General features: G+C 42.1%; 58 protein-coding genes (2 of these 58 only partly in view). 35 read left to right on the top strand and 23 right to left on the bottom strand.

Translation table 11 applies throughout. The features are described 5' to 3' along the window. On the top strand, positions 1-1181 hold the 3' portion of the coding sequence (locus tag GPM24_RS02940; protein WP_158825243.1) for a M20 metallopeptidase family protein. Its footprint begins 10 nt before the window's first position; only the last 1181 of its 1191 coding nucleotides appear in the window; the start codon falls outside the window, past its left edge; it ends in the stop codon at positions 1179-1181. A gap of 107 nt (positions 1182-1288) precedes the next feature. Here the strand turns inward: GPM24_RS02940 and asnS are convergent, their stop codons facing one another. Then, positions 1289-2725, bottom strand: coding sequence for an asparagine--tRNA ligase (gene asnS, locus GPM24_RS02935; protein WP_158825242.1), 1437 nt, complete (start codon positions 2723-2725; stop codon positions 1289-1291). 220 nt (positions 2726-2945) lie between these two features. Here asnS and dnaG point away from each other — a divergent pair, with 220 nt between their 5' ends. From dnaG to GPM24_RS02920, 3 genes are read left to right on the top strand one after another with little or no spacing between them, the layout of a single operon-like run. Next, entirely contained in the window at positions 2946-4925 is a 1980-nt protein-coding gene (gene dnaG / locus GPM24_RS02930) for a DNA primase (RefSeq protein ID WP_158825241.1), read from the top strand. Continuing rightward, the gene (locus GPM24_RS02925) at positions 4925-5293 is read left to right on the top strand and encodes a YraN family protein (RefSeq protein ID WP_158825240.1); all 369 of its coding nucleotides are present in this window, start codon (positions 4925-4927) and stop codon (positions 5291-5293) included. Before dnaG ends, GPM24_RS02925 begins: the two co-directional genes overlap by 1 nt. 9 nt (positions 5294-5302) lie before the next feature. Further along, a complete protein-coding gene (locus GPM24_RS02920) occupies positions 5303-6361 on the top strand; it encodes a glutaminyl-peptide cyclotransferase (RefSeq protein WP_158825239.1) in 1059 nt (352 codons plus the stop codon). 36 nt (positions 6362-6397) lie between these two features. Here GPM24_RS02920 and GPM24_RS02915 read toward each other — a convergent pair whose 3' ends face one another. Continuing rightward, positions 6398-6724, bottom strand: coding sequence for a hypothetical protein (locus GPM24_RS02915; RefSeq protein ID WP_158825238.1), 327 nt, complete (start codon positions 6722-6724; stop codon positions 6398-6400). A gap of 102 nt (positions 6725-6826) precedes the next feature. Continuing rightward, positions 6827-8473: a glucose-6-phosphate isomerase gene (gene pgi, locus GPM24_RS02910; RefSeq protein WP_158825237.1), complete on the bottom strand. Its 1647-nt coding sequence runs from the start codon at positions 8471-8473 to the stop codon at positions 6827-6829. Between the two features lie 304 nt (positions 8474-8777). Between pgi and GPM24_RS02905 the strand changes: the two genes are divergently transcribed. From GPM24_RS02905 to GPM24_RS02895, 3 genes are all read left to right on the top strand, one after another. Next, positions 8778-9161: a hypothetical protein gene (locus GPM24_RS02905; protein WP_158825236.1), complete on the top strand. Its 384-nt coding sequence runs from the start codon at positions 8778-8780 to the stop codon at positions 9159-9161. Positions 9162-9253: 92 nt separating this feature from the next. Further along, positions 9254-10346, top strand: a protein-coding gene (gene prfB, locus GPM24_RS02900) for a peptide chain release factor 2 (protein WP_158825235.1) whose coding sequence is annotated in 2 segments (ribosomal slippage) — positions 9254-9313 and positions 9315-10346 — 1092 coding nt in all. Because the reading frame shifts where the segments join, the coding sequence is not laid out codon by codon here. A gap of 313 nt (positions 10347-10659) precedes the next feature. Beyond that, a complete protein-coding gene (locus tag GPM24_RS02895) occupies positions 10660-11574 on the top strand; it encodes an alpha/beta hydrolase (protein ID WP_158825234.1) in 915 nt (304 codons plus the stop codon). A gap of 8 nt (positions 11575-11582) precedes the next feature. On the opposite strand, the gene GPM24_RS02890 is transcribed toward GPM24_RS02895, so the two are convergent. From GPM24_RS02890 to GPM24_RS02880, 3 genes are read right to left on the bottom strand one after another with little or no spacing between them, the layout of a single operon-like run. Further along, entirely contained in the window at positions 11583-12350 is a 768-nt protein-coding gene (locus GPM24_RS02890) for a DUF4846 domain-containing protein (protein ID WP_158825233.1), read from the bottom strand. Continuing rightward, on the bottom strand, positions 12347-13066 hold the full coding sequence (locus GPM24_RS02885) for a M23 family metallopeptidase (protein ID WP_158825232.1): 720 nt from the start codon (positions 13064-13066) through the stop codon (positions 12347-12349). The genes GPM24_RS02890 and GPM24_RS02885 overlap by 4 nt, the downstream gene beginning before the upstream one ends. Positions 13067-13121: 55 nt before the next feature. Then, entirely contained in the window at positions 13122-13979 is an 858-nt protein-coding gene (locus tag GPM24_RS02880) for a transglutaminase-like domain-containing protein (protein ID WP_158825231.1), read from the bottom strand. A 48-nt stretch (positions 13980-14027) separates the two neighbouring features. Between GPM24_RS02880 and GPM24_RS02875 the strand changes: the two genes are divergently transcribed. Next, positions 14028-14612 carry a hypothetical protein gene (locus GPM24_RS02875; protein ID WP_158825230.1) on the top strand — a complete coding sequence of 195 codons (585 nt, stop codon included), beginning with the start codon at positions 14028-14030 and terminating at the stop codon, positions 14610-14612. A gap of 5 nt (positions 14613-14617) precedes the next feature. Here GPM24_RS02875 and GPM24_RS02870 read toward each other — a convergent pair whose 3' ends face one another. Then, the gene (locus GPM24_RS02870; protein WP_158825229.1) at positions 14618-15757 is read right to left on the bottom strand and encodes a BamA/TamA family outer membrane protein; all 1140 of its coding nucleotides are present in this window, start codon (positions 15755-15757) and stop codon (positions 14618-14620) included. A gap of 209 nt (positions 15758-15966) precedes the next feature. Here GPM24_RS02870 and GPM24_RS02865 point away from each other — a divergent pair, with 209 nt between their 5' ends. From GPM24_RS02865 to GPM24_RS02760, 22 genes are all read left to right on the top strand, one after another. Then, positions 15967-16170, top strand: coding sequence for a hypothetical protein (locus tag GPM24_RS02865; RefSeq protein WP_158825228.1), 204 nt, complete (start codon positions 15967-15969; stop codon positions 16168-16170). 278 nt (positions 16171-16448) lie between these two features. Then, positions 16449-17429 (top strand): deoxyhypusine synthase family protein, encoded by a 981-nt coding sequence (locus tag GPM24_RS02860; protein ID WP_158825227.1) that lies wholly within the window; start codon positions 16449-16451, stop codon positions 17427-17429. A 255-nt stretch (positions 17430-17684) separates the two neighbouring features. After that, positions 17685-18953, top strand: coding sequence for a c-type cytochrome (locus GPM24_RS02855; RefSeq protein WP_158825226.1), 1269 nt, complete (start codon positions 17685-17687; stop codon positions 18951-18953). A gap of 38 nt (positions 18954-18991) precedes the next feature. Continuing rightward, positions 18992-22033, top strand: coding sequence for a TAT-variant-translocated molybdopterin oxidoreductase (locus GPM24_RS02850; protein WP_158825225.1), 3042 nt, complete (start codon positions 18992-18994; stop codon positions 22031-22033). A 23-nt stretch (positions 22034-22056) separates the two neighbouring features. Beyond that, on the top strand, positions 22057-23526 hold the full coding sequence (nrfD, locus tag GPM24_RS02845; protein WP_158825224.1) for an NrfD/PsrC family molybdoenzyme membrane anchor subunit: 1470 nt from the start codon (positions 22057-22059) through the stop codon (positions 23524-23526). Positions 23527-23528: 2 nt separating this feature from the next. Continuing rightward, positions 23529-24065 (top strand): DUF3341 domain-containing protein, encoded by a 537-nt coding sequence (locus tag GPM24_RS02840; protein ID WP_158825223.1) that lies wholly within the window; start codon positions 23529-23531, stop codon positions 24063-24065. Then, positions 24058-24633 (top strand): c-type cytochrome, encoded by a 576-nt coding sequence (locus GPM24_RS02835; protein WP_369409672.1) that lies wholly within the window; start codon positions 24058-24060, stop codon positions 24631-24633. The genes GPM24_RS02840 and GPM24_RS02835 overlap by 8 nt, the downstream gene beginning before the upstream one ends. Positions 24634-24644: 11 nt before the next feature. Then, positions 24645-25922, top strand: coding sequence for a quinol:cytochrome C oxidoreductase (locus GPM24_RS02830; protein ID WP_158825221.1), 1278 nt, complete (start codon positions 24645-24647; stop codon positions 25920-25922). A 47-nt stretch (positions 25923-25969) separates the two neighbouring features. Continuing rightward, positions 25970-27175, top strand: coding sequence for a cytochrome c oxidase subunit II (locus GPM24_RS02825; RefSeq protein ID WP_158825220.1), 1206 nt, complete (start codon positions 25970-25972; stop codon positions 27173-27175). A 15-nt stretch (positions 27176-27190) separates the two neighbouring features. Further along, positions 27191-29077, top strand: a complete 1887-nt coding sequence (locus GPM24_RS02820; RefSeq protein ID WP_158825219.1) for a cytochrome c oxidase subunit I — start codon at positions 27191-27193, stop codon at positions 29075-29077. An 84-nt stretch (positions 29078-29161) separates the two neighbouring features. Continuing rightward, the gene (locus GPM24_RS02815) at positions 29162-30223 is read left to right on the top strand and encodes a COX15/CtaA family protein (RefSeq protein ID WP_158825218.1); all 1062 of its coding nucleotides are present in this window, start codon (positions 29162-29164) and stop codon (positions 30221-30223) included. Further along, positions 30220-31095: a heme o synthase gene (gene cyoE, locus GPM24_RS02810; protein WP_158825217.1), complete on the top strand. Its 876-nt coding sequence runs from the start codon at positions 30220-30222 to the stop codon at positions 31093-31095. The genes GPM24_RS02815 and cyoE overlap by 4 nt, the downstream gene beginning before the upstream one ends. A 3-nt stretch (positions 31096-31098) precedes the next feature. Then, positions 31099-31680, top strand: coding sequence for a cytochrome c oxidase subunit 3 (locus GPM24_RS02805; protein ID WP_158825216.1), 582 nt, complete (start codon positions 31099-31101; stop codon positions 31678-31680). Between the two features lie 19 nt (positions 31681-31699). Beyond that, positions 31700-32422 carry a cytochrome c oxidase subunit 3 gene (locus GPM24_RS02800; RefSeq protein ID WP_158825215.1) on the top strand — a complete coding sequence of 241 codons (723 nt, stop codon included), beginning with the start codon at positions 31700-31702 and terminating at the stop codon, positions 32420-32422. A gap of 21 nt (positions 32423-32443) precedes the next feature. Further along, complete coding sequence (locus GPM24_RS02795; protein ID WP_158825214.1) at positions 32444-32791, top strand: cytochrome C oxidase subunit IV family protein; 348 nt, start codon at positions 32444-32446, stop codon at positions 32789-32791. After that, complete coding sequence (locus GPM24_RS02790) at positions 32791-33495, top strand: SCO family protein (RefSeq protein ID WP_158825213.1); 705 nt, start codon at positions 32791-32793, stop codon at positions 33493-33495. The genes GPM24_RS02795 and GPM24_RS02790 overlap by 1 nt, the downstream gene beginning before the upstream one ends. A 2-nt stretch (positions 33496-33497) precedes the next feature. Continuing rightward, the gene (locus GPM24_RS02785; protein ID WP_158825212.1) at positions 33498-34076 is read left to right on the top strand and encodes a DUF420 domain-containing protein; all 579 of its coding nucleotides are present in this window, start codon (positions 33498-33500) and stop codon (positions 34074-34076) included. A 33-nt stretch (positions 34077-34109) separates the two neighbouring features. Beyond that, on the top strand, positions 34110-34385 hold the full coding sequence (locus GPM24_RS02780) for a hypothetical protein (protein WP_158825211.1): 276 nt from the start codon (positions 34110-34112) through the stop codon (positions 34383-34385). Positions 34386-34429: 44 nt separating this feature from the next. Further along, positions 34430-34828 carry a DUF983 domain-containing protein gene (locus tag GPM24_RS02775; RefSeq protein WP_158825210.1) on the top strand — a complete coding sequence of 133 codons (399 nt, stop codon included), beginning with the start codon at positions 34430-34432 and terminating at the stop codon, positions 34826-34828. After that, the gene (locus GPM24_RS02770) at positions 34815-35477 is read left to right on the top strand and encodes a DUF2461 domain-containing protein (RefSeq protein WP_158825209.1); all 663 of its coding nucleotides are present in this window, start codon (positions 34815-34817) and stop codon (positions 35475-35477) included. The genes GPM24_RS02775 and GPM24_RS02770 overlap by 14 nt, the downstream gene beginning before the upstream one ends. Positions 35478-35502: 25 nt before the next feature. Then, complete coding sequence (locus GPM24_RS02765; RefSeq protein WP_158825208.1) at positions 35503-36333, top strand: OmpA family protein; 831 nt, start codon at positions 35503-35505, stop codon at positions 36331-36333. Between the two features lie 130 nt (positions 36334-36463). Next, entirely contained in the window at positions 36464-37228 is a 765-nt protein-coding gene (locus GPM24_RS02760; RefSeq protein ID WP_158825207.1) for a metallophosphoesterase family protein, read from the top strand. 196 nt (positions 37229-37424) lie between these two features. On the opposite strand, the gene rfbC is transcribed toward GPM24_RS02760, so the two are convergent. Genes rfbC through GPM24_RS02745 form a run of 3 tightly spaced genes read right to left on the bottom strand, consistent with a single transcriptional unit; the run spans position 37425 to position 40118 of the window. Beyond that, positions 37425-37973: a dTDP-4-dehydrorhamnose 3,5-epimerase gene (rfbC, locus tag GPM24_RS02755; RefSeq protein ID WP_158825206.1), complete on the bottom strand. Its 549-nt coding sequence runs from the start codon at positions 37971-37973 to the stop codon at positions 37425-37427. A 7-nt stretch (positions 37974-37980) separates the two neighbouring features. Then, a complete protein-coding gene (locus GPM24_RS02750) occupies positions 37981-38280 on the bottom strand; it encodes a DUF4286 family protein (protein WP_158825205.1) in 300 nt (99 codons plus the stop codon). 17 nt (positions 38281-38297) lie between these two features. After that, positions 38298-40118 (bottom strand): tetratricopeptide repeat protein, encoded by a 1821-nt coding sequence (locus GPM24_RS02745; RefSeq protein ID WP_158825204.1) that lies wholly within the window; start codon positions 40116-40118, stop codon positions 38298-38300. A gap of 230 nt (positions 40119-40348) precedes the next feature. On the opposite strand from GPM24_RS02745, the gene GPM24_RS02740 reads away from it, so the two are divergent. From GPM24_RS02740 to GPM24_RS02730, 3 genes are read left to right on the top strand one after another with little or no spacing between them, the layout of a single operon-like run. Further along, a complete protein-coding gene (locus GPM24_RS02740; RefSeq protein ID WP_158825203.1) occupies positions 40349-42166 on the top strand; it encodes a S9 family peptidase in 1818 nt (605 codons plus the stop codon). A gap of 10 nt (positions 42167-42176) precedes the next feature. Then, positions 42177-43817 carry a sensor histidine kinase gene (locus tag GPM24_RS02735; RefSeq protein ID WP_158825202.1) on the top strand — a complete coding sequence of 547 codons (1641 nt, stop codon included), beginning with the start codon at positions 42177-42179 and terminating at the stop codon, positions 43815-43817. 2 nt (positions 43818-43819) lie between these two features. After that, entirely contained in the window at positions 43820-44509 is a 690-nt protein-coding gene (locus GPM24_RS02730) for a response regulator transcription factor (RefSeq protein ID WP_158825201.1), read from the top strand. A gap of 47 nt (positions 44510-44556) precedes the next feature. On the opposite strand, the gene GPM24_RS02725 is transcribed toward GPM24_RS02730, so the two are convergent. The 7 genes from GPM24_RS02725 to GPM24_RS02695 all read right to left on the bottom strand — a co-directional run bounded on the left by GPM24_RS02725 (position 44557) and on the right by GPM24_RS02695 (position 52040). Continuing rightward, positions 44557-45180, bottom strand: coding sequence for a class I SAM-dependent methyltransferase (locus GPM24_RS02725; RefSeq protein ID WP_158825200.1), 624 nt, complete (start codon positions 45178-45180; stop codon positions 44557-44559). Positions 45181-45182: 2 nt separating this feature from the next. After that, positions 45183-46058 carry a UbiA prenyltransferase family protein gene (locus tag GPM24_RS02720; RefSeq protein WP_158825199.1) on the bottom strand — a complete coding sequence of 292 codons (876 nt, stop codon included), beginning with the start codon at positions 46056-46058 and terminating at the stop codon, positions 45183-45185. Between the two features lie 489 nt (positions 46059-46547). Further along, positions 46548-47822 carry a metallophosphoesterase gene (locus GPM24_RS02715; protein ID WP_158825198.1) on the bottom strand — a complete coding sequence of 425 codons (1275 nt, stop codon included), beginning with the start codon at positions 47820-47822 and terminating at the stop codon, positions 46548-46550. 126 nt (positions 47823-47948) lie between these two features. Continuing rightward, on the bottom strand, positions 47949-49454 hold the full coding sequence (locus tag GPM24_RS02710; RefSeq protein WP_158825197.1) for a sigma 54-interacting transcriptional regulator: 1506 nt from the start codon (positions 49452-49454) through the stop codon (positions 47949-47951). A gap of 36 nt (positions 49455-49490) precedes the next feature. Next, a complete protein-coding gene (locus GPM24_RS02705) occupies positions 49491-50588 on the bottom strand; it encodes a vWA domain-containing protein (RefSeq protein WP_158825196.1) in 1098 nt (365 codons plus the stop codon). 165 nt (positions 50589-50753) lie between these two features. Next, positions 50754-51176 (bottom strand): GCN5 family acetyltransferase, encoded by a 423-nt coding sequence (locus GPM24_RS02700; protein ID WP_158825195.1) that lies wholly within the window; start codon positions 51174-51176, stop codon positions 50754-50756. A gap of 3 nt (positions 51177-51179) precedes the next feature. Further along, positions 51180-52040, bottom strand: coding sequence for a carbohydrate kinase family protein (locus GPM24_RS02695; RefSeq protein WP_158825194.1), 861 nt, complete (start codon positions 52038-52040; stop codon positions 51180-51182). A gap of 65 nt (positions 52041-52105) precedes the next feature. Between GPM24_RS02695 and GPM24_RS02690 the strand changes: the two genes are divergently transcribed. Together GPM24_RS02690 and GPM24_RS02685 are read left to right on the top strand one after the other, a co-directional pair. Then, positions 52106-52525 (top strand): YybH family protein, encoded by a 420-nt coding sequence (locus GPM24_RS02690; RefSeq protein WP_158825193.1) that lies wholly within the window; start codon positions 52106-52108, stop codon positions 52523-52525. Positions 52526-52751: 226 nt separating this feature from the next. Then, positions 52752-53387, top strand: coding sequence for an endonuclease III domain-containing protein (locus GPM24_RS02685; RefSeq protein WP_199269680.1), 636 nt, complete (start codon positions 52752-52754; stop codon positions 53385-53387). A 133-nt stretch (positions 53388-53520) separates the two neighbouring features. On the opposite strand, the gene GPM24_RS02680 is transcribed toward GPM24_RS02685, so the two are convergent. From GPM24_RS02680 to GPM24_RS02655, 6 genes are all read right to left on the bottom strand, one after another. After that, positions 53521-54402: a cupin-like domain-containing protein gene (locus tag GPM24_RS02680; RefSeq protein WP_158825191.1), complete on the bottom strand. Its 882-nt coding sequence runs from the start codon at positions 54400-54402 to the stop codon at positions 53521-53523. Between the two features lie 154 nt (positions 54403-54556). Beyond that, entirely contained in the window at positions 54557-55105 is a 549-nt protein-coding gene (locus GPM24_RS02675) for a fasciclin domain-containing protein (RefSeq protein ID WP_158825190.1), read from the bottom strand. 144 nt (positions 55106-55249) lie between these two features. Beyond that, a complete protein-coding gene (hemW, locus tag GPM24_RS02670; protein ID WP_158825189.1) occupies positions 55250-56371 on the bottom strand; it encodes a radical SAM family heme chaperone HemW in 1122 nt (373 codons plus the stop codon). Between the two features lie 112 nt (positions 56372-56483). Then, on the bottom strand, positions 56484-56741 hold the full coding sequence (locus GPM24_RS02665; protein WP_158825188.1) for a Trm112 family protein: 258 nt from the start codon (positions 56739-56741) through the stop codon (positions 56484-56486). Then, positions 56722-57393, bottom strand: coding sequence for a thiamine phosphate synthase (locus GPM24_RS02660; RefSeq protein ID WP_233268718.1), 672 nt, complete (start codon positions 57391-57393; stop codon positions 56722-56724). Before GPM24_RS02660 ends, GPM24_RS02665 begins: the two co-directional genes overlap by 20 nt. Continuing rightward, positions 57390-57671, bottom strand: partial view of an AIR synthase family protein gene (locus GPM24_RS02655; RefSeq protein WP_158825186.1) — the 3' portion only. 765 nt of this gene lie beyond the right edge of the window; 282 of the gene's 1047 nt are visible here — the last part of the coding sequence; its start codon lies off the right edge, out of view; it ends in the stop codon at positions 57390-57392. The genes GPM24_RS02660 and GPM24_RS02655 overlap by 4 nt, the downstream gene beginning before the upstream one ends.

The raw sequence follows: 57671 nt of genomic DNA, 5'->3' as shown, positions 1-57671 counted from the left end.
AGAAAATACAGGAACTTTCGCAGAATATATTTAATGATGTGGTAGGCAACCGCCGCCATTTACATGCACATCCCGAGCTGTCATTCCATGAAGTAGCTACCTCGGCTTATGTGGCTTCTAAATTGGATGAGTTGGAAATTCCGTACATCCGTATGGCCGATAACGGTTTAGTTGGGCTAATTAAAGGCACTAAGCCATCGGCTAATGATAATGTAGTGGCTTTACGTGCCGATATGGATGCCCTGCCTATCACTGAGGCCAATGATGTTGCATACAAATCTCAAAACCCCGGTGTGATGCACGCTTGCGGACATGATGTACATACTTCATCATTGCTGGGTACAGCTACTATATTAAGCCAGTTAAAAAATGAATTTGCAGGCACTGTAAAACTAATTTTTCAACCGGCGGAAGAAAAGCTGCCGGGTGGTGCAAACCTGATGATTCAGCAGGGTGTGTTAGAAAACCCCAAGCCACAAGCTGTAATTGGTCAGCACGTAATGCCGTTGATTGATGCCGGTAAAGTAGGTTTCCGTGCCGGTAAATACATGGCCTCTACCGACGAGATTTACGTAACTGTAAAAGGTAAGGGCGGTCACGGTGCACAACCCCAGCAAAATGTGGATCCAGTGATCATCACCGCTCACATCCTGACCGCATTGCAGCAGGTAGTAAGCCGCTTTGCCGATCCTAAAAACCCTTGCGTACTATCATTCGGTAAAGTAATTGCCAACGGCGCTACCAACGTTATTCCAAATGAGGTTTACCTGGAAGGTACTTTCCGTACCATGGATGAAAAATGGCGCAAAGAAGCGCACATCCGCATGAAAAAGATGGCAGAAGGTATTGCCGAAAGCATGGGCGGTAGCTGCGAGTTTAACATCATGCACGGTTATCCATTCCTTATTAACGAAGAAAAACTGACAGCATCTGTTCGTGGACATGCCGAAGATTATCTGGGTAAAGAAAACGTGGTTGACCTGGATATCTGGATGGCTGCCGAAGATTTTGCTTATTATTCGCAAGTAGCCGACAGCTGCTTTTACCGCTTAGGTACCCGTAACGAAAGCCGTGGTATTACCTCTGCTGTGCATACGCCAACCTTTGATGTAGAGGAAAGCGCTTTAGGTTTAAGCACAGGCTTAATGGCTTATATGGCACTTAAGCAGTTGGGTAATTAGTGATTGGTTGAATAGTTGACTTTTAATAGGGTGACGTTTTAGTTCCTGCTATAAATGAGAAAGGCTTTTGATAAATCAAAAGCCTTTCTCATTTATGTCTTTTCCCATTAAAACTCTGCGTTTTTCGGGAATCTTGGGAAAGGAATCACATCACGGATGTTACCCATGCCGGTAACAAATAATACCAAACGCTCAAAGCCTAAACCGAAACCCGAATGCGGACAGGCACCGAAGCGGCGGGTATCCAGGTACCACCAAAGTTCTTCTTTAGGGATGCCCATTTCGTCCATACGCTGCTCCAGTCTATCCAAGCGCTCTTCACGCTGTGAGCCACCCACAATCTCGCCAATTCCTGGGAACAGGATGTCCATCGCGCGAACGGTTTTGTTGTCGTCGTTCTGGCGCATATAAAAGGCTTTGATTTCTTTCGGGTAATCAGTTAAAATTACCGGTTTTTTGAAATGTTTCTCTACTAAGTAGCGTTCGTGTTCCGATTGTAAGTCGGCGCCCCAGCCTTCAATAGGGTACTGGAATTTTTTCTTTTTATTAGGCGTCGAGTTTTTCAAAACTTCAATGGCTTCGGTATAAGTTAAACGCTCAAAATCGTTGTTCAGGCAAAACTCTAATTTTTCAATTAAGGTCATTTCCGAACGTTCGTTTTGCGGTTTGCTTTTCTCTTCTTCCTGTAGGCGTTGAGCTAAAAACTCCAAATCCTCACGGTTATGTTCCAGCGCGTAGTTTATTACATATTTCAGTAACCCTTCGGCCAGGTCCATGTTGTCTACCAGATCATAAAACGCCATCTCGGGCTCGATCATCCAAAACTCGGCCAAGTGGCGGGTAGTGTTTGAGTTTTCCGCACGGAAGGTAGGACCAAAAGTGTAGATATCACTTAAAGCCATCGCGCCCAGCTCCCCCTCTAATTGGCCGGATACGGTCAGGTTGGTAGCTTTGCCAAAAAAGTCTTGCTTGTAATCAATTTCACCGTTTTCGGTACGTGGTAAGTTGTTTAAGTCGAGGTTCGTTACTTTGAAAGCCTCGCCGGCACCTTCTGCATCCGATGCAGTAATTACAGGCGTGTGCAGGTAAACAAAACCTTGGTTTTGAAAAAACTGGTGCACAGCAAATGCCAGGCTGTTACGCACACGGAATATCGCCCCAAAAGTTTGGGTGCGGAAACGCAGGTGAGCAATTTCGCGCAAAAACTCTAAACTGTGTTTTTTAGGTTGCAGCGGATATTTTTCAGGATCACTATCGCCTAAAATTTCAACAGTGGTGGCTTTTACTTCTACAGTTTGACCTTTACCCAATGAAGCGACCAGCATACCGGTAACGCTGATAGCAGCGCCCGTAGTAATACGTTTTAATAAAGCCTCGTCGGTATTCTGAAAATCAACTACAATTTGTAAGTTATTATTGGTTGAGCCATCATTTAAAGCGATAAACTGATTGTTACGAAAAGTGCGAACCCATCCTTTAACGGTTACTTCAACATCGGTTTGTGTACTTTGTAATAGTGCTTTAATCTTAATACGCTGACTCATATAACTATAGTTTGTTGGGCAAAAATACAATTTAGAGTCAAGAAACAAGAGCCGAGAAGCAAGACTTGTTAATGCTTTTGTTGATAAGTAAGTTATGTTGATAACATGTTGAAAGTTATTGCGGTTGATTTACAAGCAATATTGCTTATCTTGAGGTTATAACTAGGTGTAACCGTACACTATTTATGTATTTTTGTTGCCCACGATTTGCGCAAAGGATATGATCACCAAACAAACCATCGACAAAATAATGGAAGCTACCGACATTGCCGAGGTAATTGGTGATTTTGTGCAGCTTAAAAAACGTGGTGCCAACTTTATTGGACTGTCGCCTTTCGCTAACGAAAAAACGCCGTCATTCACAGTCTCTCCCACAAAAGGGATTTTTAAAGACTTTTCGACTGGAAAAGGTGGCTCTGCGGTAACCTTTTTGATGGAGCACGAAAAGTTTTCTTACCCGGAAGCTTTAAAATGGCTGGCCAAAAAATACAATATTGAGGTTGAAGAACTGAACGACAAACCTCAGAACATTGAGGCCGAAAATCGACGCGAAAACCTGATGGTGGTAACCAACTACGCCGCCAAGTTTTTTCAGGAAGCGTTATGGGATACGGCTGAGGGCAAAAGTATCGGGCAAAGTTATTTTAAGGAGCGCGGCTTTAGCACCGACATCATCAAAAAGTTTGAGTTGGGCTACTCGCCCGATCATTGGGAGGCTTTTACCGGCGCGGCCATCAACAAGGGCTATAAGCCTGAATTCTTGGAAGAAAGTGGCTTGTCGGTAAAGCGCGACAATGGTACGCTGTATGATCGTTACCGTGGCCGAGTAATGTTTCCGATACATGGTTTTACCGGCAGGGTTATAGCCTTTGGCGGGCGTACGCTAAAAACCGATAAAAAGGTTCCTAAATATGTCAACTCGCCCGAGTCGGAAATCTATCATAAATCAAACGTACTATACGGGCTTTTTTTTGCCAAAAAGGCCATCCGCGATGATGATAACTGCTACCTGGTAGAAGGTTATGCCGATGTGCTGTCGGTACATCAGGCGGGTATCGAAAACGTGGTGGCATCATCGGGCACGTCATTAACGGTTGAGCAGATTCGTTTAATTGGGCGTTTTACCAAAAACATCACTATTCTATATGATGGTGATGCTGCCGGTATCAAAGCGGCGATCCGTGGGTTAGATTTGATATTGGAAGAAGGCATGAATGTTAGGGTGGTTACCTTCCCTGATGGGCATGATCCCGACTCGTACGTTCGGCAGGTTGGCAGCAGTGCTTTTAAAACCTATATAGATCAGAATAAAAAGGATTTTATCCTTTTTAAAACCAGCATCCTGCTAAAAGAGGCCGGCAATGATCCAATATTACGGGCCAATGTTATCCGCGAAATTGTGGAAAGCATTGCCAAAATACCGGATTCCATTATGGCATCAGTATTTATTCGCGAGTGTAGTCATCAATTGCAGATTGACGAACGGGTACTGCTTACCGAGTTGAACAAAATGCGGCTGGGCAAATCTAAAAAAGAGAGTCAGCAACAACAAAGCCAATCAGCCCCGCCACCGGGATATGAAGAATTGCCGCCACCTGATGATCCGGCTTTTTTGGCTGCCATGTACGGTGATGAGGCGGGTGTAGTTGAAGCAGGTAAACCTGTAGGCGAAGCTAACGCCCCGCAAGAACGCGAGATAATACGCTTACTGTTGCTATACGGCAATCGCATCATCAACTGGGATGATATCGCCAATACGTATATAGGCCCATTTATGATTGCCGAATTAAGCGATGTGGAGTTTGATAATCCGGCCTGCAAAGCCTTTGTTGATTTGTATAAGCAACAGGTAGAAAATGGCGTATTGCCCGATGAACAGTTTTTTATTCATCATTCCGAAAAGCAGATTGTTGACCTAACCGTTGATTTACTAACCACCCGCTATACACTCAGTGAAAACTGGTATGAGATGCACCGGATATATATAAGCGATGAACAAGCCAACATGAAGGCGACTATACTTGGCGCTATTTTTCACCTTAAAAAACATAAGGTAGCCAAGTTGCTGGATAAATTACGCACTGATATTCAAAACGCTCAGAACGATACCGATCAGGATATATTGATGGCGCAATACCTACAAATGAAAAAAATTGAAAAATACATATCCGACTATTTAGGTTCCGTTATTCTCAAATAATGGCACAGCATCTGGAATTAGGTCGTAAAGGCGAAGCTATGGCAAAGGCACATCTGGAAGCTGCCGGTTATGAAATACTCGACGAAAACTGGACCTTTGGCAAAGCCGAGGTTGACCTGATTGCCTATAAAAACCGAATGATTATATTTACCGAAGTTAAAACGCGTACTGGCAACGGCTTTGGCGAACCTGAGGATTTTGTAGACAACCGCAAGCAAAGGTTATTGAGCGATGCGGCGGATGAATACATTTATTTAATGAATCATCAGGGTGAGGTGCGGTTTGATATTATTGCTATACGCTTTTACCCACAAGGTACGTTTACCTTAAAACATATTGAAGACGCATTCTGGCCGTCGGCCACTTAATAAGCATTCATGAAAAATAAAGTTTTAGTATTGTTATCTGTTGCATTTTTAGGCTTATACAGCTGTAAAGACAAGCCCAAAGGCGACGATTTTACCATTAACCCCGATGCTGGTACCACTTATAAACAAGGCGAGAAAGTAAATATGCATATTGGATACGCCGCTGATAAAAAGATCGACTCTGTGGTATATCTGATGGATTCGGTTAGATTGGGTGCTAAAAATGATTCGTCAGCATTAAGTTTAGCTACCGATACTTTGCCATTAGGCCCGCGCGTGATAACCGCGCGCGTTTATGCTGGCGGAACCCCTCAGGAAGTAAGCACTAACATTACCCTGCTTGCCGCTAAAGCACCAGAGGAGCTGACCTACGAAGTGATTAAAACTTTTCCGCATGATACAGCAAGCTATACAGAAGGCTTGATTTACCAGGACGGTATTTTGTACGAAAGTGACGGCGGTCGTGCTGCCGATGCGGAAGGTGCATCAAGCCTGCGTAAAACCGATGTAAATGGTAAGGTGCTGCAAAAGGTGGACGTTGACCCTAAGATATTTGCTGAAGGTATAGCTGTAGTAGGGGATAAGATTATTCAACTTACCTGGACCGAAAAGATTGGTTATGTGTACGATAAGAAAACGCTTAAACTGCTTAAAACTTTTACCAATAACGTAGGTGCCGAAGGCTGGGGAATGACATTTGATGGCAACAAAATATATATGGATGATAGTACCAACCGTATATGGTTTTTAAATAAAGATACATACAGTTCTATAGGATATATAGACGTGTACGATGATAAAGGTCCGGTAAACCAAATTAACGAGCTGGAATACATTGACGGCAAAATATACGCTAACGTTTACCAAAGTGACGACGTTATTGTGATTGACCCGAAAACAGGAGCTGTACTGCAAAAAATAAACTTAAGCAATTTGTACCCACAAGATCAAAGAGCACCGAATGCCGACGTGCTGAATGGTATTGCATGGGATGCTGCCGGCAAGCGCCTGTTCGTTACCGGTAAAAAATGGCCTTTAATGTATCAGGTAAAATTGGTTAAACAATAACAAAAATGCCCGGCTTATATAAGCCGGGCATTTTTGTTATAAAGAAGGCTCGTAATATTTACTGGCAGGCTCCCATCGGTCTAGCTTGTCGTTTACAAAGTAAAGCCAATAGCGGTCAATTCTTTTTTCGCCGTCAGACTGAGCATATTCAACTACTTCAAGAGTTGCACTGGTATTCGGATCTCTCCTGGCCGACACCGTTCCCCAGGGCTTCTTTTTTAGCGCTTCCTGCACTTGGGCCTTGCTCATGCCTATTTGCAGCGCAGAGGTATTTACCCCTTTAATCATGTCAAACGTTGTGGCGCAAGAGCTAAGTACCGTAATTAGAATAACACACAAGATAAGTTTGGTTAAGATTTTCATTGGTTGTTGGTTTCCTATTGGATAATGTTCAATTATAATAGTTTAACTCAACAATACAACAAAACAGGGTGTAATAAGAAAATTACACCTGCTGTTCTTAACTTATCTCCAGGCTTTATACTGGTTAATTAAACCGTTGGTTGAAGCATCATGAGTGCTAACTTCATCTTCGGTACGCAGCTCCGGTAAAATTTTACCAGCCAGTTGTTTGCCTAGTTCAACACCCCATTGGTCAAAGCTGTAAATGTTCCAGATAATGCCTTGCACAAATATCTTGTGTTCATACATGGCTACCAGTGAGCCTAATACCCGCGGTGTGATTTTTTTAGCTAGGATAGAGTTGGTTGGGCGGTTGCCTTCAAATACTTTAAAAGGTGCCAGTGCCTCGATCTCTGCTTCGCTTTTGCCTGATGCTTTCAGTTCAGCAACTACTTCATCATAGCTTTTACCGTTCATTAAAGCTTCGGTTTGTGCAAAGAAGTTTGATAGGAGCAGGGTATGGTGTTCGCCAACCGGATTGTGGCTTTGCGCCGGTGCAATAAAATCACAAGGAATTAATTTAGTGCCCTGGTGAATCAATTGGTAAAACGCATGCTGGCCGTTAGTGCCCGGCTCGCCCCAAATGATGGGGCCGGTTTGATAGTCCACTACCTCGCCGTTGCGGTCTACATATTTGCCGTTGCTTTCCATGTCGCCCTGCTGAAAATAAGCGGCAAAGCGGTGTAAATACTGGTCGTACGGTAAAATAGCCTGGCTTTCGGCGCCAAAAAAGTTATTGTACCAAACGCCTAATAAAGCAGCAATAACAGGGATATTCTGTTCAAAGTCGGTAGTGCGGAAGTGGTTATCCATTGCATGTGCACCGGCCAGTAACTGCTCAAAGTTGTCATAACCAACGCCTAGGGCGATAGATAAACCGATAGCGCTCCATAAAGAATAGCGACCGCCTACCCAATCCCAAAAGCCGAACATGTTTTGCGTATCAATACCAAACTTTTCAACAGCAGCTGCATTGGTTGATAGGGCTGCAAAATGCTTGGCTATATCCGCTTCACTGGCGCCGCTGTTTATAAACCATTCGCGTGCGCTATGCGCATTAGCCATAGTTTCTTGCGTAGTGAATGTTTTGGAGGCGATTAGGAACAGCGTAGTTTCCGGATCAATATCTTTTAATGTTTCGGCAATATGAGTGCCATCTACGTTAGATACAAAGTGTAGGTTTAGGCGTGTTTTATAAGCTTTTAAAGCTTCGGTAACCATCACAGGGCCTAAATCCGAACCGCCAATACCAATGTTTACCACGTTGGTTATAGGTTTGCCGGTATAGCCTTTCCATTCGCCGTCTATTACTGCATTGCTAAATTCTTTCATATGCTTCAACACAGCGTTCACATCGGGCATTACATCTTTGCCATCAACATACACCGGCGTGTTGCTTTGGTTACGCAGGGCGGTATGTAATACCGGGCGGTTTTCGGTTACGTTGATTACCTGTCCGGTAAACATAGCTTCTATTGCATCTTTTAGGCTACACTCTTTAGCCAATTGTACCAGCAGGGCTATAGCTTTGTCGTCAATCCGATTTTTAGAGTAATCAAATAAAAAGTCTTCAAATGTAACTGAGAATTTTTCAAAACGTTGATTATCAGATGAAAATAAATCTTTTAACTGTTTTTCTTCTATTTCAGGAAAATAGTCGGTCAGATATTGATATGCCTGAGTGGTAGTAAAATTGATATTTGGCAACATAGTTGAATAGATTTACTCAAAAGTAAACGAAATGTTTGCTTTTACCAGCCCAATTTTCACAAAATATAGTGCTTAGTGTATCGAAAACACCTTTTGTCTTAGTGTTTTTCCTACACCATCGAATTAAAAATATTTAAAAAATTTTACATTTCACTTGTAAATTTTGAAACTTTAATTACTATATTTGGTTAAATGGTAACCAAGGCGGGTAAATCCGTTAGATTTATTAATATCTATCTAAAAGACTTAGTGTATGTTTGAGAAACTTTTTATGCTTGTAAAAAATAACGCCGGAGCGGCTGTTATGAACAACCCCATAATTCCTGCCGCATCGCGCGAAGCAGTAATTAACGAAGCTTCAAGCTCGATCATTGAAGTGTTGAAGAATCAACTAGAAAGCGGACGAATCAATGACCTGATCAGATTCTTCCAGTTTTCGGGTTACAATGAATCGTTGATTACAAGCGTCACGAACAAGTTTGCCAGTAAACTAAACAAATTTTACAATATCGATATGGCATCTGCGCATGCCACTGCAATGTCTTTAATACCAACTGTGATGAAACAGCTGGTACAGCAAAGCAAAAGCAAAGAACATAAAGAATTTGCTTTGACCACTATGCTGTCTCAATTGAATGGTAACCGTGCCGATTTAAGCGGACTGGTTAACCAGCTGATGGTAGCTTAAAGGCATTGAGTTGAGAACATATACGAAAGGCCCGTCGTGAGACGGGCCTTTTTTGTTGAACTAAGCATTACTCAATTAATTATATTTGTAACATGACTAAAGAACAAATTCAGGATTTAAGGGATAGAACAGCTTCCCTGAGGAGGCATCTTTGACATCGATAACAAACTCGATGAACTAGCTAAAGAACAAGAAATAACCATTGGTCCCGATTTTTGGAATGCGCCTAAAGAAGCCGAAAAGGTATTAGCTTCTATCAAAGCCAAAAAAATTTGGACAGACGCTTATCAAAAAGTTGCCTCAACCGTTGATGATACCGGTGTGCTTTTTGAATTTTACCAGGGCGGCGATGCCACCGAGGCCGAAATGCAGGAGCAGTTTAACCAGGCGCTGAAAGAGATGGAAGAGCTGGAATTTAAAAACATGCTCTCGGCCGAAGAGGATCAGTTAAACGCGGTATTGCAAATTACAGCCGGTGCCGGTGGTACCGAAAGCTGCGATTGGGCTGGTATGCTGATGCGTATGTACATTATGTGGGGCGAAAAAAATGGCTACAAAGTTACCGAACAGGATTACCAGGAAGGTGACGTAGCAGGTGTGAAAACTGTAACGTTGCAATTTGAAGGCGATTTTTCATACGGTTATCTAAAAGGTGAAAATGGTGTACACCGCCTGGTACGTGTATCGCCGTTTGATGCTAATGCTAAGCGCCATACATCGTTTGCATCAGTGTACGTTTATCCGCTGGTGGATGATACCATTGAAATTGAAGTAAACCCTGCCGATATCGAATTTGAAACCTTCCGTTCGGGTGGTGCCGGCGGGCAGAACGTGAACAAGGTAGAAACTGCCGTTCGTTTATATCACAAGCCGTCAGGCATTGTTATTAAAAACCAGGAATCGCGCTCACAGCTTCAAAATAAAGAAAATGCCATTCGCTTACTAAAATCGCAGTTGTATGAAATTGAGATGCGTAAGCGTATGGAAACCTCTAATGCGATTGAAGGTGCTAAAAAGAAAATTGAATGGGGTTCGCAAATTCGTAATTACGTATTGCACCCATACAAGCTGGTGAAGGATTTGCGTACAGATCACGAAACATCCAATGCGCAGGGAGTACTGGATGGTGAGTTGGATGATTTCTTGAAAGCGTACTTGATGGAATTTGGCGGACCGAAAGGATAACCTTTTATCAACCATTACGCTTTATGCATACTAAAGCATTTAAAACCATACTCATATATTTAATAGCCGGAGGGATAATTGTATTATTCAATTTCCTTCCGGCTTTTAAATCCGGGCCTTGCACGCCTAATCTCGATTTCTTTTCCTGTTTTCTTTTCGGGCCGGTTTCTCTTGTGCTGTTTGTGAAGAGTATATTTAATTACGTTAAGCGAAATTTTGGTAAATCTGTAATTGCAGTGCATGCATTTGCTTTTGTATGGTGGTTTCTGATACTTTTGATATAATTGTTGTATAAGAACCAACTGCACTACCTATGATGAAAATAAAATTAGCTGCCTTGGCTATGCTCTTTGCAGGTGTCACCAGCTACGCACAAAAGCTACAACCCATTAACCTATATTCAAAAAACGTTCCTAATAGCAAACCAGCGCCGGCTGATTATATTGAAAAAAATGGTAACGGATGGATTACCAAAGTTACTCAACCCTCACTTACACCGTTTTTGCCCGAAAAGGGGAAAGCCAATGGTGTGGCTATCATCGTAATACCGGGTGGGGCATATGCCGGTTTAGCCATTAATCACGAGGGGTATGATGTAGCGCAAAAATTTGCCGACGCAGGTATCACAGCTTTCGTGCTTAAATATCGTTTGCCGGATGATCGTGTCATGGATGATCGTTCCATTGGTCCGCTGCAGGATGCACAACGTGCTATTCAACTGGTGCGCCAGCACGCTGCTGAATGGAATATCAATCCCGGTAAAGTGGGTATCATTGGTTTTTCGGCAGGCGGTCATTTAGCGTCAACCTTGGGTACGCATTATGTTAAAGCTGTAATTGATAATAAAGAAGGCGTTAATCTTCGCCCCGATTTTATGGCACTAATTTACCCAGTTATCACCATGGGCGAATTAACACATAGCGGTTCTAAAGAAAACCTGATTGGTAAAACAGCTACGCCCGAGCAAGTCAACTTATACTCGAACGAGAAACAGGTAACCAGCAATACACCGCCAGCTTTTTTGGTGCATACACAGGATGATAAAACGGTGCCGGTATTAAACAGCGTATTATTTTACGAAGCCCTTACCAAGGCCGGCGTTAAAGCCGAATTACACCTATATCAAGCAGGAGGGCATGGATTTGGTTTAAATAACAAAACCACGACAGATCAGTGGTTTGAGCGTTGTATAAATTGGATGGCGGCCAATGGATGGTTGAGTAAGTAAAAATTATTTTAATCAAACCGTTTTAAATACATCGGATTTATCAGTTCACCGTACGGAATATTTTTAGGTTTATTTAAGCTAAACCAAGGTGAAATGCTTTGCTGTAGTATTTGTATGTTTTGCGCAGGCATGAAACTTTGAGCTAGCAAAAACTGCTTTTGACCGGCCTTATTGCGTGCTACGTCTACAACGATGAAGCAATGCCCTGGTGAACCTCCTTTAATAAATACATCACCAATTTGCAAGTCAGCAGCGTTATTAACCGGCTTTAATTCTTTTTCTAATGATAATGTGCCTGCGTAAGAAAATACTAAGTTCAGGTATCGCAAAAAGTTGTTGTAACTGTAATCTTTTTTGCCTTGCAGTTTCCAGGTGCCATTTTGTTGGTAACGATACCCATTAGCGTAATGAATGAAATCGCAATTAAAGCCACTGGTAAAATTAAAGTGGATATGCTGATAATCTTTTTTCTGATATAGATATTCTGCTCTTAAGCGTATAACAGCGTCAGCACATTGCTGTAAATCTTGCTTGCCAATACTTAGGTTCACTATAGCAGCTGTATAGGCATCGGTTGCTGCAATATTGCCACGATAGGTACGGGTATGGGTGCCTGCCGGTTTGAGAGGAAGGTTTTGTAGCCAATTGCCAAAACTTCCGGATGTGGTGGTTAGGTGCTGGTAATTTAAAGGTGTCTGGAACCGGCTTATAACCGTTTCTTTTTTAGTGAACGCTGTTAGTAAAAGTGTAATAAGTAAGGTAAGGTTGGTTTTCATTCTGATTTGGCTTGAGTTAGTACAGTATAAGGGTTATAGGGCATGGGCATATCACCAGCGAGCTTGAACGCTGAAAAATGCAGATGCGTGGGCGAGCGCTTTTTGTAAGCATTGAATCCTGTACGGCCCGCTTCTGCTATCTTTTGGCCTTGTTTAACCACATCTCCGGGCGTTACCAAAATGGTGCTATTATGCGCATAGTAAGTTACAATATTTAGTTGTGGGTGATATAGCCAGATATATTTGCCGCCGCGCAGACTACTGCCGGTTTGCCACTGGTTTTCGCAGGCTATTACCACGCCGTTGGTTACAGCCAATACATCAACCGGTTTTTGAGTGCGGTCATCAAGACTATTTTGATCGGTATCGTGAATAAAAATATCATGAGCAGGATGTGCTGAATGTTCGTTACCATCCAAATAATGATAGCCAACAGCCGAGTATCCACTGCCGTTTGTGCCGCCAATAGCTTTGTAATCGTAACTAGCCAGTGGAAAAGTCCAAGGCGTCTTAGCCACAAAGTGACATTCAGCTTTAACGCGTTTAATAAGCGTCTTAAATTGTTTAGCGGCGGCGCTTTTAGATAAAGTGCCGTTTGTTATTGCTGTATTTATCTGATTTATGGCTTCACAATCTTTTTTTAACGTGCTTGGCTGGCCTGCAACGTGTATCCGGCTAAGAACTAAAAACAGAAGAATAACATTAAATTTAGGCATGCGTAAAAGGTTGCCTAAATTTAATTAAAAATTTAGCATAAACTCAATTGCTGCTTTACCCCAATATCTGCAACAGCTCTGTCAACTCACGAACCTTTTCCATAGAACCCAGCTGCTCATACGAGCTAATCAAATTACGTAATACCCGACGTACAATATCTTCGTTGGAGCAAGGTTCATAAAACTTCTTATCTATCGTCAAGTTTAGTTGTTTCAGAAACATGTCCACATCACGTCGTCCAAAAATGAAGCCTTTATTAAACGCATTGATGTAAAACAGCACACCGCTTTCAAATTCAGTTTTAACCGATTCGTCCAGATAGGCCAATATAAAATGTTGAGGCAAATTAACACCGTAGATAGGGATGTCCAGACGTTGTGCAATTACGGAATAAATGGTAGCCAAAGATATCTGGTTGCCTTTTTTGGTTTCCAGTACCTGGCTGATGTAGCTGTTTTGCGGATCCTGATGATTGGTAGTGTTGCCGCTAAATCCGTATATATTATAAAATACGTGGTTAATTAACTTTACCTGATCAGACGGACTACCTTCAAACATCATCTGCATCCATATGTCGCGCTTAATGGCTTCAATTTGGTTGATAACTTTTTGTTCGTCTAAATCCGGATACTGATATTTATTGATAATAAGTACGCCGCGTAGCAGGTCAAATGAACCGCCCTGGTACCAAAGTTCCAGTTCGTTTTTAACCATGCTAAATTGTATTTCGTGCACCAGGTTGGCAATACGATCCTGCTGTATGGGGTCAAAGGCGTTTTCCCATGCGCTTTCCAGATATTCTACAGCCGGGGCGCCATAGCTTAGTAGTTTATCATGTACATGCTCAAAAATTTCCCTGTCCGGATCGTCTAATAATCGTATTAATGAATTTATCTCAGCTTCGTTAATCATACTTTCCTCTTTCTTCAAAATAGTAAAGCTTTATCTACTTTTACAACCATGTTTAGCTTAAAGTTTGCAGTCCGGTATCTTTTACATCGTTTTAAAGCCATAAACCGGCACGGCCTGCACTCGCCTTTTGTATACCGAATGGTTGACAAAGTAATTTACGATTTCCGGGACAAAAAAGTATACCAGGATATCCAAAACTTAATTAATCCTGACAAACGCCTGTCGCGCAATCAGAAATTATTATACCGTTTGGTGTCAGATATCATGCCACAAAGCATTCTGTTATTAGGTAGGGTGAGTATGGCAGATCAACGCATTCTTGAGCAAGCTGCTCCTGATGCGATCCAATATTTGCCAGCGGAGCAACCAGTTACAGGTAAAGCTGCACTGCTATTTATTGACGCAGCTAAAACTACTGGAAATTTATGGAACGTTTTTGAACAATGCCTTGCTTATACAAATACTCATTCATCATTGATAATCAAGAATCTGCACCAGCGAACCACTAATGAGCAAGTTTGGAAAGCAATTAAAGCACATCCGCAAGTTACCGTTACGGTTGATCTGTTTTGGTTTACACTGATATATTTTAGGCAAGGGCAAACTCGCGAAGACTTTCTGATTCGTTTTTGACAGAATTAAAACGCTTCGCCCAAGCTCATGTAAAATCCACTTTGGCGAGGCTCACCGGGGCGTTTCTCGCCAATACCATAATCTACGCGCATACTTAAGCCTTTTTCGGTATCAAAAAAGTAGCGGAGGCCACCGCCGTAATTAGGCTTCAGTTTATTAAAACGGAAACTGTTGTGGAACACAGTGCCTGTTCCGGCAAACGCTGCTATCCCCAAGCGGTCGCTTAGGCGATAACGCAGTTCGGTTTGGGCGGCAATCATGTTACGGTCTCGATAACGACCGTTATAATACCCCCGCATCATTTCGTCATTACCCAGTTCGGGCAGTAAATAAAATGGGGTTTGGTTGCCAAGTAAGCTTTGTTCTTGAAAGTTAATACCTAGCACCAGTCGTTTTTGCAGGGGAATAAACTGCGCATATTCAAAGTCAAAAAAACTGCCTTTGTAATTGTTATCACCAAACAGGCCGTGCATCACATTTAAATACGTGTTGATGATAAAGCCTTTTGTGGTGTAAGTATTATTGTTTCGGGTATCAAAGGTAAGGGTAGGGCCGGCGTATATGCTAGCGCCGCCGTTACGGTCTTGCGCTGGTATTTGGGCTTCAAAGCTTTTGCCCGTGTTCATGATATTATATCGGTAATCTAAACCGCCTAATACATAACCAGCATATAGGTACTTGCTCAAGCGCTTTTCGCCGGTAAAATTTATTTTCAGGCGTTTCTCACCAATGCGTTCTTCGTCGGCCTTGCGGGTATCGTTACCAATGCCATAAAAATTGAAAGGGAAATTAATAAAGCTGATACCGGCCAGGTAGTGATATCGGTTTTGCGGCAGCCAGTAGCTAGTACTCAAACTCACCCGCTGCTGACCTTCGGTTGTTAAGGTACCATAGGCAAAAATGTTAGACACCCTGGTGCTTTTGTCTGTCTTATCGGTATAAAATGAATACAAAGTGGATGCACCTACTTCCAAACCCGTTTCGGGGGCCGAACTTACCACAGGCAGCAAAAAGAAACTGGCGCTGCGACTGCTGTCTTTTTCAAACAGCATCTTGCGCACAAATTTTGGTAAAAATTTAGGCTGAGCTTGTGCGCTCAGCATACTTAGTAGCAGGATATATATAAATAAGGTGTATTTTTTCATGTAAAGGCAGACGGCTGTATAAATGCAAATGTAGAGGTATTGTTTGTAATGTTGATAAGTGGAAGTTTAGCCTGTGTTATTGTGTGTTTGGCTAATGCTTGAGGTTAACATACATTAGTGCCATTAAACTAACATCGTCTGCTCATTGCCGCAGGGGCTAGTTCTTTTGTCATAGCTACATAAGAACCAAAACTTAGCGCAGCGATCTCATGAACACCACTAAAAAGCAAAACAACAAAGTGAATAAAAGCCTAGCTGTTGCGATCACCTCTCTGCCCGCAAGGCCATCGCTGGCCCGGGCGCAACAGCGGGCCTTTACGCTTCTTTTTATTTCCTTTATATGCTTATTCAACAAAAGCACTAGCCAGAACAACTTAGACAAAAAAGAATCGGCATTCAGCTTCTTTCGGTAGCTACTGACTTAAGTACTGGAACTACCCAGAGTATAAAGAAGGTGCGGCCGAGAGCTTTTTCTTTGGTTACTTTCTTTTTTGCGGTAAAAAAGAAAGTAACTTCCACAGGTTGTGGTTAAATCACATCCATGTCCTAACGAAGAATAAAAGTAAGTGACAGCAGGAACAAAACATCCTCGCTAATTATTACACTCCATCCATAATCAAACTTAACCCTAAACGTCCTAAATTCAATCAAAATTCCTACTTTTGCGCCTGATTTTTAATTGATTGAATTGATGAGCATTACAAGAGGACCTATATCTCAGTTTATTGAGAAAAATTATCGCCATTTTAATGCGGCGGCATTAATGGATGCTGCTAAAGGCTATGAAACTCACCTGCTGGAAGGTGGTAAAATGATGGTAACCCTGGCCGGTGCAATGAGTACTGCCGAGTTGGGTATTTCGCTGGCCGAAATGATCCGTCAGGATAAAATTGCCATTATCAGCTGTACTGGTGCTAACCTGGAAGAAGATATCATGAACTTGGTAGCCCACTCACACTACAAACGCGTACCTAACTACCGCGACCTGAGTCCGCAAGACGAATGGGATTTGTTAGAGAACCACTATAACCGTGTAACGGATACATGTATTCCGGAAGAAGAAGCATTTCGTCGTTTACAAAAACATATCTACCAAATTTGGAAAGATGCGGATGACAAAGGCGAGCGTTTCTTTCCGCACGAGTTTATGTACAAAATTTTATTGAGCGGCGAACTGGAACAATACTATGAAATTGATCCGGCTAACTCATGGATGCTTGCGGCTGCACAAAAAAATCTGCCTATCGTAGTACCAGGTTGGGAAGATTCTACGATGGGTAACATCTTTGCATCTTACGTAATCAAAAACCAAATCAAAGCGTCAACCATGAAAAGTGGTATTGAGTACATGGCTTGGTTGGCTGATTGGTACGTGAAAAACTCAGAAGGTAAAGGTATCGGCTTTTTCCAAATTGGCGGTGGTATTGCCGGCGACTTCCCGATTTGCGTAGTGCCTATGCTGTATCAGGATATGGAAATGGAAAATATTCCATTCTGGAGCTATTTCTGCCAGATATCCGACTCGACTACTTCATACGGTTCGTATTCTGGTGCGGTGCCAAATGAAAAGATTACTTGGGGTAAACTGGATATTGATACCCCGAAGTTTATAGTGGAGTCTGACGCTACTATTGTAGCACCACTGATATTCGCCTGGGTATTAAAACAATAAATGTTATATACAAACCTGCAAATGGGTTGTTAAGACGTATTTTATACACTTATATCGAAAAAGCCCTTAAAGAGATGTTTAAGGGCTTTTTTATGATTTGTTTAGAACGATTATAAATTAGAAGTTCGTGTCATTAATTTGTCAGCCATAGTTTATAAAATTTTACTTTTGTGGACTGAAAAAAGACGGGTTTCCTATGCTTTTTCCAGTGGTGTTATTATCAAAAACATAAATTATTTAGCATAAATACACTTTATGAGAAATATCTCATTGATTCTTAAACAGTTTTCTAGGTCGGTTTTACTTGTAGCAGGCTTTGCCGCCATGGGGTTAACTGCCCATGCGCAGGGTGATGCGGCTAAAGGTGAAGCGTTGTATAAAGCAAACTGTACCTCATGTCACAAATTAGACCAACGTTTAACCGGTCCGGCACTGGGTCCAGCCATTACTTCTGAAACTGATGACAAGTGGTTAACCAAATGGATTCAGAACAACCAGGCGCTGATTGCTGCTAAAGACAAAAAAGCTTTAGCAATCTACAACGAATACAATCAGGCTGGCATGAACGTGTTCACCAACCTGAGTGACGGTGATGTGGCTAACATTATTACCTACGTTCGTACCGAGTATAAGAAAATGCAATCTACTCCTGTGGCCGGTGCTCCTGGTGCTGCTGTTGCCGAAACTGGTCCAAGCAACACGTTAGTATTCGGCTTGATTGGTGTAATCATCGTAGCACTAATTGTTATCCTGGTACTGAATAAAGCTATCGGTACATTAGAGCGTTTGGTGTTAAACCGCAAAAACTTACCTGCTGACGAATTAGAGCCGGAAGTTGAAGAAGTTGCAGTTGACAGACTGGCTACCGTGAAAAGACTGGCTAAGAACAAGAAGTTAGTTTTCTTCTTCATATTGGCTGGTACTGTTGCCATGGGCAGCTGGAGCTGGGTAACCATGTGGAATACCAACGTACACCAGGGTTATCAGCCAAAACAACCAATTGCTTACTCACACGAGTTGCACGCTGGTGTAATGAAAATCAACTGTCAGTACTGTCACTCTAGTGCATACAAAGGCAAAAACGCTACTATCCCGTCATTAAACGTGTGTATGAACTGTCACAAGGTAGTTAAAACCGAGTCGCCGGAAATTCACAAAATTTATGACGCGTTAGGTTACGATCCACAAACACAGAAATACGATACCACTAAGGCTCGTCCTATTCAGTGGGTACGTATTCACAACCTGCCAGACTTTGCTTACTTCAACCACTCACAACACGTTAAAGTAGCAGGCATCAAATGTCAGGCTTGTCACGGTCCGATACAAACCATGAAAGAGGTTTACCAATATTCACCGCTGACTATGAAATGGTGTATCCAGTGTCACAAACGCACAGAAACCAACTACAAAAACAACACTTACTATGATCAAATGGTTCAGGTTCACGACCGTTTGAAACGCGGTGAGAAGGTTACTGCTGCTGCACTGGGTGGTTTAGAGTGTGCTAAATGCCACTATTAATTAATTAAAAACTTAGCAACATAGTTTATATAGCTTAAATGGAAAGCAACAAAAAATACTGGAAAGGTTTAGAAGAACTGAACAATACCCCGGAGTTTGTTGAGTCAAACAAACATGAGTTTGCCGAGCCTATTCCGATTGAGGATATTTTGAGCGGAAAAGGTCTGGAGGGCAGAACCCCCCGTCGTGATTTCTTGAAAACACTGGGTTTTGGTATTGGTGCAGTATCTTTAGCGGCGTGTCAAAAAGCACCTGTTCATAAATCTATCCCATACTTAATTAAGCCCGAAGAAGTAACTCCAGGTGTAGCTAACTTCTATGTATCTAGCTACAATGGACATGCTATATTGGTTAAGACCCGCGAAGGCCGCCCTATTAAAATTGAAGGTAACCCCGGCGATGTTTTAGGAAAAGGCGGTGTTGATGCGCAGGTACAAGCCTCAATTTTAGATTTATACAATGCAACCCGTTTGAAAGGACCGCTGCAAGATAACGGCGACACTTCATGGACAGAGGTTGACAATTTTGTACGTGCAGAGCTGGCAGCTATCCAGGCTTCCGGTAAAAAAATCCGTATCGTAACTTCAACTGTTAACAGCCCGTCTACACAAGGCGTTATCAATGATTTTATTGCAGCTTACCCAGGTGCAAAACATATTAACTATGATGCCGTATCATTTACCGGTATCATTCAGGCTAACCAAAACAGCTTCGGTAAGGCCGTATTGCCACGTTACCACTTTGAACGTGCCGACGTTATTGCAAGCTTTGGCGCCGACTTTTTAGGCCCATGGATTTCACAGGCTGAGCATATGCGTCAGTATGTGTCTAACCGTAGCCACGAAGCGTTAGAAGGTAAAAAGATGTCTCGTCATATCCAGTTTGAAAGCCGCATGAGCTTAACTGGTAGTAATGCCGATACGCGTGTTACCATTAAACCATCTGAAGAAGGTGTAGCACTGATCAATCTATATAACGCTATTTCGGGCACTACTTTACCTGGCTCAAAACAGTTATCCAATAAAGCTGCTCAAACTGCAGTTACTTTAGCTGCTAAAGAATTAGTTGCTGCAAAAGGCCGCGCTTTAGTAGTAGCTGGTAGCAATGATGTAGCCGTTCAGGTACTGGTTAATGCTATCAACTCGTTGTTGGGCAGCTACGGTACTACTATCGATTTGGATAACCCATCATACCAATACAAAGGTAATGATGCCGAGATGGTAGACTTTGTAAACGAAATGAAACGTGGCGAAGTCGGTGCGGTATTTTTCCTGAAAGCCAACCCGGTTTATAACTACTATCAAAGCAGCGCTTTTGTTGATGCTTTGAAAAAAGTTCGTCTGAAAGTTTCTTTTGCTGATTACAACGATGAAACTGCTGCTGAATGTAACATTGTTGCGCCAAACAGCCATTATTTAGAATCATGGGGTGATGAAAATGCTGTAGAAGGTTATTATACTCTAATTCAGCCAACCATCAACACTGTATATGATACTCGTCAGGCCGAGCAAAGCTTACTGATTTGGGGTAACAATCCGGTTAAAGATTACTACACCTACGTACGTAATACCTGGAACACCAAGTTATTGCCGTTAGGCGGTTTAGCTGGTCAAGGTGGCTGGGAAACCTTAATGCAAACCGGTTTTGTTAAAGCTGCCGATAAACCAGCTGGCACTTACACGTTTAGCCGCGATTTAAACGCTGTTGCGCAAACCATTTTAAGCCAAAGCAGTAAAGCAACTGGTGGTAATGATAAACTGGAGTTGCAAGTATATGAAAGCAATACCGTGCGTGATGGTAAACATGCTAATAACCCATGGTTGCAGGAGTTACCTGATCCGGTATCTAAAGTCACTTGGGACAACTATGTAGCTATTTCGCCAAAAACCGCAAAAGAAATGAACCTTGAAGAAGGTGATTTGGTTGAAGTATCTAACGAATTGTACAAAGCTGAATTGCCAATTTTATTCCAGCCAGGTCAGGCACAAAACACTATTGCTATTGCGGTAGGTTACGGCCGTACAAAATCTGGTAAGGTTGGTGATGGTGTTGGTAAAAATGCATTTCCATTCGTAAGCTTAGCTAATGGTACTTTCCAAGGCAACTCTGTAGCCAGCATTAAAGCATTAGGTGGCGATAAAATAATTTTAGCCCAAACTCAAACGCACCACTCATACGAAGGTCGTAACGTTATCCGCGAAACGACTTTAAAAGAATACTTAAAAAATCCGGAAGAAGCTACCGGCAAAGGCGAAGAGCACAAAACCTACAGCTTATGGGATGAGTATGATCGTCCGCAGTATGACTGGGTTATGGCTATCGACCTGAACGCTTGTACCGGTTGCGGTGCTTGTGTGGTGGCTTGTAACGTAGAGAATAACATTCCGGTTGTTGGTCGTGACGAGGTTCGTCGTCGTCGTGAGATGCATTGGATCCGTATTGACCGTTACTACAGCTTTAATGAAGGCAGCGAAGTAGTAACCCGCGAAAAAGAAATAGATAAACTGGAAAACATTGATGACGTATCAGTAGTATTCCAACCAATGCTTTGCCAGCACTGCGATCACGCTCCTTGTGAAACAGTATGTCCGGTATTAGCTACTACCCACTCATCTGAAGGTTTAAACCAGATGACCTACAACCGTTGCGTAGGTACTCGTTACTGTGCTAACAACTGTCCGTACAAAGTACGCCGTTTCAACTGGTTCAATTACTGGAACGATTCACGTTTCGAGAACTACCTGCAAAACGACTATACTGAATTAGTATTGAATCCTGATGTTACCACCCGTTTCCGTGGTGTGATGGAAAAATGTACAATGTGTGTACAACGTATCCAAGCCGGCAAACTGAAAGCTAAAATCGAGAAACGTCCGTTGCAGGATGGTGAGATCAAAGTGGCTTGTCAGCAAACCTGCCCTGCAAATGCAATCATCTTCGGTAACAAAAACGATAAAAATTCAGAAGTTTACAAAGCTTTACAAAGCGAAAGAACTTACTACGTTTTGGAAGAGTTGAACGTGAAACCGGGTATCGGTTACCAGGCAAAAGTTAGAAACAGAACTGAACAAGAGGCTTAAATTTTTACAAGAGATTATAATATATGGCATCTCACAGTGAAGCAATAATCAGGGAACCGTTAATTACGGGCAAAAATATTACCTACGCCCAAATTACTAACGAAGTATTAGCCCCTGTAGAAAATAAACCCAACTTAGCCTGGTGGATCGGCTTCGGCTTAGCGTCTATGGGCGCATCAATTTGGCTATTTTGTATCAGCTGGACCTTTTGGTTCGGTGTTGGCGAATGGGGCTTAAATAAAACCGTAGGTTGGGCATGGGATATCACCGGTTTCGTATGGTGGGTAGGTATTGGTCACGCCGGTACATTGATTTCGGCTGTATTGTTACTGTTCCGCCAAAACTGGCGTAACTCCATCAACCGTTCGGCCGAGGCGATGACAATTTTCGCAGTAGTCTGCGCCGCCACGTATATCTTCGGTCACATGGGCCGTCCGTGGTTAGCATATTGGACTTTACCACTTCCCAACCAATACGTACTGTGGGTTGACTGGAACTCGGCATTGATGATGGACGTGTTTGCGATTTCAACTTACTTCTCGGTATCGTTAGTGTTTTGGTATACTGGTTTATTACCAGATATCGCCAGCATTCGTGACCGCGCCACAGGTTTACGTCGCAGAATCTACTCTATTTTATCTTTTGGCTGGACTGGTTCGGTAAAAACCTGGCAGCGTTTTGAAACCGTGTCATTAATTTTGGCCGGTATCTCTACACCGCTGGTACTTTCGGTACATACTATCGTATCTTTTGACTTTGCGACCTCTTTGGAGCCAGGATGGCACACTACCATCTTCCCGCCGTATTTCGTTGCAGGTGCGATTTTCTCAGGTTTTGCAATGGTACAAACCCTGTTGTTAATTGTACGTAAAGTATTAGGTTTAGAAAACTACATTACCATGTTCCACATTGAATCGATGAACAAGATTATCTTGTTAACTGGTTCTATTGTGGGTGTGGCTTATATCACTGAGTTCTTCATTGCTTGGTATTCTGGTGTTGAATACGAGCAATATGCATTCATCAACCGTTCAACCGGTCCATACTGGTGGGCATACTGGAGTATGATGACTTGTAACGTAATTACACCACAGCTGTTTTGGTCTAGTAAAATCCGTACCAACATCCAGTTGTCATGGGTATTATCTATTATCGTAAACATCGGTATGTGGTTCGAGCGTTTCGTAATCATCGTAACTTCTTTGCACCGCGACTTCTTGCCGTCTAGCTGGGTTATGTTCTATCCTACCTGGGTTGACGTTGGTATCTTCGTAGGTTCAATTGGTTTGTTCTTTACCATGTTCCTATTATTCTTACGCGTATTACCATCTGTTGCCATGGCCGAGGTAAAACTACTGGTTAAAACAGCTAGTGAGCAATCTAAGAAAAAGCTGTTGGATACCAACCATCTTGACCCTGAGCAGGCGAAGTACTACAAAGAGTCGTTAGAGAAATATGACAGTGTTGATTTAACCCAATACCAAAAAGCATAACCATGAGCAGTACTAAATATATATTAGGTTGTTTTGATGATCCGGACCTGATGTTGGACGGCATCTCTAAGCTTCAAAAAAATAGCGTTCCTATTTATGATGTGTATACACCAATGCCTATTCACGGTATTGAGGCTAAATTAGGCGTTAAAGAATCAAGATTGGGTTACGCTGCATTTTGCTTTGGCTGCCTTGGCGCTACGGTAATTTTCAGCATTGTGTATTACACTTTGGTACACGATTGGCCAATGAACATTGGTGGTAAACCAAACTTTGCTATGCCAAACTTTGTGCCCTTTACCTTTGAGTGGACTATCTTGTTCACCGCATTTGGCATGGTGTTAACCTTCTTCTTCGCTACACACTTATTTCCGGGCCGTGCACCTCGCGTAATGGACTTAAGAGCTACAGATGATCGCTTTGTGATCGCTATCAGTGCAAAAGGTAATACACCGCATGACGATATAACCCGCCTGCTTAAAGAAGCCGGTGCTGTTGAAATTAAGCATAACGAAAGGAAATATGTTAGCTATGAATAAAATAAAAATATTTGGTGCAACGATTATTACTATTGCTGCAGCGGTTGTAGCTACATCCTGCAATGATAAACGTAGCACTGGCTGGCAATATGCACCAAATATGTATGAGCATATCGCCCCTGAATACGATCAGAAAAATTCAAATTTCAAAGACGGAAAAACTGCTCAGCTGCCTCCTCCGGGAACTGTGCCTGTTGGGTTCACCCGCTTTGATTATCCAAACACTCGTGCCGGTTATGATTTGGCCAGCACCGAGGTGACCAACCCACTGTTGAACAACAGAGGCACTTATGCCGAAGGAAAATTATTGTTTGAACACTTCTGTTCTCCATGTCACGGCTTAACCGGGCAAGGTGATGGTACTGTTGTACAACATGGTTATCCTGCTCCGCCTTCATACTCAAAAGGTACGTCTTCACGCGGTGGCGCCATGAAAGATTTAACAGATGGCAAAATTTATCATACTATTACTTACGGTGTAAACGCAATGGGCTCATATGCATCCCAGTTATCGCCAGAAGAGCGCTGGAAAGTAGTAATGTATGTTCACCATTTACAAACTTTATAATTTTTATTTGAATGAGCACTCATCATCAACATAGTTTCGACGAACGTTTTGAATTTGGTGGCAAAGCCAAAACTTACAGCCTCATAGGTATTGTACTAGGTGTGTTGGGCATACTATTTGGTTTCATCGGAGGCGAGCACGGCATACAAAATACTTTTTCAAACTTATTGTTAGGTAGCTACTATTTTGTGGGCGTATGTGTAGCCGGAGTATTTTTCCTGGCTTATAATTATGTAGCGCAAGCGGGCTGGTCTGTAAGTTTTTTACGTATACCACAAGCTTTTGCCCGTACATTAGGTATCGCGTCAGTTATCTTAGCGGTTATCGTGGTTGCCGGTTTGCTGGTAAAACACGAAATTGTTGAAGAAGGTAAAAAGGTAATGGCACCTTACTTGTATGCACATTGGGCTACTCCAGGTTTAACCGATCCCAAATCTGAGAACTATGATGCGATTATCACTGGTAAATCAGCGTTCTTAAACGTTCCATTCTTCTTCGGAACCTTGATTATTTTATTAGGTCTTTATACCTTCTTTGGTAAATTACTGGTTGACTATTCGAACAACGAAGATGAAGTTGGCGGTATGTTCAACTATAACAAAAGCTTCAAAATTTCTGCTATATTCCTGGTAGTATTTGGATTCACTTTCCCTATTTATGCTTTTGGTACCATCATGTCTTTAGAAGCACATTGGTTCTCTACCATGTTTGGTTGGTACAATTTGGCTGCCGTACACGTGAGTGGTTTAGCAGTAATAGCTTTAACGCTGATCATCTTAAAACAAAACGGTTATTTCTCATGGGTGAATGAAAGCCACATGCAGGATTTAGGTAAACTGATCTTCGGTTTTTCTATCTTCTGGACTTATGTATGGTTTGCACAATTCTTCCTGACTTGGTATGCTAACATTCCTGAAGAAACTGTTTACTTCTACAAACGTTGGGAGCCGCAATACAAATGGTGGTTCTGGCTAAACATAGGTTTAAACTTCGTGGCACCATTATTCCTGTTAATGAAAAATGATGACAAACGTTCATTAAACAGAATGAAATTGGCTTGTATCATCATCATCATTGGTCACTGGTTAGATTACTATTTGATGATCATGCCAGGTACCATCGAAAAGGAACATATGTTTGATTTGGTAGAGTTCGTACAAGATATGGCTATCTTCGCCGGATTTGCAGGTTTATTTACTTTAATCATGTTAACAGCATTAAGTAAATTCAAGTCCCTCATTCCAGCTAAGCACCCATTTGTTGACGAGAGTCTGCACCATCACATATAATAATTGCTACCTTTGTAAATCATTAGAATACCGAAATAAAAGATACAATGGGATTCAAAAATTTAATAAATTATAAAAAGTTTTTATCGCTGTTTGCGGTGATGACGCTGTCCGGCACTAGCATGCTGATGGCTCAGAGCTCAAACGTTACAGCTACCAGCAGCGGTGACACATCTGCTCAAACAGCGGGCATGTGGTTATCAGTTGCTTACTATGTGGCTCTGTTCTTAATTGCCTGCGTGGTTGTTGCTGTAATCGGCAAAATTTTGCGGGTATATGATTTGACGCTGCAAATGCAGGGTAAAAAAGGACTTAACTGGAACAACATGATGGGTGTTGGATTCATAGCCTTTTTGGTATTAGGTTTAATAGGCGTAATTTATTCCTTTACCGTTCATGGCGCCATGATATTGCCAGAACCGGCATCTATACATGGTGTGACAATGGACCATATGTTTTGGACCACCACAGTTATTACTTTAATTGTATTTTTCATTACGCAATTCCTATTGTTCTTCTTTGTTTTCAAGTATCGTGAGTCCAAAAAACGCAAGGCTTACTATCTGCCACACAACAATACTATTGAGAAAATCTGGACTATTGTTCCTGCAGTTGTTTTGACTGTGTTAGTAGTATTCGGTTTCTTCGCCTGGAGAAGAATAACTAATTCTGTTGATGCTAAAGGTGAACCAGCGTCAATCAATGTTGACGTTACTGGCCACCAGTTTGCATGGGAGCTCCGTTATCCGGGACGTGACGGTAAATTAGGTACTAAAGATTATAAATTAGTAACTGGTAGCAATGTAATGGGCGTTAATTTTAAAGACAGAAATAGCTTTGACGACTTGAAAGTTGACACTTTAATGTTACCGGTCAATAAATCAGTACGTTTAAATATCATAGCACAAGATGTTATTCATAGTGTGTATATGCCAAACTTCCGTGTGCAAATGAACGCTGTACCTGGTTTGCCAACTTACTTCAAGTTTACGCCAACCATTACTACCGCCGAAATGCGTACACGTTTAGATCAACCCGACTTTAACTATCACTTGTATTGCAACAAAATTTGCGGTGGTAGCCATTACAACATGCAAAAGTTGGTAATGGTTGTTACCGAGGCCGAGTATCAAAATTGGTTGTTACGCCAAAAGCCATACTTGAGCGAACAATTAAAAAAGGATTTGAAGCTGGCTGATAACCCGGCTTACCAAAAAAGCCAATTACAAAATAGTTTAGCTTCTAACAATTAATCAAGATTAGCGATTATGTCAACATTACAAGTTCAGAGTCACGGGGTTGCGCATCATGATCATGATCACGAACATCACCATAACGAAACTTTCCTGACCAAATACATTTTCAGCCAGGATCACAAAATGATCGCCCGTCAGTTTTTGATAACGGGTATCATCATGGCGGTTATAGCCATGATCCTTTCTATCCTGTTCCGTATCCAGTTAGCTTACCCTGACAAAGCATTTCCTTTATTGGAAACTTTATTAGGTCGTTTTGCACCGGGCGGACGATTGGATACCAACTTTTACTTGTCGCTGGTAACTATACACGGTACCATCATGGTGTTCTTTGTGTTAACTGCCGGTTTGAGCGGTACATTCAGTAACTTACTGATTCCATACCAACTGGGTGCTCGCGATATGGCGTCGCCATTTATGAACATGCTGTCATACTGGTTCTTCTTTATCGCCAGCGTTATCATGATGGGTTCATTCTTTGTACAAAAAGGTCCTGCCGGTCCGGGATGGACGATCTATCCGCCGTTGTCTGCTTTGCCTAAAGCAATGCCGGGTTCTGGTGAAGGTATGACGTTGTGGCTGATTAGTATGGTGTTCTTCATCGCTTCTCAGCTGATGGGTGGTATCAACTATATCAGTACTATCTTAAACATGCGTACTAAAGGTATGGATCTGTGGAAAATGCCGTTAACGATATGGGCTTTCTTCCTAACTGCCGTTTTAGGTTTGTTGGCATTCCCGGTATTAGTTGCTGGTGTGGTACTGTTAATATTTGACCGTAGCTTCGGCACAAGCTTCTATTTGTCTGATATCGTGATCAACAATCAGCAAATGTCGTTTGAAGGTGGTAGCCCGATTCTGTTCCAACACTTATTCTGGTTCTTGGGTCACCCTGAGGTGTACATTGTAATTATGCCTGCAATGGGTCTGGTTTCTGAGGTAATGGCTACCAACTCACGTAAGCCTATCTTTGGTTACCATGCAATGGTTTACTCTTTAATTGGTATCACTGTATTATCGTTCATCGTATGGGGCCACCACATGTTCGTTACGGGTATGAACCCGTTCCTGGGCGGTGTTTTCATGATTACGACGTTGATTATTGCGGTTCCATCGGCGGTTAAGACGTTTAACTGGCTAGCAACGCTTTGGCGCGGTAATATCCGTTTCACGCCGGCCATGTTATTCTCTATTGGTTTCGTATCATTCTTCATCTCTGGTGGTTTAACAGGTATTTTCTTGGGTAACGCTGCCTTGGATATCAACTTACATGATACTTACTTTGTAGTAGCTCACTTCCACTTGGTAATGGGTTCGGCTGCGATATTCGGTATGTTGGCTGGTGTCTACCACTGGTTCCCTAAAATGTTTGGCCGTATGATTGGCGAAAAATTAGGTTACCTTCACTTCTGGTTAACATTCATTGGTGCTTACCTCGTATTCTTCCCTATGCACTTTATGGGTTTGGATGGTGTACCACGTCGTTACTATTCATTCACCGAGATTGAATCATTGAAACAATGGGTTTCTGTGAACACCTTTGTTACCTGGGCGGCTATCATGTCTGCACTGGCACAAGTTGCATTCCTGGTTAACTTCTTTTACTCAATCTTCTTCGGTAAAAAAGCAACACAAAATCCTTGGGAGTCAACTACTCTGGAATGGACTACTCCGGTTGAACATATTCACGGTAACTGGCCAGGCGAAATTCCAACCGTATACCGTTGGCCTTATGACTACAGCAAACCGGGTCATGATACAGATTTCATTCCGCAGGATGTGCCATTCTCTCAGACATTGACATCTAACCTTCCACATGATTTTGAAGATAATCCTGTTGGTTTAGAAGAGCATAAAAATTGGGTAAATACCCAAAAGTCTAACGAAGAAGTAAAATAAGCTTCTTTCTGATCTGATTCTGTTAGGGTATCTGTACCGGAAAGCTTTTCCAAAACAGATACCCTATTTTTTTACAACAAGTAAATGAGTATAACAACAGCAAAAGCAAACTTTCGGAAGATTAACCTTATCACCATTGTTTTGTTATTTGTTTTGATACTGGCCGGTGGGGTAGTGCGTAGCAGTGGGTCGGGCATGGGATGCCCGGATTGGCCTAAGTGTTTTGGCCGTTATATTCCACCTACAGATGTTACGGAATTACCAGCGGATTACAAGCAGGCTTATGTGGCCAAGCGTACTGCTAAAAATATGCGCTTTGCAAAAACACTCGATGTATTTGGCTATAGTGATCTGGCTACCCGTATTCGTCAGGATAAATCTATATTACTGCCTGAAGAATTTAATGCGGCCCGTACCTGGACAGAATATATTAATCGTTTGATAGGTGCCTTGTCGGGATTGTTCTTATTACTTACTGCTGTTTATGCGTTCAGCTATCGTAAAGACAATATATGGATTCCCGTTCTAAGTCTTATTAATCTTGTTCTGGTTGCTTTTCAAGCGTGGTTGGGATCAATAGTAGTTTCCACTAATCTGGTTGCCTGGATTGTGACAGTACACATGATTTTGGCCTTAGTTATATTAGCCTTATCTATCTACACTTATCATTTGGCAAAAGTACACGGCAAGCCACGTTTAACTGTTAAGCCATTTATCGGTTTTCTTGCAGCCGCAGTAGTAATATTAAGCTTAATTCAAATTACGTTTGGAACAGAGGTTCGTGAGCAGGTTGATCAAGTAGCAGGCCATTATCAAGGCCAGGAGCGGGGTAAATGGGTTGAAGGTGCAGGGCAGATTTTTACCAGTCACCGCGATTCGGCTTTGTTGGTATTAGTTTTAAACGTTATGTTATATGCGCTTATCCGAAAAAACTTTAGCCGCCATTCTATTCATCAGCAAATCATGAGCTTTATCTTTTTGATGATAATGCTGCAAATTGTTACCGGTATTGCCTTATCGTATTTCGCGTTACCACCGGTTGCGCAAGCGTCGCATATTGTGCTGGCCAGTCTTATATTTGGTGCTCAGGTTTATCTATTGCTGAACTTATATCGTTCGGCTAACTATGTGGAGGTGCGGGCATGATTTGGAAGGATTTTATTAAGTTAATTAAATTCCGATTAACCTTTTTGGTCGTCTTTTCGGCTTCTATCACATTTTTGATAGGTAGCAAAGTAAACATACAGTTAGGCACTCAAGAGGGGATCAACTGGATCAATTGGGCGAAATTAATAATTGGCGGCTTCTTGATTACCGGTGCAGCTAACGGTTTCAACGAGATTATTGAGAAAGACCTGGACCGCCTGATGAAACGTACGTCTGACCGCCCGCTACCCGCCGGCCGCATGACTAACGGGCAGGCATTAATACTAAGTTTGTTTATGGGCTTCGGCGGTACCTACTTGTTAGGTAGCCTTAATCTTTTCACCGGGTTCTTATCCATTTTTGCCATCATCCTTTATGCGTTTGCTTATACACCGTTGAAGCAAAAGTCGCCTATATCGGTCTTCGTGGGTGCTATACCAGGTGCGCTACCTACTATGATTGGTTACATTGCAGCCCATCCCAAATTAGATGAGATTGCCTTGATTGTTTTCTTTATCCAGTTTGTCTGGCAGTTTCCGCATTTCTGGGCTATTGCGTGGGTATTAGATGATGATTACAAACTGGCTGGGTTCCGTTTATTGCCTACCGGCAAACGAGACACAACAAGTGCGGTAATCACATTTATATCTACATTAATATTGTTGCCGGTAAGTTTACTGCCAACGTTTTACGGATACGGTGGTTATTATATAGGCGGTGTTTCATTGGTATGTAGCCTTATCTTTTTGTATCAAGCATTTATGCTGATGCGTACTCGTGAAATCAGTGCGGCGCGGCAATTAATGTTTGGTTCGTTTTTGTATTTGCCGGTAGTACAATTAATGTTTTTGTTTGATTTTGTAGGAAAGTAATTTATGGCACAGATACAGCAAGATAAAAATAAACTTAACCTAACGCCCCGGCGTTTTAATATGTGGATATTTATATTCACCTCATTTATGTTTTTTGCCGCGCTTACCAGTGCATTCATTGTGTACAGCGGAGGTAAAGGTCATGCGCTTAATGTAATTATGCCGCAGGTGTTCATGTTTAGTACGGCAGCTATTGTATTAAGCAGCGTAACCATGTTTCTGGCATCGCAGGCAGCCAGGAGGTTGCAGGTTGCCAAACAGCGTACTTTTTTGTGGGCTACCTTTGTACTAGGTATCATATTCCTAATTGCACAGATATATGGCTGGTATATCCTTACCTTCCGTATGGGCGTTTACTTTAGTAATCCTAATGCATCGCAATCCTTTATTTATGTATTTTCGGGCATGCACCTGCTACACATTTTGGCGGGTTTGGTGTTACTGATAATAAGTTTGGTGGGTACATACCGGAATACCCCTCAGGCTATAAATTTGTTCCGGATGGAGATGGGGTCTATTTTTTGGCATTTTGTCGATATTATATGGATTTATCTCTATGTTTTTTTACTTTTGAACCAGAATTAACAATCTATTTTAAGTACAAATGAGTACAACAGCTGTTACATCACCTATTGATGAAGTGAAAACAACGCCCTGGTCGGGCGGAAGATCGCCGTTTTCGGTAGAATATGGCAAAATGATGATGTGGTTTTTCCTGTTATCAGATGCGTTTACTTTCTCATCTTTATTAATTGCCTACGGCGCATTGCGTTTCAGCTCATCCAGCTGGCCTGCTGCCGACCTTGTATTTCAGTCCGTTCCCGGCATGATTGAGCACGGTGCTCCATTAGTGTTTGTGGGTATCATGACGTTTATCCTCATCATGAGCTCGGTAACCATGGTATTAGGTGTAGAAGCCGGTCATCGTGGTGCACGTAAAGAAGTATCCATGTGGTTAATTCTTACCATTATTGGTGGTTTCATGTTTTTGGGTTGCCAAGCGCTTGAATGGACTCACTTACACGAAGAAGGCTTCTGGTGGTCTAGAATACCGGATGCGCATGCGTTAAGAGAGGTTTTCAGAGAAGGTGAGCCTGTATCTACCACTTATGCACATCAATTTGCTAATTTGTTCTTCACTATTACCGGTTTCCACGGTTTCCACGTATTTAGTGGTGTAATCATCAATATCATTATTTTGGTGAATGTACTGGCTGGTACTTATGACAGACGCGGCAGCTACCTGATGGTTGAAAAAGTTGGCCTGTACTGGCACTTTGTAGACCTAGTTTGGGTATTCGTGTTTACTTTCTTCTATTTAGTATAATTATTTAATCTGATATTTATTATGTCATCAGAAACACAACATACAGATCATCATGACCATGCAGAGCATGAAACCATGACTCGTAAAAAAATATGGCAGGTATTTTTCATACTGTTAGGTATAACAGTTGTTGAATTTATTGTTGCCTTGGTATTGGTACCGAAAGGTATTCTTCCTTTATCTTTTGCTAATCCTATTTATATAGGTTTAACTATCTGGAAGGCATTTTGGATCGTGGCTTATTTCATGCACTTAAAGTTTGAAAAACCAGGATTAATGTATTCTTTAGGTATTCCTGTTATTTTTATTGTCGGTTTAATTTTGGTGCTTACCAATGAAAGCCATCACTGGGTGGATTTGAGGCTCTAATGAATAAACTTTCAGTTTCTTTAAAAAAGATTGTAATCCTGGTGCTCATTTTAGCAGTACCAGGATTTTTATATTATTTACTAACGGTAAAAGGCAAAAATCGTTATAAGCCACTGCCGTTTTACGGGCCAAAGCAGGTTGCTAAAACCGGGCATAAATTTCATGGTACATACATTCCCGATACTATTTATCATAAGCTTGACGATTTCAAGTTGGTCAATCAGGAAGGTAAGCCGATAACTTTAAAAGATTTTGAGTACAAAATTTTTATTGTTAATTTCTTCTACAGCCATTGCCCATCAGTTTGTGATGTAATGAACAAAAACATGCAGCGCCTGGCTGATGCTTATGGTAAAAACAGGATGGTAAAGTTTGTATCTATCACCGTAGATCCCGAACGTGATACCCCAGAAACTTTGAAGGCTTATGCGCAACAGTATAAAGCCCGACCGAACAAGTGGATGTTTCTATCAGGCGATACTACAAGCATTTATAGCATTGCTCGTAAAGGTTTTCTGGTAAACGCTGTTAAAGTATCAGACAATGACTTTGTCTATGATAACCGATTAATTTTAATTGACCAGGAAAAGCGGATCCGTGGTTATTATGACGGTACAAAAGAGGCCGATATCACCCGCTTGAACGATGAAATTAAAGTGCAGATTGCTGAAGAACTGCGAAAAATAAAAGCTCCCGATTTATAATCATGAACGTTTCCGATAAATTTATATTCCGTTTTGTAGCCGGTGTGTCTGTTTTTGTATTTTTAGTAGTGGTGATACTTAGCATGAAGGTGTTGCCAAAGCCGGATGTGCCATCAAGTGCCCTTTATTTTTTGCCTAAATTAAACGCCATATTTAACGGTACATGCAGTATACTGTTAATTATATCCCTATACTTTATACGTCATGGCAAGGTTGCCATGCATAAGCGTACTAATATTTTAGCGTTTATACTGTCGTCTTTATTTTTAGTGTCTTACATTGCTTTTCACTGGTTGGCACCCGAAACACGATTTGGCGACTTAAATGGCGACGGTAAATTAGATGCTGTAGAGAAAGCTGCGGCAGGTAGTATCCGTTATGTGTACTACATCATTTTAATTACACACATTATACTGGCAGCCGGTGTTTTACCGTTAATATTACTTAGCTTTTATAGAGGCTTACAAATGCAGGTAGAAAAGCACCGTAAGCTGGTAAGGTGGACGTTTCCGATATGGTTGTACGTAACGGTAACGGGCGTAATTGTTTACGTGATGATTTCGCCGTATTATAATTTTTAATAAATGTTTATCGGTAACTTTGTAACCATCAAGATGAAAACATTAAAACTATTCGTATTCAGCTTTTTTGCTGCATTGATGATATTAAGTGTTGAGCCCGTAAAAGCCCAATGCGCCATGTGTACCGCTAATGCCGAAGCCGGCGTTAAAAACGGTAATACACAAACCCGCGGTATTAACAAAGGCATTATGTACCTGTTGGCTGCGCCCTATCTGGCAGTTGCTGCGGTAGGTTACATCTGGTACAAAAAATACCGCCGTAAAGATGTAGACATCAACATGCGCAAAGAAAACTTTCATTTAAACTAAATGGCAAGCATCCGGTAAAAACGGATGCTTTTTAATTTTATCACATGGCAACTACCCCCAAATTCCGGGCAATGGTACAGTCGCGATGCCCTAAGTGCCGTCGCGGAAAAATGTTTCCCGGTGCCACTTATAGTATTGGCGGCAATAAAATGAACGAACACTGCCCACGCTGCGGATTTCATTTTGAGATTGAGCCCGGCTACTTTTATGCGGCTATGTATGTAAGCTATGCGTTAAATGTAGCCCAAGCAGTAAGTTTAGCAGTAGCTACTTATGTGCTTACCGGCAACATGGATTCGCCTTGGTTATATTTAATTATAATTTTGCTCGGATGCTTTATATTAGCGCCGTTCAATTATCGTTATTCACGTGTGATATTGCTTTACTGGTTATCGCCAAAAGTGCATTATCACCCGCATTTAGATACTGATGATAAAGCCTGATACTTTACAATTTTTAACTGACTTAGCCGAAAATAACAACCGCGAGTGGTTTCAGCTCAACAAAGATCGCTTTGACGCTGCGCATGAAAACGTAGTGGAGTTTGCCCGCGAATTTATTCAGGAACTTAGCAAACTGGACCCGAGTGTTGATGCTGCTCAAGAGCCGAAGAAATGCGTGATGCGGATTTATCGCGATATTCGTTTCAGTAAAGACAAAACGCCTTATAAAACCAACATGGCTATCGGCCGCGTTACCCGAAACAAGATAAAAGAGATTGGCTACTGGCTGCAAATAGAGCCCGCAGGCAAATCATTTATTGCCGGTGGCTACTGGATGCCCGAAAATGAGCACTTGAAAGCCATTCGTCAAGAGATTGATTACAATGCGTCGGACCTGACTGCCATTGTGGATACCCCTGAATTTAAGAAGCTGTTTGGCAATTTCCGTGATCAAGAAAAGTTAAAAACCCTGCCAAAAGGCTATGATGCCAATAACGAAAACATAGAGTTGCTGAAATTGAAAAGCTTTATTGCCTATCGCGATCTGGATGACAATGAACTTACACGGCCCGATGCTGCTAAAAAAATTGCAGCACTATGTGGTAAAATACAGCCGCTCAATGTATTTTTAAACCACGCAATTAATTAATAATAACTATTCCCTATAAATTATCATGAAAATTAAATACCTGTTACTGGCCGCTGTGGCGTTTATGATGTTGCATTCGTGCAAGGTGTTGTCACCCAAACAATATAAAGCACTGGTTGCTGGTCGTGATTCGCTGCAAAACCGTACCACTAATTTAGAAACTGAATTGGCTCGTTTGCAAGGTGATACCGCTCGCTTACACCGCGAAATTGCCGATTTGCAACGGAACATAGCTGATTTGCAAAAGAACTACAATACCTTAAATAAAAACTATAACGCTACCTCAAGCCAGGTAAATCAACTGTCGGGCGATTTGCAGAAACGTGAAGCCCGTTTACGTGAAGTAGAGGATATTTTGCGTAAACGCGATGAAGCAGCGAACGCACTACGCGATAAGCTGCAAAAAGCTTTATTGGGCTTCCAACAAAGCGGCTTAACAGTAGATATCCGCAATGGTAAAGTGTACGTATCGTTAACTGATAAATTGCTGTTCCCGTCAGGCAGTATTGTAATTGATGAAAAAGGTAAGCAGGCATTAAAACAACTTGCCGGCGTAATGAACAAAGAGACGGATATCAACATGGCGGTTGAAGGCCATACCGATAACCAGCGTGTAGTTAACTTGGGCCAGATTAAAGATAACTGGGATTTGAGCGTATTGCGTGCCACTTCGGTAACCCGCTACCTCACTGAAGTAGAAAAAGTAGATCCACAACGTTTAACAGCAACAGGTAAAGGCGAAACGCAGCCAATTGATCCGGCTAATACCGCCGAAGCCCGTGCCAGAAACCGCCGTATTGAAATTGTACTGACACCAAAGTTGGATGAGCTGTACAATTTGATTAATACCAAATAAAAAGCTTTTATTAAACCATATTTCTCGTCATTGCGAGGTACGAAGCAATCATTGAATTATGCTTTGTGCCTTGCAATGACGTTTTTGTTTTAGCAGGATTGTTGCTGATATTTACCATCAAAATACTTTTATGAAAACCTACGCCATCCTCTCCGACATACATGGCAACTCATTGGCCTTACAGGCAGTTTTGAACGACATCCAATCCCGTCAGGTGGATACTATTATAAATTTAGGTGATCATGTATTTGGCGCTTTAGAACCGGAAGTAGTGGCCGAGATGCTACGGCAGTACCCTGACATGATTTGCATCAGCGGTAATACCGATCGTGAGATATTGGAAAGCTTTGAAAAGCCCATCATTAAAGATAACATGGACAGGGTAAAATCATTGCTGTCTGAGCAAACATTAAACTGGCTCAAAAGTCTGCCGCAAACTGCCAGTTGCGACGACTTGTTTTTCATTTGCCATGGTACACCCGAAAGCGACGATGAATACCTGCTGGAAGAAGTAACCGCCAATGGGGTTTTTGTGTATAATGATGATGTACTGGTTCAAAGAACCAGCCATATCAAAGAACGTGTTATTTTATGTGGCCATTCACACGTTAACCGCGTAATCTACCTGTCTAACGGTAAAATTATTCTTAATCCTGGTAGTGTTGGCTTACCGGCTTATTTGGGCGTAGGCGAGCACCGTTTTGCTATGGAATCTATGACACCGCACGCTAAGTATGCCATTGTCAAGACAGATGGCAACGCTATTAATATAGAACAAATCAATTGTACGTACGATTGGCAGCAAGCTTCGGCTAATGCACTGGCTAACGGCAGCGAAAAGTGGTCTCAATTTTTACTGCATGGTCGTATGCCCAAGGATTTAAGGATTAGATAAGGAAAAGACTAACCAGCATCAGAAAAGGCAGAAAATAAGCGTTCATCCGCGCTAGGCAAAACACCTTGGCCCATATTTTCTGCCGACGCCATGCTATTTTTATCTATCTCGTGTCTCATTAACATAAAAAGAGCCAAAACTAATGAGTAATCATACTCAAGTTTTGGCTCTTATATCTTAGCTCTCGGCTTTACTTTTAAAACGGACTATTGAAATCAGCGAATGCTGGTAACACTTCGTCTTTAGCAGAAAGATTCACTTTTAAATCATCTATGCCCCAGCCAATAGCTAATGATGGGTCATTCCAAACCACGCCTATTTCTGATGCTTTGTCGTAAACGTTGGTTACTTTGTAGGTGAAGATGGTGTTGTCTTCCAGCGTTACAAAGCCGTGTAAAAAGCCGGGTGGTACCCAAAATTGTTTATGGTTATCGCCGCTCAATTCAACGGTTACATGCTGGCCATAAGTTGGCGAATTTTTGCGGATATCCACCGCTACATCTAGTACGCGGCCTTGCAGTACCCGCACCAGTTTGCCTTGTGCAAAAGGTGGCGCTTGCCCGTGTAAGCCACGTAAAGTGCCTTTGCTGGAAAATGATTGATTGTCTTGTACAAATTCCGCATCAATGCCGGCTTCTTTGTATTTAGCTTTACTGTAGCTTTCGTAAAAATAGCCACGGTCATCTGGGAAGATACGAGGCTCAATAATTAATAAGCCTTCAATAGCGGTTTCAGTTACTTTCATTATGTCGTTATAGTTCTTGCATCAGGCTGTTAAATAACACATAGCGGTTTTCAAACTGCTGGTGATGTAGGGTATGCAGGTGGTGTGCGTGCTGTGCCGCAAAGTTGTGGTAGTTATTAATATCAGGGGTAATGTACTGTATGCAGTAAGTAACGCCCTCGTTAGGCGAATCGAGCACGGCCAGTATTTTGTACGATTCAAAACAGCCGGTGGCTAAAACAGCAGGTATGTGTTGCTGCTGCATCCACTGCAGCCATTCCTGATGAATAGTTTCTTCCACCACAAAGGTTTCATTGTAAATAATCATCCCCGCAAAAATAGGAATTATGATGAGCTATCGGGCTTGTCGCCGCGTAATATTCTGAAATGTTTCCGGGCATCGTTAATCCAAATACTGCCCGGGTAATCAGTGATGATTTTTTGGTAATAAGTTTTGGCCGTTTCTTTATCGTTCAGTTGATTTTCGTACAAGTCGGCCAGCATATAAACTGCATCATCCGCCCAAAGGCCGGTAGCATGATCTTCAATAATCTTTTTAAGCGGCACCAACGCTGCAGAATAGTTTTTTTTCTGGATAAATATGCGGGCCTTCGCCATCATAATATCGTCTACCAGTGTATTGCCGGGATATTTTTTGTCAATGCTGTCTAAGGTGAGTAAAGCCTTTTCTGGCAGTTCTTCAAAAATCAACAAATCGGCACGTGCATACATTTTTAGGGCATTACCGGCTGTATCAATAAGAACGTTGTCTGATATAAGTAGTGACAGATTCAGTGCATCATTGGCAATCAATTGCGATGTAGCCGCTTTAAGCACTTTTAGTTGTCCTTTAGCATAGCCAAAATCGCCAGTGTAATAAGCTAATTTAGCATTACGGTAATTGGCATCCTGTGCCATTGGCGTGCCCGGATAAGCTTTTTCAACCTGGCTATAAGTTAAAGTGGCTTCCCAGGGTTGATTGTTCATCAGATAAACGTCACCCAAATCCAGCTTACAACCGGCCATCAATTGCGGGCGTAATGTGTTTATAGCAACTGACTCTTCTAACAGCTTTTGTGCATCATTTAACTTATGTAATTTAAAGGCCTGCAGGTTGGCTAGCTTTTGCATGGCGAAAGCGGTGCTGCTGGTTTTGCCAAATTCGCTTAACAAACTCATGTAATCTTTTTCCAAGCTTAACAAGTCAGCCTGTACATACCTACCGGTAGTAATTTTTAAGCTTTTGGTATTTACCAATTCTATTTTTGAGGGTACATACAATTCGTCATTGCGGGTGGTTTTAGTAAGCAGATATTCATACCCGCGTATGGCGGCGTCATAAGCGCCATTGGCTGTAAGTGTGCGGCATAGCTCAAAAATATCATTATCGTTATTGCTGCCTTGTCGCCGGTTAAGTGCCAAGGCTTGGTTAAGGGCCTGATCGTAATCTTTTTGTTGCAGGTACTGCCAGGTGAGCAGGTTAGTGAAGACGATTTGTTGCGGATCTTTTTGCAGGCGCTTTAACACCGCAATACGCAGCATATCGTAATCGGCCTCGCCTTCAAAAAGAGAGGCTAATGTGTTTTGCGCCTGATTCAGAAAAACTGGGTTTTCGGGCAAAAAGGTTAGATATTCTTCTACCAGCGAAACCTTGTCGCGTTTGTAGCGGTACAGGCTAATTAGCTCGTTGGCAAACAACTTATCATCATGTAATATCTTTCGGCCCTGCCTGAAAATTTTAACCGCATAGTCTGCATTTTCCGACTGGTAAAACTGCATGGCCAGCGTAGTAATAGCGTTTTGATTAGGGGGTAAATTTTTAAGCAAATCATCATACACCTCGTTGGCTTTGTCGTTGTGGCCTTGTTGTGTATAAATTTTACCTAATATAATGGCATACTGGTTTTCGCTAGGATGCTTGCGCATAGCCTTTTTGGTAATGTTTTCGGCTTCGTCGAGCTTCTTTAAACCGATTAGGCTGTTAACATAGTACGAGTAATAAAGCTCATTATCCTGCTTGTAAAGTTTTTGGTAAAGGTCAAAAGCTTTTTGCGTTTCGCCGTTAAGGCTATATTGATAAGCTAACTGCAAATCAGTACTTTGGGCAAAAATTGGGGTAGCACCCATTATGCCTGCAACCAAAAGCAGGAGTATTTTGTACTTCATTTATTCAAAAATAACCAATTAAACTTGAAAAAATTATGCTATTTGCTGTCATGATGTTATACGTTGTTTAACGGGTAAAATTATAGTGACATTACTTTTGCGTTGATGAATTTTATCTAATTTGACCTGATTTGAAATTCGGGGTGTTTGTGATTGTTATGTTAAACCGCATAAAATATTTATTGATCGTTTTATTGCTGCAAGCTTTGTGTTCCTGTAATAGGGATAAGGTGCGGCAAATTCCAGTGCGCGATTTTTTCAAAACCCCCGAAAAAAGTTTCTTTAAAATATCTCCCGACGGTAAATACGTATCTTACTTAAAACCATTTAAAGACAAGCAAAACCTGTTTATCCAATCGCTGGCTGATGGTAAGGAAGAAATGGTTACCTCGTTTGACGATTATCCGGTGCGCGACTACTTTTGGACTTATAACAACCAATTGGTGTTTAGCCAGGATATCATTGCGCTGGATCAGTTCAAGCTGTATGCGTTGGACATCAACACGCATCAGTTGCATAATTTAATTACACAAGATAAGGTTCGGGTGCGTTTATTGAGTCGAAGCCGTAAGCAACCTGATATCATCACCATAAGTTTAAATAAGCGAAATCCTGCAAATTTTGATGTATACCGGTTAAACCTTAAAACTGGTGAAATGAAACTTTATATTGCTAACCCTGGCAATATTGTGGATTGGTTTTCGGACGACGATGGGAATATCCGCCTGGCTAAAGCGTCTGACGGAGTTGATAACACAATTTTGTATCGAACTACCGATGATGCACCGTTTAAGCCTATTATCAAAACTAATTTTAAAAATTCGGTTGACCCGATTGCTTTTACAGGTAAGGGAAATACGTTTTACGCGCTATCTAATGTAAACCGTGACAAATCTGCATTGGTAGAAATTGACGCCGCCACCGGAACAGAAAAAAAAGTAATATACGCTACAGACAAAGCTGATGTTTTAGAGGTTGGCTATTCGCGTCGTAACCATGTGTTAGAGTACGTGAGTTGGGAAGACGCCAAGCCGCACAAACAATATCTGGATACTAGTGCCGGTAAAATTTATGCCGACCTGAAAAGACAATTACAAGGCAGCGTTATCCGTTTTGCCGATCGTGACAGTGCAGGTAAAAAGTTTGTAATTAGTACGTACACCGACCGTAGCCCGGGTTCAAATTATTTGTATGAAAGCGAAACGGGCAGGCTTACGCAGTTGAGTGATAACAACAACGGTATTAATCCTAACGAGCTATGCGCTATGCAGCCGGTATCATTCAAAGCAAGCGATGGGTTAACGATTAACGGTTACTTAACTTTGCCACAAGGCGGCAATAAAACCAATTTACCTATAGTAGTTATGCCACACGATGGCCCCTGGAACCGCAATAGGTGGGGGTACAGCGCCGAAGTGCAGTTTTTGGCCAATCGTGGATATGCCGTGTTTCAGGTTAATTACCGTGGCTCTACCGGATACGGAAAAGCATTTTTTAGTGCAGGTTTTAAACAGGTAGGTGGCAAAATACAAACTGATATACAAGATGGTGTAAAATGGCTCATCAACCAAAAAATTGCCGACCCTAAACGAATAGCGATGTTTGGCGGCGGCTTTGGTGGCTTTTCAGCATTATATGGTGTGTCTTTCCATCCCGAGCTATACAACTGCGCTATAGTACAGTACGGTCTTATCAACTTTTTTACATTTTTTAAAGATGCGCCCCCTTATGCCAAGCCATTTTTGCAGATGAACTATGAGATGGTGGGTAACCCTGAAACCGACGCTATTCAACTGCGGGCCATATCGCCGGTGTTTCATGCCGATAAAATCAAGGCGCCGTTGCTTATCTTTCAGGGAGAAAAAGACCCACGGGCTAATATTAGTGAACTAAACCAGTTTGTGCGCGAGCTTCGCAAACGCAATGTACCTGTAACATACATTTTAAAAGCTAACGAACGGAAATTTTTTAGGAGCGAACACAACCGTATGGAAATGTATGCCCAGATTGAAAAATTTTTAGATAATAACTTGAAGGTTAAACCGTAAACTTTGTGCTATGGAAGCGCCTAAAACAGTTTACCAAAAAAACTTCTCGCTTATTGCGGCTTTCCTGATACTGATATCCGTTACGCTGGTAATTGCCTTACTGATTGCATACCGCTTTACGGCTACCTATGTAGAAAATGAGTTTACCTCCAAAAAAATAGATGTCTGGGAACAAACCATTAAACCTTACAACGACTTTTTTCAGAACCGTATTCCCGAAATTACATCTTACCAAGGCTTTTTAGATTCGGCATCCGCGGCCAATTATGCCGACTCAGTTTTTCGGGACTATGCTTTTGTGAAACAAATTGTATTTCATGAAATAACCATTGGCAGCCAACTACAAAACCATTCCAGTTACAAGCATTTAAGTATTACTGATAAAGCAGCTTACCAATACCTGCCTAAAAACGGAAATATACAGGGCCGTAAAAAAAGCAGCCCAGACGAGGATGACGATTTTAGACACATTGCAGCTAAATTCAGTAGTTATATTACAGAAGCAGATACTGGGCGAGTGCCCAATCAGGATGAGATTTATAAAACTTTTTATGATGTTAAGCCAAGTAAAATCAGCTACCTGAATATTCCTCGACGTGAAGAGTTAAAGATATACCGCGAATTACAGCAAACAGGTCGGCCATCAGCTTACTATAAGCAAAACTTGATGACATTTTTGCTGGATCCTTATGCCATCACCATCCGCAATACACACCCCGAACTTTACCAGCAAGTGTCTATACAACCTGTTGTATATGATTCGCTAAATGATGAGGGCAAAATTTTTACTGAGGCAGCATTTCCGGGTGCTTTTGCCGATTACAAGTTGTATTTCAGTTCTAACCGAGATCATTTAAATGCTGAAATTAACCGGCGTTTTATGCCTACAGCTGCGATAGTATTGCTGATTTATGCCTTTTTGGTGTTGATTGGCTGGCTTATTTACCGTAACTTAAATACCAACCTTAAGCTGTTTAAGTTACAGTACGATTTTATTAACAACTTTACGCACGAGTTTAAAACCCCCGTAAGTGTTATTAAGATAGCTGGCTCTAATCTGCGTGGCGATGGTGAATTGAGTGAAAGGCAACGCAAGCATTACGGCAAAATACTTGACGAAGAAGCCGACAAGCTGAACGACCTGATGAACAAACTGCTCTCTTTTACGCAGATTGAAAACCGGTCTATCAAAATTCATAAACAAGAAATTAATGTGGATGATTTTGTTCAAAAGTACATCAATACCTTTCGCATCAAATATCCAGAATTTAAGCTGAATTACGAGGTAAACGATGTTGGTAGCTTTTACACTGATCCGGTGTTGCTGGGCAGCATTTTTCAGAACCTTATTGAGAATGCGTATAAGTATTCTAATCCCGACAGGAAAGAGCTTTTTATACAAATATATCAGGATAAGCACTATATTGTATTTTCGTTTGCAGATAAGGGCATTGGTATACCTAAAGCAGAAGTTGGTAACATCTTTAAAAAGTTTTACCGGATAGAAAACCAATATAACCAAAATGGCAGCGTTGGACTGGGTTTGGCTTTTTGCAAAGAACTGGCTAATTTTATGAACGGAGATATACAGGTAAAAAGTAAAGTAAATGAAGGCTCGGAGTTTATTGTTACCTTGCCTTACGAGAGTTAAACATGAACAAAGAAATTAAAATTGCACTAGTTGAAGACGACGAGAACCTGCGTTTTTTAGTAGCCGAACGTCTGGAAACTGAAGGCTACAAAGTACTGGAAGCTGCTAACGGTACAGACGCCGAAAAAATTATACTGGAGAATACCCCTGATATTGTTTTGCTGGACTGGATGCTGCCCGGCCAACAAGGTTCGGAAGTTTGTGCCCACATCCGCGAAAAAGGCTTTGATAAGCTGGTGATTATGATGACCGCCAAAGCACAAGACATTGATAAGATTGAGGCATATAACTTCGGCGTATCCGATTACATCACAAAGCCGTTTAATATGGATGTGCTGGTGGCGATGATTGATAACAAAATCAAGTTTTCGTTGAACAGCGAAAAGTCGGAAATACATCGCTTTGCCGATATGGAACACCATCCCAACACGCATTTGCTGGTTAAAGGTGGCCGCAAAATTGAGCTGACCATATTAGAGAACCGCATTTTGCTGTATTTCCTGAAAAACAAAAATAAGGTTATCAACCGCGAGGAACTGATGATGGAAGTATGGGGCTACAATGCCGATGTAAATACCCGTACGCTGGATATGCACATTGTGCGTCTCCGCAAAAAAATAGAAAACAACCCCGATTCGCCACAGTACCTGCAAACAGTGCGGGGCGTAGGATATAAGTTTTCTTACGAATAAAAACCTTTCATCCGGTAGGCTACAATAACTTACCGGATTTTTTATGGTTAAGCTTGCCTGCGGTAAGCTTTGGCCGAGATAAATTTTCCGAAAAAGGTTTTCTGACCGGATAGCAAATATTGGTATCTGTTAAATAATTTGCTGGTATCAGGCAAGCCTGCTACTTGTACTGCTCCCCATATTTTAAAAAACAGATACATGCTTTGCAACATAAGCCGCTGCCAAAACGGGCCGGTTAATTGAAAGTCGGTATCCAGCCAAATTCCGTTGGGCTTTAATTGCTGATGTAGGTGGGCAAAGGTTTGCTGTAAACGTTCTTCTGTAAAGTTATCGAACAAAAAAGCGGTGATGATGGCGTCAAAAGGTACAGTTGATGTATAGCTATTAATATCAGCTATAATAAACTCAACATGGTTATGGCCTGCTTTTCTTCTACGGGCCAGGGCAGTCATGTTGGCCGATACTTCAACATAAGTAATGTGCAGGCCGGTAGGATGATTAGCTGCTAATATTTCTAATATCCGGCCCGTACCGCCGCCAACAATCAAAATGCGACTGCCTGGACTAATTAGATTCAAAAAATAACTTTGTGCGTTAACCTGTGCCTTGCCGAAAACTAAGTACGACAAGCGGTCGTAAAACCAGGCAGTGCGGTCATAGTTGGCAGCCATGTTTAAAGCAAGTTAAAAACAATTAAAGAAAGATATTGCAGAACCAGCACACTATCTAGATAAAAGAAATAATAGTACTCATCTCGTTTCCAGGTCGAATTAAATATTAGCCAGCCCGTTAATACAGTTGTGACTGTTAAAGCCCAAAAGTCGGTACTAAAGCCGTTGTTGCGAAACAAAAAGAGCAGGGCTATATAGCCGGCCAGTAACACCTGGCAAAACAAATAAGCTTTCTTTTCGCCCCAAGCTACTGGTATGGTTTTTAATCCGGCAATTTGATCCTGAAACAAATCGCGAATATCAAAAGGAACCGTTAGTGCACCAATGAAGAGAAAGCGTTTAGCGATAAGGATAATGGTGTCTGCAGTTGATACTGTAATAAGCTGCGTATTTTGTGCTTCCAGCACCGGTAGCCATACACAGCTTAACGTCCAAACCAAGGTAATCAATAAAGCTTTTAACCCGGGTACATTGCGCAACCCCGATTTGCGTCCACCTTTAGTAAACAAGGGCAAACCATAAGCAAAAGATAAGGCAGCTAAAAACAGTAACAACAACTTTGCCTGGTTAGATACTAAAAAGAACAAAGGTATGAGCGATAGCAGCGCAATAACCGTAATGGTAACCATTAACCTATGCCGTGCAAAAAACCACCTCACGCGGCGATAAGGCGAATTTTCGGGATGCTTGGGCCGGATAATAAGGATGCAGAAATTATACAGCCCTAGCGTTGAAGTAAAAAGGAGGGCTAGTACCGAATAAACAGGTTGCGCACCCACCAAATGAAAAGTAACTAATCCCTGAGCTACAGCGCACAAAGCCATAAAGATATTGCTGAATAACAGAAAATCGAAAGCAGCTTGCAGGTGTTTTTTCATTTATAAATGCAATGATAAACAACCTGCGTTTGTTTGAGAATAGTTTTTTGTTTTGCGTGGTGCTTTTTTAACTTCTTTTCGTTCTCCGTTAGGATAAGGATGTGTTTGAATCACAGCCTGTGGTTGTTACTTTTTCTTTTGCCGGAAAAGAAAAAGTAACCAAAAAGAGACCTCTCGGCCGCACCTTCTTTCTACTCAAGATAGTGCTTGTACTTGCATCAGTAGCTACCGAAAGAAGCTGAATGCCGAATCTTTTTTAATGGCTGTTCTATCAATTCTTTAATTCCATAAATTCCGGTTCAGACAAAAAAAGCGCAGAGGCCCGCTATCGCGCCCGGGCCAGCGTTGGGCATGAGGGCAGACAGGTGATCGCAACAGCTAGGCTTTTTTGGTTCTTTTGTAGCTATGACAAAAGAACTAGCCCCTGCGGCAATGAGCAGACGAAGTAAGTTTAATGGCACTAACACAACGATACTAACAAAAAAGCAATTATACTCTCTTCGGATCCTTACCTGCTTTCAACTCAAAAATGGTAATCTCGGGCAAAATGCCAACACGACCGGGATAACCTAAAAAGCCATAGCCTACATTTACGTACAATTGTTGCGGTCCTTCATGATAAAAGCCTGCCCATTCTTTGTAAACAAATTGGATAGGGCTCCACTGAAAATGTTCGGTTTGTACACCAAACTGCATACCGTGGGTGTGACCTGAAAACATTGCATCAATTTGAGGATAATGCGGCAGCACCTGTGCACGCCAGTGAGAGGGATCGTGAGAAAGAAGCAGCTTTACCGGTAAATCATCAGTGTTTTGTACAGCTAAGTCCATACGGCCGTATTTCGGAAAGCGGCTCAGTAACCCCCAATTTTCAATACCCAAAATACCGATTTCTTCGCCGTCTACTTTTAAACGACGATTTTCATTCATCAGCAAATCCCAGCCCATATTTTTGTGGGTAGTTTTTAATTCGTCCAGGTTCTTTTTCTTGGCTGCTGCGTCGGGCCACCAAGCGTAGTCGCCGTAATCGTGGTTACCCAAGGTTGAATACACACCCAGCGGGGCTTTTACTTTAGCGAAGATATCCTGATACTCCCGCATTTCACTGCTGATGGCATTTACCAAATCGCCGGTGAAAAATATGAAATCTGGTTTTTCGCCAAGTAACAATTCCACACCGCCTAATACAGCCTTTTTGTTATAGAAGCTTCCGGAGTGGATATCAGAAATTTGCCCCAGTTTAATACCGTCAAATTTTCTGGGCAGATTAGGTAAATACAAAGTACGCCTGCGCACACGATAATCATACACGCCATTGATGATGCCGTAGCTTAAGCCTGCTAAAGGCAATGATGCGGCAATTAAACCGGCTTTAATCAAAAATTCTGAACGCGGAATAGCATCAGGCTTAGGCTCGCTGGCCGGGAATTCCGGCTCTGGCTTATTGCGTTTACGAGCAATCGAAAGAGATAGGCGGCGAATATCATCCACCAAAATAAAAGGAAGGAAGCATACTTTACAAGCTAACAACAAGAAAAATAGCAGTAATATGGCTCCTTTAAGACCGACCGAAAATTTTATAAAAACGCTGGTAATTAAACCGATAACTAAAATGATAGATACTGCCCAATAAGCTATTAAAAAATATTTGCCCTGTACAATACGAGATTTTTTAAGCGTATGGCGTAAACCATTGCTTATATAAAAATCGGCCAGAATAAGGCCGATGCAAATGAGGATTATTGTAGGCGCTTGCCCCTCCATAGTTTAATTTTAATGAGAATCTATAAAAATATCATTGCGAGGAACAAAGCAGTTTCTGCAAACTTATAGCTGTTGATAAGCTTGCAGAAAGTGTTTTGCTCCTCGCAATGCGGGTATTTGGTTTTCTTAATAACGGTCGTCGTCTAAATCGTCATCGTCGTCAGGCTGTAGGTTAAACAAGCTGTCGAACATATCCGAAAATGCAAAGCCATTATCCAAAAATCCTTTATTCAATTGTGAAAACTCGGCTAAACCGTGCAATACAAACTCCATTAACAGCAGTTGCTGGTTCTCGCTCAGGCGTGGATGAAACTGTTTGATAACATCTTTTAACCCGGTTACCGAATTTAAAGCCTTTTTATATTCTGCTTGTGGCAAATCATCAATCAACGATACATTGTTGCCGGCAGCAAACCAGCCCACCACTTCGCCATATGGATTTGCTTTTTTACTTTTCTTCGCTTTCTCCGGATCGGGGAAGTATTGCAGCAACAGGGTGCGAATTGCTTTGCCAATCAAAATATTAGCCACCTTAGCCGGACCTTCCAACTCACCTTCATACACCAGTTCTATTTTACCGGTAATGGCAGGTATCACACCCAAAAAGTCTGATATGCGCACAAAGGTACTTTTTTCGCCGTTAATAATCATGCGGCGCTCGGCATTGCTAATCAGGTTCTCGTAAGCCGATATAGTTAAACGGGCAGATACACCTGATTTTTTATCAATATATTCTGAATTACGGGCTTCAAAAGCAATCTGTTCTACCAAATCTTTCACTAAGCCGTCAGCTTCTACCGCTACACGTTGTTCTGGTGAAAGCAAAGCTTCCTGTTGCGTGATTTTGCGCGAAATTTCAACCGAGCGTGGATAGTGTGTTAATATCTGGCTTTCAATACGGTCTTTTAACGGCGTAACAATGGAACCACGGTTGGTGTAATCTTCAGGGTTGGCGGTAAATACAAATTGCAAATCCAGCGGTAAACGCAGCTTAAAGCCACGTATTTGGATATCTTTTTCTTGCAAAATGTTAAACAATGACACCTGGATACGCGCCTGCAAATCTGGCAACTCATTTATAACGAAGATGCCTCGGTGTGCGCGTGGTATCAAACCGAAGTGAATAACACGCTCGTCTGAATACGTTAATTTTAAGGTAGCGGCTTTAATAGGGTCTACGTCGCCAATTAAATCGGCTACGGTTACATCTGGCGTAGCCAGCTTTTCTGTATAACGCTCAGAACGGTGTACCCAGGCAATAGGGGTGTCATCGCCTTTGGCTTGTACCTCATTATGGCCATACCATGATATTGGATTTAGTGGATCGTCATATAATTCAGATCCCTCAATATAAGGCATGTATTCGTCCAACAAGTTCACCAGCAGGCGGGCAATACGTGTTTTAGCCTGACCGCGTAAGCCTAATAGTAAGATATTATGGCGGGACAGGATAGCGGTTTGCAAATCCGGGATTACCGTATCCTCATAACCTACAATGCCTTCAAATCCGCCTTCGCGTTTTTGTAGTTGTGAAATAAGGTTTTCTCTTAGCTCTTCTTTAACCGACCGGCTTCTATAGTCAGTCTTTTTAAGTTGACCAAGGGTTTTTATGTTTAAAAGTTCGTTTGCCATTCGTGTGTTTTCGTCAGTAGTTTTTATAAGTGCAGATTACCGTACAGTTTTTCTGCGGTTTTTAATGTAGTCTTCAAAAATGTATTCGCCCAAACCGGTTAATGAGCTATAGAATGCCCGGCCACCGTTGGTTTCGGTAAACTTCCGTACAAATTGCTGCAGGTAAGGGTCGCGCGCAATCATAAAGGTGGTAATCGGTATTTTTAACCTTTTGCATTGTGCAGCCATGTTTAGTGTTTTGTTTACCACTTTACGATCCAGCCCTATACTGTTTTTATAATACTTGGTGCCTTCTTTTAAACAAGTAGGCTTACCGTCGGTAATCATAAAAATCTGCTTATTGTGCGTTTTGCGGCGGCGCAACAAATCGGTAGCTAATTCCAAACCGGCGTAGGTATTGGTATGGTATGGGCCAACCTGTAAATATGGTAAATCCTGCAAGCTGATAGGCCATGCATCGTTGCCAAACACTACAATATCCAAAGTATCTTTCGGATACTTGGTGCGAATAAGCTCGGCCAGTGCCATGGCTACCTTTTTAGCTGGCGTAATACGATCCTCACCATACAAAATCATGGAGTGCGATATATCGATCATCAGCACGGTAGAAGTAAGAGTTTTGTAGTCCATCTCCTCTACTTCTAGGTCGCGCTCAGTCATCATAAAATCGCCGATACCATGGTTTACCTGGGCGTTGTGGATAGATTGTGTCATATCTATCTGATCCAAACTGTCGCCAAACTCAAACTCGCGGCGCTCGGAGTTTTTTTCATCACCCTGACCGGATTGTGGTGAGCGGTGATTACCCTTGCCCGATTTTTTAAGTTTGCCAAAAATCTCTTCCAGTGCCGATTGCCGGATGCTTTGCTCCGTTTTAGCCGTAATATTAAATTCGCCGCTTTGGTTATCTTCAGATAAGTAACCTTTTTGTTTCAGCTCGTCTATGAAATCACCCATGCCATACTCGTCATTGGTGATGTTGTATTGCTTATCCAGCTCGTTTAGCCATGCCAGAGCTTCGCCTGCATCGCCCGAGGTATAGTTCAGCAATTCTAAAAACAGTTTTAATAATTCGTCGAAACCGCCTTTCGGAATTTCGCGCGGGGTAAATTTAGAAAACCCGTAACCACGCATAATATACCTTTCTTAAAAATAAATTAACGGAAAAAAGTTGGTTAAAGTTTAGCGGTTAATGAGGTTTAACCAGAATTTAATGAAATAATGACATTGAAGTAGAGTCAAGAGTATACAATAATATAGTTGGAAGCTATAAAAGCTGATCAATGGTGAATAAATGAATTATGCTAGCCCACGTAATATATCCAACTTATTCCTCGGGGCGTTAGGGGATAGAAAATTTGGAATGGTATCCATACTTCTTTTAGGGCGTGTTAATAAATCAACAGGCCATTCGGTTAATCTGTGCTCTTTAATATGTATATACTGGCCGTCTTCAGGTTCATCTATATACTCATTTTGCAAAACAAGTGCTATTGGCAGCTCTGCCCCAATATTTTCTTTTGAAAAGGTCAGGGCGTCTTCATAATTTTCAAAAACGTAATAATAATCATTACCATCCTCTATATCGGGAGCTCCATTATCAGGATGACACCAAACCCTATATTCAAGTACATCATCCCAAACATATCCACCACCTGAGTTTACAAGTGCCGGATATGTACCTATTAAATTAGTGTCTTTGACTTGAGGATAGTTCGACATTCCTTACATCTCTGCTGGATAAGTTGGATTAGCGCCGCGCTGGCTGGCTACAAACGAACCTACTTTGCAGGCTTTTTCCAATGTATCGGGGATTGGCTGTGCATTAAGCAAGCCTGCTACTAAGGTAGCTAAAAAGGAATCGCCGGCACCAACGGTATCCGCGACTTGTACCGGGAAGCCAGGATGCTCATAAAATTTCTCGTCGTGCCATATCATAGCGCCGTTTTCGCCACGGGTTACGCAAATGGTATCCACATGAAATTTGTGTTGGAACTCGGTGATTTTATTTTGCAGCGATTGCTGACTGCTGCCAATCAGCAAATCTGCTTCTTCTTCATTCATTTTAATGACGTTTGCCATGGCCGCCAGCGTTTCGATGGTGTCTAAATCATAATGCGGTGCGCGCAGGTTTACATCAAAAATGCGTAACGGAATGCGGGTTTCGCTCAGCAAATCGAGCAGGGTAGTGCGGGTGTTTTTGCCACGGCAGGCCAAACTGCCAAAAACAATGGCCGATGCAGCTTGTGCTTGGGTGGTCAGTTCATCGGTGGGTTGAATATTGTCCCATGATACCGGCTCGGGTATAGTGTAGGTTGCATGACCGGCTTCGTTCAATTGTACGGTAACTTCACAGGTAGGCAGGCGGTCGTCCAACTGAATAAGTGGTGAAGCCAGCTGCCGCTGATTCAAAAAGTCCATCAGCTCATCGCCCGACTGGTCTGTTCCCACACGACTTACCATCAGGGCGTCTATACCTTGCTGTCGAAGGTGTTGCGCCACATTAAGCGGTGCGCCGCCTACTTTTTTACCATCGCTAAAGGTATCCCACAATACCTCGCCAAAACAGAGTACTTGTTTGCTCATATAACACGGATAGATGAAATGTAAATCTACAAGATTTTACTGATGCAATTGTTTAGATTTAGCGTATGAAAAAATATGTTCTATGTTTTTTGACGCTATTGTGTACCTATTGCGGCTTCGCACAAGATAAGCAAGCCATCCTGAAAGTGCTCGAAACACAGCGCCAGGCCTGGAACCGTGGCGATTTGGAAGCTTATATGCAAGGCTACTGGAAATCGGACTCGCTGTTGTTTGTAGGCAAAAGCGGCCCTAAATATGGCTGGCAAACTACCTTAGATAATTACAAAAAAGGCTATCCTGACAAAGCGGCTATGGGCCAATTAACGTTCAGAATATTAAAAGTTAATTTGCTGGATAAAACGAATGCTTTTGTATTGGGCGGTTGGCAATTACAGCGCGAAAAAGATGCACCCGGCGGCTATTTCACGTTATGGTTACGTAAGATAAATGGAGAATGGAAGGTTGTGGCCGATCATAGTTCGTGATGGTTAAAGTCAAAATTAAAAGAAGCTGTCATCTCGAACGATAGTGAGAGATCTTGTACGAGGGATTACGCCGCATTTATAAGATTTCTCGTTAGCACTCGAAATGACAGGTTTTATTCTGATTTAATTCAATGATAGACGTATCAACTAATTAAACAAAAACGTTTGTTAGTAAGTTAGCATACCAATGCCAACTGCCAATAAATTACCCTTCGACCTCGATACCATGCTCAGTCGCATTGAGCAAGCCGTGGCGCAGTACCCAAAGGCTGCCATGTTTGATTTGTATGAGCAGGGATATACCTCGCTGTTTGAGCAGCTGATATCCTGCATCATTTCTATCCGTACGTTGGACGAAACATCTATACCTGTCTCGCTCCGCCTGTTTGCCAAAGCACGTACGCCTGAAGAATTGCTAAAGCTCACACCGCAGGAGCTGGAAACTTTATTACATGGTTCATCTTACCCCGGCCAAAAAGCCTATACCATGCTAGGTATTGCTAAAGTAGCTGTTGAGCAATATAATGGCGAATTGCCGGCCGATTTTAAAGTGCTGACTGATTTGAAAGGCGTTGGCCCTAAATGTGCCAACCTGGCTTTGGGTATTGCGGCGCAGGTGCCGGCCATCAGTGTGGATATACATGTACACCGGGTAGTAAATAGATGGGGGTATATCAAAGCCAGCCAGCCTGAAAAAACTTTATTGCAACTGGAATTGAAAGTGCCGAAAGAAAAATGGATTGATGTTAACCGGTTGTTGATGCCTTTTGGTAAGCACATTTGTACCGGCAATTTACCGCATTGTTCTACTTGTCCCGTACTGGGTTACTGCCAGCAGGTAGGGGTAACGAAGCATCGGTAAAAAAAGCGTATAAACAAAAATGTCATTTCGAGTGATAACGAGAAATCTTTCGAAAGCGATAAGCTTGTCCGCTTCCAAAAGAGCTCTCACTAGCGTTCGAGATGACAAGGTCAATTAATTATTTATAACAAAATTACCTTGGCTCGCCCGCAGCCAGTGCTTTGTTGGCGCGCTCAACGGCGAGGTTTTCCTTCCAATCCATATAGCGCTTTTTGTAACGGGATTTCATGAAATTATCGAACTTGCGCTGGATTGTAAGGTTGTACAAACTTTTGGCTTTGATAGCCCATGATTTGTCCCAGGCACGTAGCGAGATAGAGAATGAACCGTCCAGGTATTTCATCCAATGCCAAAAGCCGGTAGGCATAAACAGGGTATCACCATGCTCCAAAATAGTTTCCTGGCCTTCTATGCCATCCAATGCCGGGTATTTGCTAAAATCAGGGTTCTCGATGTCATAATCTTCCAGCGCGTAGGTGGCAAACGGAATGCAGTACAAACGTTCTTTCCATTTGTAATCAAACAGCATTACATGCTTACGGCCGTGGAAGTGCGTATGGAAGATATGGGCTAAATCAATATCATAGTGCAGGAACGTTACCGAACCAGCGCCGCCAAAAAACATGTTGGGGTATTTGTCTAAAAATCCACCCATCAGGTCTTTGGGCGAGCGATAGTCGTCCAGTAAATTGGGGGCATGTTTTATAGGGTCAAACAAAAAGATACGCAGGTCGGTCGGTTCTTTTTGTATCAGGTCGATGTAGTCGCCAAACTTCATTTCTGAAGCGGCAGCATTAATAGGTTTTGTAGGGTCAGCCTTTGAACTATCGTAAAGCGGCACTATTTGGTCGCCCACTTTTTCTTTCAGATATTCAAAGGTCCATTTTTGCAAAGCCGGCCAGCTTTCGGTAGCCTTACGGATAACCAGCGGCTTGCGCGGATTTAAGTAATTGTTAATAAAATCCTCTTTACTGATATTATCAACCCGATCAATCGGGGTAAGAATCAAACCCATAGTTCACAATTAATTAACGTACAAATGTAACTAATTTTGAAAAGCAATAAATACATGCTTTGTTTTTGATTAAAGGCTGACAAAATAAATAAGCCCGGCGCTCAGGGCTGCCGGGCTTGATAATATCAGACGAATTGGTAAAACTGGTGGTAACTTAGTTAGGCAGTAACACAGCATTTACCACGTGTATCACGCCATTTTTTTGAAAAACGTCGGCAATAGTTACCCATGATTTGCCGCCTTTGTCGTCTACCAAATAAAGTTTCTTACCATCAACCATAGCTGTTAAAGTGCCGCCACTTACGGTGCTTAACGTAGCTTTACCGTTACCAGCTTTTACTTTGGCCATTAAATCGGCAGCGCTTAAACGGCCGGCCACTACGTGGTAGGTAAGCACTTTAGTTAGCATAGCTTTGTTTTCAGGTTTTAGTAGCGTAGCTACGGTGCCTTCAGGTAATTTATCAAAAGCAGCGTTGGTTGGTGCAAATACGGTAAACGGACCATCACCTTTCAACGTTTCTACCAAACCTGCAGCTTTTACAGCAGCCACCAGGGTGGTGTGGTCTTTAGAATTTACGGCATTGTCAACAATATCTTTGGTTGGATACATGGCTGCACCGCCTACCATTTTGGTTTGTGCAAATGTTTTTGGTGCGGAAGCCATAGCTACTAGGGCAAAAGCCGCAATCAGTAATTTTTTCATGACGGTTATGTTTTGAAATATGACTGAAATACGGCAACCAACCACACACGGATTTTTTTAAGCGTTAACTACTTAAAACCGCAGTGCGTAACAACTTAAGAACCAAAAAAGGTTTATTTACGTTGCAGCATTGCTGTTTTTGGCTTAAAAGAAAAGTTCACCGGCAATGTAATCGGCATACAATTTGCCTTCGGAGGTAAGGTACAGGGTTTGATTTTGCTGATACATCCAGCCTTTAGTTAAAAAAGTTTGGGCATCCTTTAAAACCTGACGTGATGCTTTGTCGGCAATGCTGTCCAGCTTGTTTAAATCCAACCCCCATATAGTACGGGTAGATGTCATGATGTATTCGTTCAGTTGGTTTTCTTGTGTCAGTTCTTCAAGCTCGGCAGCTAAGGTTTCGGCATCAAGCGCTTTTAGGTATTTGGCGTTGTTTGCTACATTCCATTGCCGGGCAATGCCGTTGTAGGAGTGTGCCGACGGGCCAATACCTAGGTATTTTACACCCTTCCAGTAGTTAGAGTTGTGGCGCGAGTACTGACCGGGCTTACAAAAATTTGAAATTTCATAATGTTCGAAGCCTGCAGCCTGCAACGTGTTCATCAATGTAACAAACTGCGTAGCACTTTGCTGATCGTTTACCGGCGGCGTTTGCTTCTTTTTAATGAGGGCTGCCAAGGCAGTACGCGGCTCCACTGTCATGGAGTAGGCTGATATATGCGGTATTTGGTACGATAGCATTTGGGCAATGTTATGTTGCCATTTATCGTCGGATAATAAAGGATAGCCGTAAATCAGATCGGCGGTGATGTTGGTAAAACCGGCATCTTGTGCACGTTTAATAGAATTTTCAGCTTCGTTGCCCCGGTGGGCGCGGTTCATCCAAATTAAATCTTCATCAAAAAAAGATTGAATACCGATACTGAAACGGTTAACCGCAGTTTGACGCAGGGCGTTTACTTTCTCGGCACTCAGGTCATCCGGGTTCGCTTCCAACGTTACTTCTGCCTCCGGTGATACTTGGTGATAACGTGTAACAGTATCCAGTAAAAAGTTAATTTCGCCCGCATCTAAAACAGATGGCGTGCCACCGCCAAAGTAAATGGTTTCGATGCGTTCGCCGCCCAGGTAATCTTTTTGCAGGGCTATTTCTTTTCCTAAAGCTGCTACAATTTCGCTACGGTACCTTTGCGAGGTGCTGAAATGAAAATCGCAGTAATGGCAGGCTTGCTTACAAAAAGGAATATGAATATAAATACCGGCCATGCTGCAAATTTACGAATAATATTACTTGCACTATGGTGCAGTAATTGTTGTTTAAACGTTTGTTGCTGTATGACCGGTATGCTGGCTTATTAACCTGACGCGGTTATGATATTTACGGCAACAGCTTGGTATCAGTAATGCCGTGCTCCAGTTTCCATTGTTCCATAATAGGTTGCTCTAATGGTATCTGGCGGTATTCATCGGGTGCCATAATAGGCACGCCATATACTATAGGGTATTTGCGCTGGCAGTGGCTGCAGGTTAGTATACCTTCCAACACATTATGGTCAATGTCTTTACTCAATATTTGCAAATTAAGATCGTGCTTGTCAAACGGGCAGCACAACTTATTAATGGTTTTTAATCTCATAATTGTTATTGTTGATGCCTAAGGCATTTTTATATTCCTGAACTTTTTGTTTGGGATTGTCGGCGCTAAGCAGGCCGGATATAACCGCCACGCCATCAAAAGGCGTTTCTTTTTTGAGTGATGTAATGTTTTCGGGTGTAATGCCACCGGATACAAAAATAGGCAGTTGAGTAAGCTTACGTGCTTCACGCACGGTAGCCGGCATCACTATATCGCAACTACCAGCCGATGGTGATGGGAACATGGAGCAGAAGGAAATATAATCCAAACCATTTTCATGTGCCCAAATTGCGTTCCGGGTGCTGTCTGAACTGGTTATGCCGGCCAGAAAGGGCCTGCCAACGGCTTCTTTTATGGCTTCATAGCCCGGATGAATATCGTCAAAATGTACACCTTGAAGCAGATGGGTTTGTAGTAGTAATGGCCACTCCTGGTTGATAAGTAATGGTACTTGGTAAGGAATGCACAACCTGGCTATTTTCTCAATCAGTCCGAGCTTATTTATATCTGGCGGCCAGTTGTTCCATATTTGCACTACTTTTATGCCGCCTGCTAAGGCAGATGCAAGCTTATCCAGCAATACTGTTATTTCTATTGCCGGGTTAATAACCAAGTAAATGCCCCCTGTAATTTCGTAAGGTTTATGTGTCATTTCCAACCATTTTGATAAGCGTTAAAAAAGGCGGCCCAATAAGGGTCTTTGCTGTAATAGGGCATATCAGTTTCAAGGTCGTTTACAACTAATTTATAGCCTTGTGTTTGATGCGTAAATTCGCCTACTGCTGTGGCTTGTATGTTTTGTCTGTTCAACTGCGTTATAACATCCTGTGCATATTCTTTTTTAACAGCAATAACCATGGCACCGGCACCAATGCAGTAGCGGGCATCTATACCAAATAAATTACATATCTGTTGCTGTACCTCACTTTG

The sequence above is a fragment of the Mucilaginibacter lacusdianchii genome (genome assembly GCF_009770985.1).
GTDB lineage: Bacteria > Bacteroidota > Bacteroidia > Sphingobacteriales > Sphingobacteriaceae > Mucilaginibacter > Mucilaginibacter lacusdianchii.
This window is presented reverse-complemented; position numbering and strand designations above follow the sequence as displayed.

Coding starts and splice junctions, on each gene's coding strand:
- asnS (WP_158825242.1), bottom strand. CDS start 2,725: ATGAGTCAGCGTATTAAGATTAAAGCACTATTACAAAGTACACAAACC.
- dnaG (WP_158825241.1), top strand. CDS start 2,946: ATGATCACCAAACAAACCATCGACAAAATAATGGAAGCTACCGACATT.
- GPM24_RS02925 (WP_158825240.1), top strand. CDS start 4,925: ATGGCACAGCATCTGGAATTAGGTCGTAAAGGCGAAGCTATGGCAAAG.
- GPM24_RS02920 (WP_158825239.1), top strand. CDS start 5,303: ATGAAAAATAAAGTTTTAGTATTGTTATCTGTTGCATTTTTAGGCTTA.
- GPM24_RS02915 (WP_158825238.1), bottom strand. CDS start 6,724: ATGAAAATCTTAACCAAACTTATCTTGTGTGTTATTCTAATTACGGTA.
- pgi (WP_158825237.1), bottom strand. CDS start 8,473: ATGTTGCCAAATATCAATTTTACTACCACTCAGGCATATCAATATCTG.
- GPM24_RS02905 (WP_158825236.1), top strand. CDS start 8,778: ATGAACAACCCCATAATTCCTGCCGCATCGCGCGAAGCAGTAATTAAC.
- GPM24_RS02895 (WP_158825234.1), top strand. CDS start 10,660: ATGATGAAAATAAAATTAGCTGCCTTGGCTATGCTCTTTGCAGGTGTC.
- GPM24_RS02890 (WP_158825233.1), bottom strand. CDS start 12,350: ATGAAAACCAACCTTACCTTACTTATTACACTTTTACTAACAGCGTTC.
- GPM24_RS02885 (WP_158825232.1), bottom strand. CDS start 13,066: ATGCCTAAATTTAATGTTATTCTTCTGTTTTTAGTTCTTAGCCGGATA.
- GPM24_RS02880 (WP_158825231.1), bottom strand. CDS start 13,979: ATGATTAACGAAGCTGAGATAAATTCATTAATACGATTATTAGACGAT.
- GPM24_RS02875 (WP_158825230.1), top strand. CDS start 14,028: ATGTTTAGCTTAAAGTTTGCAGTCCGGTATCTTTTACATCGTTTTAAA.
- GPM24_RS02870 (WP_158825229.1), bottom strand. CDS start 15,757: ATGAAAAAATACACCTTATTTATATATATCCTGCTACTAAGTATGCTG.
- GPM24_RS02865 (WP_158825228.1), top strand. CDS start 15,967: ATGAACACCACTAAAAAGCAAAACAACAAAGTGAATAAAAGCCTAGCT.
- GPM24_RS02860 (WP_158825227.1), top strand. CDS start 16,449: ATGAGCATTACAAGAGGACCTATATCTCAGTTTATTGAGAAAAATTAT.
- GPM24_RS02855 (WP_158825226.1), top strand. CDS start 17,685: ATGAGAAATATCTCATTGATTCTTAAACAGTTTTCTAGGTCGGTTTTA.
- GPM24_RS02850 (WP_158825225.1), top strand. CDS start 18,992: ATGGAAAGCAACAAAAAATACTGGAAAGGTTTAGAAGAACTGAACAAT.
- nrfD (WP_158825224.1), top strand. CDS start 22,057: ATGGCATCTCACAGTGAAGCAATAATCAGGGAACCGTTAATTACGGGC.
- GPM24_RS02840 (WP_158825223.1), top strand. CDS start 23,529: ATGAGCAGTACTAAATATATATTAGGTTGTTTTGATGATCCGGACCTG.
- GPM24_RS02835 (WP_369409672.1), top strand. CDS start 24,058: ATGAATAAAATAAAAATATTTGGTGCAACGATTATTACTATTGCTGCA.
- GPM24_RS02830 (WP_158825221.1), top strand. CDS start 24,645: ATGAGCACTCATCATCAACATAGTTTCGACGAACGTTTTGAATTTGGT.
- GPM24_RS02825 (WP_158825220.1), top strand. CDS start 25,970: ATGGGATTCAAAAATTTAATAAATTATAAAAAGTTTTTATCGCTGTTT.
- GPM24_RS02820 (WP_158825219.1), top strand. CDS start 27,191: ATGTCAACATTACAAGTTCAGAGTCACGGGGTTGCGCATCATGATCAT.
- GPM24_RS02815 (WP_158825218.1), top strand. CDS start 29,162: ATGAGTATAACAACAGCAAAAGCAAACTTTCGGAAGATTAACCTTATC.
- cyoE (WP_158825217.1), top strand. CDS start 30,220: ATGATTTGGAAGGATTTTATTAAGTTAATTAAATTCCGATTAACCTTT.
- GPM24_RS02805 (WP_158825216.1), top strand. CDS start 31,099: ATGGCACAGATACAGCAAGATAAAAATAAACTTAACCTAACGCCCCGG.
- GPM24_RS02800 (WP_158825215.1), top strand. CDS start 31,700: ATGAGTACAACAGCTGTTACATCACCTATTGATGAAGTGAAAACAACG.
- GPM24_RS02795 (WP_158825214.1), top strand. CDS start 32,444: ATGTCATCAGAAACACAACATACAGATCATCATGACCATGCAGAGCAT.
- GPM24_RS02790 (WP_158825213.1), top strand. CDS start 32,791: ATGAATAAACTTTCAGTTTCTTTAAAAAAGATTGTAATCCTGGTGCTC.
- GPM24_RS02785 (WP_158825212.1), top strand. CDS start 33,498: ATGAACGTTTCCGATAAATTTATATTCCGTTTTGTAGCCGGTGTGTCT.
- GPM24_RS02780 (WP_158825211.1), top strand. CDS start 34,110: ATGAAAACATTAAAACTATTCGTATTCAGCTTTTTTGCTGCATTGATG.
- GPM24_RS02775 (WP_158825210.1), top strand. CDS start 34,430: ATGGCAACTACCCCCAAATTCCGGGCAATGGTACAGTCGCGATGCCCT.
- GPM24_RS02770 (WP_158825209.1), top strand. CDS start 34,815: ATGATAAAGCCTGATACTTTACAATTTTTAACTGACTTAGCCGAAAAT.
- GPM24_RS02765 (WP_158825208.1), top strand. CDS start 35,503: ATGAAAATTAAATACCTGTTACTGGCCGCTGTGGCGTTTATGATGTTG.
- GPM24_RS02760 (WP_158825207.1), top strand. CDS start 36,464: ATGAAAACCTACGCCATCCTCTCCGACATACATGGCAACTCATTGGCC.
- rfbC (WP_158825206.1), bottom strand. CDS start 37,973: ATGAAAGTAACTGAAACCGCTATTGAAGGCTTATTAATTATTGAGCCT.
- GPM24_RS02750 (WP_158825205.1), bottom strand. CDS start 38,280: ATGATTATTTACAATGAAACCTTTGTGGTGGAAGAAACTATTCATCAG.
- GPM24_RS02745 (WP_158825204.1), bottom strand. CDS start 40,118: ATGAAGTACAAAATACTCCTGCTTTTGGTTGCAGGCATAATGGGTGCT.
- GPM24_RS02735 (WP_158825202.1), top strand. CDS start 42,177: ATGGAAGCGCCTAAAACAGTTTACCAAAAAAACTTCTCGCTTATTGCG.
- GPM24_RS02730 (WP_158825201.1), top strand. CDS start 43,820: ATGAACAAAGAAATTAAAATTGCACTAGTTGAAGACGACGAGAACCTG.
- GPM24_RS02725 (WP_158825200.1), bottom strand. CDS start 45,180: ATGGCTGCCAACTATGACCGCACTGCCTGGTTTTACGACCGCTTGTCG.
- GPM24_RS02720 (WP_158825199.1), bottom strand. CDS start 46,058: ATGAAAAAACACCTGCAAGCTGCTTTCGATTTTCTGTTATTCAGCAAT.
- GPM24_RS02715 (WP_158825198.1), bottom strand. CDS start 47,822: ATGGAGGGGCAAGCGCCTACAATAATCCTCATTTGCATCGGCCTTATT.
- GPM24_RS02710 (WP_158825197.1), bottom strand. CDS start 49,454: ATGGCAAACGAACTTTTAAACATAAAAACCCTTGGTCAACTTAAAAAG.
- GPM24_RS02705 (WP_158825196.1), bottom strand. CDS start 50,588: ATGCGTGGTTACGGGTTTTCTAAATTTACCCCGCGCGAAATTCCGAAA.
- GPM24_RS02700 (WP_158825195.1), bottom strand. CDS start 51,176: ATGTCGAACTATCCTCAAGTCAAAGACACTAATTTAATAGGTACATAT.
- GPM24_RS02695 (WP_158825194.1), bottom strand. CDS start 52,040: ATGAGCAAACAAGTACTCTGTTTTGGCGAGGTATTGTGGGATACCTTT.
- GPM24_RS02690 (WP_158825193.1), top strand. CDS start 52,106: ATGAAAAAATATGTTCTATGTTTTTTGACGCTATTGTGTACCTATTGC.
- GPM24_RS02685 (WP_199269680.1), top strand. CDS start 52,752: ATGCTCAGTCGCATTGAGCAAGCCGTGGCGCAGTACCCAAAGGCTGCC.
- GPM24_RS02680 (WP_158825191.1), bottom strand. CDS start 54,402: ATGGGTTTGATTCTTACCCCGATTGATCGGGTTGATAATATCAGTAAA.
- GPM24_RS02675 (WP_158825190.1), bottom strand. CDS start 55,105: ATGAAAAAATTACTGATTGCGGCTTTTGCCCTAGTAGCTATGGCTTCC.
- hemW (WP_158825189.1), bottom strand. CDS start 56,371: ATGGCCGGTATTTATATTCATATTCCTTTTTGTAAGCAAGCCTGCCAT.
- GPM24_RS02665 (WP_158825188.1), bottom strand. CDS start 56,741: ATGAGATTAAAAACCATTAATAAGTTGTGCTGCCCGTTTGACAAGCAC.
- GPM24_RS02660 (WP_233268718.1), bottom strand. CDS start 57,393: ATGACACATAAACCTTACGAAATTACAGGGGGCATTTACTTGGTTATT.